General features: G+C 62.9%; 67 protein-coding genes and 1 tRNA gene (1 of these 68 cut by a window edge). 10 read left to right on the top strand and 58 right to left on the bottom strand.

All coding sequences use genetic code 11. From position 1 onward, the window contains the following. The 16 genes from GUY30_RS15400 to GUY30_RS15475 form a co-directional block, all read right to left on the bottom strand. Positions 1 to 974, bottom strand: the 5' portion of a protein-coding gene (locus tag GUY30_RS15400) for an Ldh family oxidoreductase (RefSeq protein WP_167199439.1). The gene continues 31 nt to the left of window position 1, outside the view; the window shows 974 of its 1,005 coding nt (coding positions 1-974); its start codon is at positions 972 to 974; its stop codon lies off the left edge, out of view. Positions 975 to 1,196: 222 nt separating this feature from the next. Beyond that, a complete protein-coding gene (locus GUY30_RS15405; protein ID WP_208091438.1) occupies positions 1,197 to 2,171 on the bottom strand; it encodes a proline racemase family protein in 975 nt (324 codons plus the stop codon). A gap of 117 nt (positions 2,172 to 2,288) precedes the next feature. Continuing rightward, the gene (locus GUY30_RS15410; RefSeq protein ID WP_167199442.1) at positions 2,289 to 3,536 is read right to left on the bottom strand and encodes an FAD-dependent oxidoreductase; all 1,248 of its coding nucleotides are present in this window, start codon (positions 3,534 to 3,536) and stop codon (positions 2,289 to 2,291) included. Positions 3,537 to 3,702: 166 nt separating this feature from the next. Then, the gene (locus tag GUY30_RS15415; protein WP_167199445.1) at positions 3,703 to 4,215 is read right to left on the bottom strand and encodes an OmpA family protein; all 513 of its coding nucleotides are present in this window, start codon (positions 4,213 to 4,215) and stop codon (positions 3,703 to 3,705) included. A gap of 86 nt (positions 4,216 to 4,301) precedes the next feature. Further along, positions 4,302 to 4,919 (bottom strand): hypothetical protein, encoded by a 618-nt coding sequence (locus GUY30_RS15420; protein ID WP_167199448.1) that lies wholly within the window; start codon positions 4,917 to 4,919, stop codon positions 4,302 to 4,304. 638 nt (positions 4,920 to 5,557) lie between these two features. Next, positions 5,558 to 5,827: a hypothetical protein gene (locus GUY30_RS15425; RefSeq protein WP_167199451.1), complete on the bottom strand. Its 270-nt coding sequence runs from the start codon at positions 5,825 to 5,827 to the stop codon at positions 5,558 to 5,560. 33 nt (positions 5,828 to 5,860) lie between these two features. Then, positions 5,861 to 6,661: a DUF8453 domain-containing protein gene (locus GUY30_RS15430; RefSeq protein WP_167199454.1), complete on the bottom strand. Its 801-nt coding sequence runs from the start codon at positions 6,659 to 6,661 to the stop codon at positions 5,861 to 5,863. A 67-nt stretch (positions 6,662 to 6,728) separates the two neighbouring features. Beyond that, positions 6,729 to 8,657, bottom strand: a complete 1,929-nt coding sequence (locus GUY30_RS15435) for a glycosyltransferase (RefSeq protein ID WP_167199457.1) — start codon at positions 8,655 to 8,657, stop codon at positions 6,729 to 6,731. A 153-nt stretch (positions 8,658 to 8,810) separates the two neighbouring features. Next, the gene (locus tag GUY30_RS15440; RefSeq protein ID WP_167199460.1) at positions 8,811 to 9,212 is read right to left on the bottom strand and encodes a hypothetical protein; all 402 of its coding nucleotides are present in this window, start codon (positions 9,210 to 9,212) and stop codon (positions 8,811 to 8,813) included. Positions 9,213 to 9,215: 3 nt separating this feature from the next. Beyond that, the gene (locus GUY30_RS15445) at positions 9,216 to 10,250 is read right to left on the bottom strand and encodes a peptidoglycan recognition protein family protein (protein ID WP_167199464.1); all 1,035 of its coding nucleotides are present in this window, start codon (positions 10,248 to 10,250) and stop codon (positions 9,216 to 9,218) included. Positions 10,251 to 10,278: 28 nt separating this feature from the next. Then, positions 10,279 to 10,584 carry a hypothetical protein gene (locus tag GUY30_RS15450; protein ID WP_167199467.1) on the bottom strand — a complete coding sequence of 102 codons (306 nt, stop codon included), beginning with the start codon at positions 10,582 to 10,584 and terminating at the stop codon, positions 10,279 to 10,281. A gap of 2 nt (positions 10,585 to 10,586) precedes the next feature. Further along, entirely contained in the window at positions 10,587 to 10,946 is a 360-nt protein-coding gene (locus GUY30_RS15455) for a hypothetical protein (RefSeq protein WP_167199470.1), read from the bottom strand. 64 nt (positions 10,947 to 11,010) lie between these two features. After that, positions 11,011 to 12,561 carry a phage baseplate protein gene (locus GUY30_RS15460; RefSeq protein WP_167199472.1) on the bottom strand — a complete coding sequence of 517 codons (1,551 nt, stop codon included), beginning with the start codon at positions 12,559 to 12,561 and terminating at the stop codon, positions 11,011 to 11,013. A gap of 15 nt (positions 12,562 to 12,576) precedes the next feature. Further along, positions 12,577 to 13,191 carry a hypothetical protein gene (locus GUY30_RS15465; protein ID WP_167199475.1) on the bottom strand — a complete coding sequence of 205 codons (615 nt, stop codon included), beginning with the start codon at positions 13,189 to 13,191 and terminating at the stop codon, positions 12,577 to 12,579. Positions 13,192 to 13,202: 11 nt separating this feature from the next. Continuing rightward, positions 13,203 to 14,081, bottom strand: coding sequence for a hypothetical protein (locus GUY30_RS15470; protein ID WP_167199478.1), 879 nt, complete (start codon positions 14,079 to 14,081; stop codon positions 13,203 to 13,205). Then, positions 14,074 to 15,228, bottom strand: a complete 1,155-nt coding sequence (locus GUY30_RS15475; protein ID WP_167199481.1) for a DUF5047 domain-containing protein — start codon at positions 15,226 to 15,228, stop codon at positions 14,074 to 14,076. The genes GUY30_RS15470 and GUY30_RS15475 overlap by 8 nt, the downstream gene beginning before the upstream one ends. 63 nt (positions 15,229 to 15,291) lie before the next feature. Here GUY30_RS15475 and GUY30_RS15480 point away from each other — a divergent pair, with 63 nt between their 5' ends. Beyond that, positions 15,292 to 15,639, top strand: a complete 348-nt coding sequence (locus GUY30_RS15480) for a hypothetical protein (RefSeq protein WP_167199484.1) — start codon at positions 15,292 to 15,294, stop codon at positions 15,637 to 15,639. A gap of 14 nt (positions 15,640 to 15,653) precedes the next feature. Here GUY30_RS15480 and GUY30_RS15485 read toward each other — a convergent pair whose 3' ends face one another. The 38 genes from GUY30_RS15485 to GUY30_RS15665 all read right to left on the bottom strand — a co-directional run bounded on the left by GUY30_RS15485 (position 15,654) and on the right by GUY30_RS15665 (position 42,794). Then, positions 15,654 to 16,583 carry a hypothetical protein gene (locus GUY30_RS15485; protein WP_167199487.1) on the bottom strand — a complete coding sequence of 310 codons (930 nt, stop codon included), beginning with the start codon at positions 16,581 to 16,583 and terminating at the stop codon, positions 15,654 to 15,656. A 524-nt stretch (positions 16,584 to 17,107) separates the two neighbouring features. Next, positions 17,108 to 23,356 carry a phage tail tape measure protein gene (locus GUY30_RS15490; protein ID WP_167199490.1) on the bottom strand — a complete coding sequence of 2,083 codons (6,249 nt, stop codon included), beginning with the start codon at positions 23,354 to 23,356 and terminating at the stop codon, positions 17,108 to 17,110. An 18-nt stretch (positions 23,357 to 23,374) separates the two neighbouring features. Continuing rightward, the gene (locus GUY30_RS15495; protein ID WP_167199493.1) at positions 23,375 to 23,590 is read right to left on the bottom strand and encodes a hypothetical protein; all 216 of its coding nucleotides are present in this window, start codon (positions 23,588 to 23,590) and stop codon (positions 23,375 to 23,377) included. A gap of 149 nt (positions 23,591 to 23,739) precedes the next feature. Further along, the gene (locus GUY30_RS15500) at positions 23,740 to 24,279 is read right to left on the bottom strand and encodes a hypothetical protein (protein WP_167199496.1); all 540 of its coding nucleotides are present in this window, start codon (positions 24,277 to 24,279) and stop codon (positions 23,740 to 23,742) included. Positions 24,280 to 24,377: 98 nt separating this feature from the next. Beyond that, a complete protein-coding gene (locus GUY30_RS15505) occupies positions 24,378 to 24,887 on the bottom strand; it encodes a phage tail tube protein (protein WP_167199500.1) in 510 nt (169 codons plus the stop codon). 9 nt (positions 24,888 to 24,896) lie between these two features. Then, positions 24,897 to 25,181: a hypothetical protein gene (locus GUY30_RS15510; RefSeq protein ID WP_167193015.1), complete on the bottom strand. Its 285-nt coding sequence runs from the start codon at positions 25,179 to 25,181 to the stop codon at positions 24,897 to 24,899. A gap of 62 nt (positions 25,182 to 25,243) precedes the next feature. Continuing rightward, complete coding sequence (locus GUY30_RS15515; protein WP_167199503.1) at positions 25,244 to 25,666, bottom strand: hypothetical protein; 423 nt, start codon at positions 25,664 to 25,666, stop codon at positions 25,244 to 25,246. Then, on the bottom strand, positions 25,663 to 26,070 hold the full coding sequence (locus tag GUY30_RS15520; RefSeq protein WP_167199506.1) for an HK97 gp10 family phage protein: 408 nt from the start codon (positions 26,068 to 26,070) through the stop codon (positions 25,663 to 25,665). The genes GUY30_RS15515 and GUY30_RS15520 overlap by 4 nt, the downstream gene beginning before the upstream one ends. 11 nt (positions 26,071 to 26,081) lie before the next feature. Further along, a complete protein-coding gene (locus GUY30_RS15525; RefSeq protein ID WP_167199509.1) occupies positions 26,082 to 26,477 on the bottom strand; it encodes a DUF6093 family protein in 396 nt (131 codons plus the stop codon). After that, entirely contained in the window at positions 26,477 to 26,881 is a 405-nt protein-coding gene (locus GUY30_RS15530; protein WP_167199512.1) for a Gp19/Gp15/Gp42 family protein, read from the bottom strand. The genes GUY30_RS15525 and GUY30_RS15530 overlap by 1 nt, the downstream gene beginning before the upstream one ends. An 18-nt stretch (positions 26,882 to 26,899) precedes the next feature. After that, complete coding sequence (locus GUY30_RS15535; RefSeq protein ID WP_167199515.1) at positions 26,900 to 27,262, bottom strand: hypothetical protein; 363 nt, start codon at positions 27,260 to 27,262, stop codon at positions 26,900 to 26,902. After that, entirely contained in the window at positions 27,262 to 28,242 is a 981-nt protein-coding gene (locus GUY30_RS15540) for a major capsid protein (RefSeq protein ID WP_167199517.1), read from the bottom strand. The genes GUY30_RS15535 and GUY30_RS15540 overlap by 1 nt, the downstream gene beginning before the upstream one ends. Positions 28,243 to 28,261: 19 nt before the next feature. Then, the gene (locus GUY30_RS15545; protein ID WP_167199520.1) at positions 28,262 to 28,861 is read right to left on the bottom strand and encodes a hypothetical protein; all 600 of its coding nucleotides are present in this window, start codon (positions 28,859 to 28,861) and stop codon (positions 28,262 to 28,264) included. An 80-nt stretch (positions 28,862 to 28,941) separates the two neighbouring features. After that, entirely contained in the window at positions 28,942 to 29,913 is a 972-nt protein-coding gene (locus tag GUY30_RS15550) for a hypothetical protein (RefSeq protein WP_167199523.1), read from the bottom strand. Next, the gene (locus tag GUY30_RS15555; protein WP_167199526.1) at positions 29,864 to 31,264 is read right to left on the bottom strand and encodes a phage portal protein; all 1,401 of its coding nucleotides are present in this window, start codon (positions 31,262 to 31,264) and stop codon (positions 29,864 to 29,866) included. Before GUY30_RS15555 ends, GUY30_RS15550 begins: the two co-directional genes overlap by 50 nt. 22 nt (positions 31,265 to 31,286) lie before the next feature. Then, positions 31,287 to 32,393 (bottom strand): hypothetical protein, encoded by a 1,107-nt coding sequence (locus GUY30_RS17985; protein ID WP_228281450.1) that lies wholly within the window; start codon positions 32,391 to 32,393, stop codon positions 31,287 to 31,289. A 522-nt stretch (positions 32,394 to 32,915) separates the two neighbouring features. Continuing rightward, positions 32,916 to 33,392 (bottom strand): hypothetical protein, encoded by a 477-nt coding sequence (locus GUY30_RS15565; protein WP_208091439.1) that lies wholly within the window; start codon positions 33,390 to 33,392, stop codon positions 32,916 to 32,918. Between the two features lie 306 nt (positions 33,393 to 33,698). Further along, on the bottom strand, positions 33,699 to 34,049 hold the full coding sequence (locus GUY30_RS15570; RefSeq protein WP_167193016.1) for a holin: 351 nt from the start codon (positions 34,047 to 34,049) through the stop codon (positions 33,699 to 33,701). Between the two features lie 98 nt (positions 34,050 to 34,147). Beyond that, positions 34,148 to 34,915 (bottom strand): hypothetical protein, encoded by a 768-nt coding sequence (locus GUY30_RS15575; protein ID WP_167199532.1) that lies wholly within the window; start codon positions 34,913 to 34,915, stop codon positions 34,148 to 34,150. 2 nt (positions 34,916 to 34,917) lie between these two features. Further along, positions 34,918 to 35,250: a VRR-NUC domain-containing protein gene (locus tag GUY30_RS15580; protein WP_228281451.1), complete on the bottom strand. Its 333-nt coding sequence runs from the start codon at positions 35,248 to 35,250 to the stop codon at positions 34,918 to 34,920. Continuing rightward, on the bottom strand, positions 35,247 to 36,422 hold the full coding sequence (locus GUY30_RS15585) for a hypothetical protein (RefSeq protein ID WP_167199535.1): 1,176 nt from the start codon (positions 36,420 to 36,422) through the stop codon (positions 35,247 to 35,249). The genes GUY30_RS15580 and GUY30_RS15585 overlap by 4 nt, the downstream gene beginning before the upstream one ends. A gap of 149 nt (positions 36,423 to 36,571) precedes the next feature. Next, the gene (locus GUY30_RS15590) at positions 36,572 to 36,877 is read right to left on the bottom strand and encodes a hypothetical protein (RefSeq protein WP_167199538.1); all 306 of its coding nucleotides are present in this window, start codon (positions 36,875 to 36,877) and stop codon (positions 36,572 to 36,574) included. Next, on the bottom strand, positions 36,874 to 37,137 hold the full coding sequence (locus tag GUY30_RS15595) for a hypothetical protein (protein WP_167199541.1): 264 nt from the start codon (positions 37,135 to 37,137) through the stop codon (positions 36,874 to 36,876). Before GUY30_RS15595 ends, GUY30_RS15590 begins: the two co-directional genes overlap by 4 nt. Further along, entirely contained in the window at positions 37,134 to 37,502 is a 369-nt protein-coding gene (locus tag GUY30_RS15600; RefSeq protein ID WP_167199543.1) for a hypothetical protein, read from the bottom strand. The genes GUY30_RS15595 and GUY30_RS15600 overlap by 4 nt, the downstream gene beginning before the upstream one ends. Before the next feature lie 127 nt (positions 37,503 to 37,629). Beyond that, entirely contained in the window at positions 37,630 to 37,863 is a 234-nt protein-coding gene (locus GUY30_RS15605; RefSeq protein WP_167199546.1) for a hypothetical protein, read from the bottom strand. Next, the gene (locus GUY30_RS15610) at positions 37,860 to 38,168 is read right to left on the bottom strand and encodes a hypothetical protein (RefSeq protein ID WP_167199549.1); all 309 of its coding nucleotides are present in this window, start codon (positions 38,166 to 38,168) and stop codon (positions 37,860 to 37,862) included. Before GUY30_RS15610 ends, GUY30_RS15605 begins: the two co-directional genes overlap by 4 nt. Further along, the gene (locus tag GUY30_RS15615) at positions 38,165 to 38,380 is read right to left on the bottom strand and encodes a hypothetical protein (RefSeq protein ID WP_167199552.1); all 216 of its coding nucleotides are present in this window, start codon (positions 38,378 to 38,380) and stop codon (positions 38,165 to 38,167) included. The genes GUY30_RS15610 and GUY30_RS15615 overlap by 4 nt, the downstream gene beginning before the upstream one ends. Beyond that, complete coding sequence (locus GUY30_RS15620; protein ID WP_167199554.1) at positions 38,380 to 38,565, bottom strand: hypothetical protein; 186 nt, start codon at positions 38,563 to 38,565, stop codon at positions 38,380 to 38,382. The genes GUY30_RS15615 and GUY30_RS15620 overlap by 1 nt, the downstream gene beginning before the upstream one ends. After that, positions 38,562 to 38,984 carry a hypothetical protein gene (locus GUY30_RS15625; protein WP_167199557.1) on the bottom strand — a complete coding sequence of 141 codons (423 nt, stop codon included), beginning with the start codon at positions 38,982 to 38,984 and terminating at the stop codon, positions 38,562 to 38,564. Before GUY30_RS15625 ends, GUY30_RS15620 begins: the two co-directional genes overlap by 4 nt. A 2-nt stretch (positions 38,985 to 38,986) precedes the next feature. Next, entirely contained in the window at positions 38,987 to 39,343 is a 357-nt protein-coding gene (locus GUY30_RS15630; protein WP_167199560.1) for a hypothetical protein, read from the bottom strand. Further along, a complete protein-coding gene (locus tag GUY30_RS18065; RefSeq protein ID WP_266096030.1) occupies positions 39,340 to 39,465 on the bottom strand; it encodes a hypothetical protein in 126 nt (41 codons plus the stop codon). Before GUY30_RS18065 ends, GUY30_RS15630 begins: the two co-directional genes overlap by 4 nt. Before the next feature lie 295 nt (positions 39,466 to 39,760). Continuing rightward, positions 39,761 to 40,288 (bottom strand): hypothetical protein, encoded by a 528-nt coding sequence (locus GUY30_RS15635; protein ID WP_167199563.1) that lies wholly within the window; start codon positions 40,286 to 40,288, stop codon positions 39,761 to 39,763. A gap of 310 nt (positions 40,289 to 40,598) precedes the next feature. Beyond that, positions 40,599 to 40,796, bottom strand: a complete 198-nt coding sequence (locus GUY30_RS15640; RefSeq protein ID WP_167199567.1) for a hypothetical protein — start codon at positions 40,794 to 40,796, stop codon at positions 40,599 to 40,601. Then, complete coding sequence (locus GUY30_RS15645) at positions 40,790 to 41,008, bottom strand: hypothetical protein (protein WP_167199570.1); 219 nt, start codon at positions 41,006 to 41,008, stop codon at positions 40,790 to 40,792. The genes GUY30_RS15640 and GUY30_RS15645 overlap by 7 nt, the downstream gene beginning before the upstream one ends. Further along, positions 41,005 to 41,223: a hypothetical protein gene (locus GUY30_RS15650; protein ID WP_167199573.1), complete on the bottom strand. Its 219-nt coding sequence runs from the start codon at positions 41,221 to 41,223 to the stop codon at positions 41,005 to 41,007. Before GUY30_RS15650 ends, GUY30_RS15645 begins: the two co-directional genes overlap by 4 nt. Further along, positions 41,220 to 42,050: an antA/AntB antirepressor family protein gene (locus GUY30_RS15655; RefSeq protein ID WP_167199576.1), complete on the bottom strand. Its 831-nt coding sequence runs from the start codon at positions 42,048 to 42,050 to the stop codon at positions 41,220 to 41,222. The genes GUY30_RS15650 and GUY30_RS15655 overlap by 4 nt, the downstream gene beginning before the upstream one ends. A gap of 115 nt (positions 42,051 to 42,165) precedes the next feature. After that, positions 42,166 to 42,435, bottom strand: a complete 270-nt coding sequence (locus tag GUY30_RS15660; protein ID WP_167199579.1) for a hypothetical protein — start codon at positions 42,433 to 42,435, stop codon at positions 42,166 to 42,168. Further along, complete coding sequence (locus GUY30_RS15665; RefSeq protein ID WP_167199581.1) at positions 42,435 to 42,794, bottom strand: hypothetical protein; 360 nt, start codon at positions 42,792 to 42,794, stop codon at positions 42,435 to 42,437. Before GUY30_RS15665 ends, GUY30_RS15660 begins: the two co-directional genes overlap by 1 nt. 218 nt (positions 42,795 to 43,012) lie before the next feature. Here GUY30_RS15665 and GUY30_RS15670 point away from each other — a divergent pair, with 218 nt between their 5' ends. Continuing rightward, positions 43,013 to 43,351: a hypothetical protein gene (locus tag GUY30_RS15670; RefSeq protein WP_167199584.1), complete on the top strand. Its 339-nt coding sequence runs from the start codon at positions 43,013 to 43,015 to the stop codon at positions 43,349 to 43,351. A gap of 132 nt (positions 43,352 to 43,483) precedes the next feature. Beyond that, positions 43,484 to 43,810: a hypothetical protein gene (locus GUY30_RS15675; RefSeq protein WP_167199587.1), complete on the top strand. Its 327-nt coding sequence runs from the start codon at positions 43,484 to 43,486 to the stop codon at positions 43,808 to 43,810. A gap of 35 nt (positions 43,811 to 43,845) precedes the next feature. On the opposite strand, the gene GUY30_RS15680 is transcribed toward GUY30_RS15675, so the two are convergent. Genes GUY30_RS15680 through GUY30_RS15690 form a run of 3 tightly spaced genes read right to left on the bottom strand, consistent with a single transcriptional unit; the run spans position 43,846 to position 44,515 of the window. Continuing rightward, the gene (locus tag GUY30_RS15680; protein WP_167199590.1) at positions 43,846 to 44,070 is read right to left on the bottom strand and encodes a hypothetical protein; all 225 of its coding nucleotides are present in this window, start codon (positions 44,068 to 44,070) and stop codon (positions 43,846 to 43,848) included. Then, complete coding sequence (locus GUY30_RS15685; protein WP_167199593.1) at positions 44,067 to 44,246, bottom strand: hypothetical protein; 180 nt, start codon at positions 44,244 to 44,246, stop codon at positions 44,067 to 44,069. Before GUY30_RS15685 ends, GUY30_RS15680 begins: the two co-directional genes overlap by 4 nt. Then, positions 44,246 to 44,515 carry a helix-turn-helix transcriptional regulator gene (locus GUY30_RS15690; RefSeq protein ID WP_208091440.1) on the bottom strand — a complete coding sequence of 90 codons (270 nt, stop codon included), beginning with the start codon at positions 44,513 to 44,515 and terminating at the stop codon, positions 44,246 to 44,248. Before GUY30_RS15690 ends, GUY30_RS15685 begins: the two co-directional genes overlap by 1 nt. A 214-nt stretch (positions 44,516 to 44,729) precedes the next feature. Here GUY30_RS15690 and GUY30_RS15695 point away from each other — a divergent pair, with 214 nt between their 5' ends. From GUY30_RS15695 to GUY30_RS15715, 5 genes are all read left to right on the top strand, one after another. Beyond that, complete coding sequence (locus GUY30_RS15695) at positions 44,730 to 45,437, top strand: hypothetical protein (protein ID WP_167199600.1); 708 nt, start codon at positions 44,730 to 44,732, stop codon at positions 45,435 to 45,437. A gap of 86 nt (positions 45,438 to 45,523) precedes the next feature. After that, the gene (locus tag GUY30_RS15700; RefSeq protein WP_167199603.1) at positions 45,524 to 46,294 is read left to right on the top strand and encodes a GAF domain-containing protein; all 771 of its coding nucleotides are present in this window, start codon (positions 45,524 to 45,526) and stop codon (positions 46,292 to 46,294) included. Positions 46,295 to 46,327: 33 nt separating this feature from the next. Continuing rightward, complete coding sequence (locus tag GUY30_RS15705; protein WP_167199606.1) at positions 46,328 to 46,834, top strand: Panacea domain-containing protein; 507 nt, start codon at positions 46,328 to 46,330, stop codon at positions 46,832 to 46,834. 58 nt (positions 46,835 to 46,892) lie between these two features. Further along, positions 46,893 to 47,324, top strand: a complete 432-nt coding sequence (locus GUY30_RS15710; RefSeq protein WP_167199609.1) for an ImmA/IrrE family metallo-endopeptidase — start codon at positions 46,893 to 46,895, stop codon at positions 47,322 to 47,324. 32 nt (positions 47,325 to 47,356) lie between these two features. Next, the gene (locus GUY30_RS15715) at positions 47,357 to 48,424 is read left to right on the top strand and encodes a site-specific integrase (protein ID WP_167199612.1); all 1,068 of its coding nucleotides are present in this window, start codon (positions 47,357 to 47,359) and stop codon (positions 48,422 to 48,424) included. A 95-nt stretch (positions 48,425 to 48,519) separates the two neighbouring features. Here GUY30_RS15715 and GUY30_RS15720 read toward each other — a convergent pair. Further along, positions 48,520 to 48,608, bottom strand: a tRNA-Ser gene (locus tag GUY30_RS15720). 375 nt (positions 48,609 to 48,983) lie between these two features. Between GUY30_RS15720 and GUY30_RS15725 the strand changes: the two genes are divergently transcribed. Together GUY30_RS15725 and GUY30_RS15730 are read left to right on the top strand one after the other, a co-directional pair. Beyond that, positions 48,984 to 51,524: an LCP family glycopolymer transferase gene (locus tag GUY30_RS15725; protein WP_228281452.1), complete on the top strand. Its 2,541-nt coding sequence runs from the start codon at positions 48,984 to 48,986 to the stop codon at positions 51,522 to 51,524. Further along, the gene (locus GUY30_RS15730; RefSeq protein ID WP_167199615.1) at positions 51,521 to 53,785 is read left to right on the top strand and encodes an FAD/NAD(P)-binding protein; all 2,265 of its coding nucleotides are present in this window, start codon (positions 51,521 to 51,523) and stop codon (positions 53,783 to 53,785) included. The genes GUY30_RS15725 and GUY30_RS15730 overlap by 4 nt, the downstream gene beginning before the upstream one ends. Positions 53,786 to 54,125: the final 340 nt, after the last annotated feature.

Genomic DNA, 54,125 nt, shown 5'->3' on the forward strand with positions numbered 1-54,125 from the left:
ATGGGGATTCCGCGTTCGGCCGCCTCGGCGCGATTGGCATAGCGACGATCACCGGGCTGACGATCCATGCCTGCGTCGCGGAGCATGTCGACGAATTCGCGGACGCGGCTCAGAAAGGCATCGTTGCCGCCGCGTTCGGGGTCGATGACGATGAAGAGCTGACCGGTCCGGAAGGTGTGGGCGCCCTCGGGAGCTTCGGCGTCGATCTCGTAGGTGAAGGCGCCGCCGGTCAGCCCTGCCGCGAGCGTTTCGATCATGAACGACAGCAGCGCACCCTTGTGCCCGCCGATGGGGCGGATGCCGCCGCCGTCGAGTATGGCGTTCGGATCCGTGGTGTCCGCGCCGGTCGAGTCGACCCCGGCCCCGACCGGAACGTCCTGACCTTCTGCCCGCAGCAGCTGCAGGTCCCCATGGGACATCGACGACGTGGAGAAGTCGAAGACGATCGGGTCCGCGCCAGCCACGGGCGTGGCGAAGCCGAACGGATTGGTACTGAAGACCGGACGGGTGGCTCCCTCGGGGACGACGGCGAGCTTACCGCTGGCAATCATCCCCATCGCCACCCGACCGTCGCGCGCAAAGGCCTCGAGGTCGGGCCACAGGGCGCTGAAGTGGTGGGTGTTGCGCAGGGCGATGACGGCTACACCGGTGTCGTCGAGCGCTTGGTCGATCGTCGGCCCCGCCTCGGCGAGTGCGGGTTGGGCGAAACCGTTGTGACCGTCGATGCGGATATAGGAAGAGCCGACGACGTCGATGCTCGTTTCTGCTGTCCCATCTGCCCAACCCCGGGTCAGCGAATCGAGGTATCCGGCCACGCGAAAGACTCCGTGGCTGAGAGTGCCGTCGCGCTCACAAGTGGCACAGTTGGTCGCCAGCACTTGCGCAACCGCCGAGGACGCTCCTGCGGCGGTGAGCTTGGCTTCGATCGCCGAGACAAGATCATCGAAAGAGATGCGGTCGGGTTCGTTCGTCATTGTGCGCTCCTCGTGTGCAGCGAATCGTGTCGGCTTCGACCATTGCCCTTGATCAGCAGACTATCGCTCGAACAGTCTTCGATCCTGCCCCGCCATATCCGCTTCTCAGTTGTCGACTCCTGGTTCCGCTGCGCTCGTACCGCCGCTCCAGATGTCGCCGACGGTGAAGCCGACCTGAAACGGATCATCGGCCTCGAGGACGAGCTGCTGGAATCCGGTGATTCATCCACGCCCGGTGATCGAGGGGATCACGGCCGGCAGTCCGCAGATCTCGGTCTCTTCCTTCACCACGGCAGTGAAGGTCGTCCCCATCATCGATTCGTGGACGAATCGCTGACCGACGCGCAGTTCGCCGCGGGCGTGCGTGGCCGCCACTCGACCACACGTACCGGTGCCGCACGGTGAGCGGTCGAAAGTCCCGGTCCACGAACCCGGATCGCCGAGGTCGACGTTGCCGTTGGGCAGAACGACCGCGTTGCGTCCGTCAGTGCCCTCTGTTCGGGCGGGTCCGTGGATCAGCGGCAGACCGATCGAATCGATTTCAGGGATGAGAGGATGCCTCACCTCGAAGGTCTCGTTCGCCGCCTGCCGCAGTACGCTGGCAGCCCTGATGATCTCCTTGGCATTGCCAGGATCAAGATCCACGCCGAGGTTGTCCGCCGCAGTCTGTACGTAGAACTGACCGCCGAAGACGATGTCGACGGGAATCGTCCCGTACCCCGGCACCTCGAGAGGCAGGTCGAGTCCGTGGACGAAAGCCGGGACATTGTCGAAGGTCACCGATTGCGCTCGGCCGGCCTCCACCTCGGCGCGGACCGTGACGACACCCGCGGCGGTGTCGACCCGCAGCTCGGTGACCGGTTCGCTGACGTCGACGGACCCCGTCTCGATCAGCGCCGTGACGGTACAGATGAGGTTCGATCCGGACATCGGCTTGAACCCGCCCTGCTCCATCACGATCATTCCGAAATCGCAGCTCGGATCCGTCGCAGGCACGACGATCGGCGAGCACAGGCCGGGATAGCCGCGGGGTTCGTGGAGGATGAGGTTCCGGAAGTCGTCGAGGTGCTCTTCGCAGTATCGGAGCTTTTCGGCCATCGTGGCACCTTTGACCCTCAGTCCCGAGCCGATGAGCACTCGGCCGGGTTCGCCGGCCGCGTGAACATCGACGGCCTGGATGAGCTGTCTGTTCTTCACGTTCCCTCGTCTCTGCTCGGGCGGGCCTCAGCCCACGACTTCGCTGCCGGCGACTTGCTGTGTGGTCATGAGCCCATCCTCGTCCGTTCGGGTCCGTGCGGCGTTGACGTAAATCGTTCAGAAACGATTCGGGGACACACGAGCGAGCTGCTCACCGGGCAGCGTCGAGCTTCCACCAGTCATGAGTCCGGATAGCAGCCGAGCAGATCCCGGTGCCAATGTCAGACCGAGCATCGAATGTCCGGAGTTGATGTAGGCGTTCTTCACGGAGTCCAGGCGCCCGATGACGGGAAGGCCGTCAGGAGTCATGGGGCGCGACCCAGCCCATGGAGCCAGTTCTCCCTGACCGTCGCCCCAATCACGGAATGCTTCCTGAGCCGCGCGGCGGATCGCACCGACGCGGACCTCGTTGACGTCGTCGTCCGTGCTGCCGAACTCCATCGTGCCCGCGAGCCTGAGCATGCCGTTCAGCGGAGTGAGGGCGACGCGAGCATCTTCGAGGGTCAGGGATGTGCGCAGCTGAATCGGAGCGGGTGAGTAGTCAATGCTGTAGCCCTTGCCCGAGTAGATCGGGATCTTCTGACCGAGTTGCCCGGCCAACACGCCGGACGGGACACCGGCCGAGATGACAAGTGCATCGGCCTTGATGACCTCCGCGTCGGAGGTGACAACTGCGGTCACAGCGTCGCCGGAGCGAACGAAGCGTCCGACCCGAGTGTCTTCTCGCACGACTACGCCGAGATCAGAGAGTTTCGCGAGGAGGCCCGCTGTCAGAGAATCGGGTTCGATCTGTCGGTCAGCCGAGAAGGACAGACCGTGGCGGATTCGATCGCTGAGAGCCGGTTCGGCCTCGCGGACTTCGTCATCATGCAGTCGCCGCGGCCGGTGGCCCGCGGCCTCGAAAGCGGGCAGGCTCGCACAGTGCTCGTCGAAGCGTTCCCGAGTCTCGAAAGCCAGCAGCACACCGCGGTCGTGCATCTCGAAGTCGATGCCTTGAGCCTGGTACTCATCGAAGAGATCGTTCGCATCCTCGCCGAGGCGCAGGTGGAGGTCGAGTCCGGCTTCGAAGTCACGTGCGTTGCAGTGCCTGGCCATCTGCAAAAGGAATTTGAGATAGCCGGGCGCAAGGGACGGCTTGATCGATAGTGGGCTGTCGGGCTTGAGCATCCATCGGATCCCCTGAAGCAGCACCCCTGGGGCAGGCACCGGGGTGCTCTCGGCGATAGCGATCTTTGCGGCATTTCCGTGGGAGGCACCCGCACCGCATCGGGCAGCCTCGATGACGGTGACGTCGTGTCCGCTCAGCGCTAGTTCGTAGGCGCTGGTCAGCCCGACCACGCCGCCTCCGATGATGACTGTCTTCAATCGGTTGCCCTCCGTTGGTCCCCGAACCGGCTGCTTCGCCGCCGGATCAGGGCCGACGTCACCGAAGTTGCCTCATGTATGACCATCTATTGAAAGAGACGCTATGCAGTGCTGTCAGGTTCGTCAATGGTCTCAGCCGCTCTTCCCGAACAGCCCAAGATCAGGCTCAGTCTTCGTAGCGGATTTCGACGCGACGGTTCTTCGCCCGGCCCTCGGGGTCGTCTTTGCCGTTCTTCTCATTCGACTCGACGGGCTCGGACTCGCCGAAGCCCTTTGCCGCCACGTCAAGGTCGGAGTTCTCCGAGGTGAGCACCTCGGCGACGGCCTTCGCCCGGTCTTCGGAGAGCTTCTTGTTGTAGTCGTCTGCGCCCTTGGAATCCGTATGCCCGCCGACCGTGATCTCGGAATCGGTCGGCAGATCCTTGACGAGCTCCTTGATCTTCTTCTTCGCCGTGTCGCTCAGTTCGGACGAGTCGAAGTCGAAGAGGATATCGGTGTCGAGCGTGACCACGGTATCGCCGCCACTGGCTTTCGTCGTTTCGACATCCTCGATGCCTTTGTCCAAATCATAGATTTCCGGTTCGAGTTCGACGATGCTGTTGTCGATCTGCGACTGGTCGGGACCGGTGAAGTCATCCGGCGTCGGGGCATTTCGGTTGGCGATGTCATGCGAAGTCACTGAGTCTGCGAACGCGAATGCGGGAGGGCCCGCGACGACAATGCCGGCAGCCAGAATCACCGCTGCAGGACCGACGGCTGCCGGCTTCACGAGATCTTCACTCCGGTGGCGAGGTTCATACCGTCGACGACCGAGACCTCGACCTCGTCGACATCCGGCGGCGGGGCCGCGAAGACGGCGAAGGCGTAGTGGGTCTGGCCGGGTTTGAACTTCGTCTGTTGGACATTCGTCTGCGCTCGCTGCGGGAACTTATCCAACACATTGTGCTTGCGCAGGTTCTGCGAGTCCACAAGGAACGGCGCCCAGCTCCCACCAAGATAGCCGTAGAGATCGTCGCCGTCGTCATCCTCGTCGGTCTTCTCCGAGTTCACGGTGAACGCGAACTGCGCCACGACAGTTTCGCCCTGACGTTTCAGAGGAAACAGCTCGACAGTCATCGTCGCTTTCTCGTCGCCGTCAACGGCGGCGGGAATCTCCTGGGAGGCGACAGGATCGGGGAGATCATTCGGGTCGAGGCCGGCCGCCTCGGCGGATCCGGATTCACCCTTCGAACCTGCGGCCTCACCGGACTCCTGCGCGGCACCTTGGGTTTCGGTGCCCTCGGCGTTCTGCTCCTCTGTGTCATCTCCGGACGAGCAAGCGGCTAAGGTCAGGGCAAGAGAAGCGGCGGCAGCGGACAAAGCTGTCCTGCGGATCAGGGGCATGGCGATGGGAGTTCTCCTCAGAAGTCGCCGGAGCGGCAGCTCTGCTGGTGAGCTCCGGTGGCGGTAGGACGCGGACCACAGTAACCCGGACAAGTGAACTTTCACTACATCAAACGTAATTCGAGACGAACAGAAACGCAGAACCCCTGCGACCTGATCCAGATCGCAGGGGTTCTGCCTAACGCGGAGCCGGTGGGATTTGAACCCGATTGAACGCCGAGCTCGGCGCGCGATCGGCGGATTCTCGGGGCTTGGCAACACCGGAGAGTGGTCTAGCCATTCCCAGTTGTGCCCAAATTGTGCCCACAGCGTGCCCACAGGCGACTCCCCCGGCTGAATAACGAACCTGCAACTAACCACGTAGTCTCACGCTCTAGCACCGCGGAAAGACCTATGATCCGATCATGCCCGCACCACACCACAGGAGAACACAATGGGATCAGCAATAGCGACGCTCATCATCTAGGCGCTGAGCCTAGTCATTCTCATCTTCGTCATCGGCGCCGGTGTCCGAGTCGGCATGCGATGGTCGCGCATCGACGAACGCAAAGAGCAGGAAGACCGCAATGAGCCCGCCTACCGCGACGGACAATCCGTCTTCGAATACAAGCCCAACAAGAAATTCGAATAGAGCTGGACTAGCCTGGCTTCCCCTCCCACCACACATCGTCCGGCAGCAACCACACCCCGATCGTCTGGACTCGACGGTCCTTAGACTCGACGAAGATCGCGCCATCGAACCCGAGTCGCGTCGCAGTCCCGTCGATCCACACTTCACCGTCACTCTCAAACACGGTCCGCGCACGCACCCTCAGCGGCGGCTGGTCCCGGAAGGAACCGCGGGCACCGGCGTCGTTGCGAATCTTCTGCCAGTACCGCCAGGTAGCAGTGCCATAGTCATCGAACATATGCTCTATTGTGTTCGGTGCTGTGAGGAATGGCTACCTGTTGATCTCGCCTACGTGACGGGCGATTGCTCGCAGTGTTGAATGCAGATGTCTCATCTCGGTCGCTCCATTCTTTCGAAGGGGTTCCGACCCCTGATCAGGCACGGGCCACAACCCGGAGTGGAAACACTTCACGTCCATTGTCTCGCTATATGTTTCTTCTCCGGCATTTGACTTATAGGTGATGCCTACCTCAGCTTCGTCCGGCATACCCATTGTTCCCTCAATAGGTTCACCATCACCGTCGTAGGCTTCCTCGAAGGCGTCTTCTCGCCCGACCTGCCAAATCGACCGCAACGAAACCCCCGGTCCGATCGTTCGTGGGGTATCGAACATTTCGCGAATGGACCTCGTAACCAGGTCGTCTCGATCCACCTTTGCATTGCACCACAGACGAACCCCTCGTGCTGCTGTCTTGCCCGAGTTCCGAATCAGCAGATCGAACGACGTTGGCCCAGCCAGTCCAGGGACAATCAAGGCATCTACGTATGGTCGATTAGCTTCGTGGGAGTCGTTCGCGGCCTGTCTGTTGGCGGTTATTGCGGCTTGGCTTGAAGCCTTGCTGGCTTTCATCGTTTCCACACCAACTGTGCCCGCCCACGCAGCCGTTGCCAGGAGCCCCATCGATGTGACGATATCGACGGCGGTGGCTATCGAGGCCATGTTCCAGCCGAAGATCACCATCGCTCCGGCGTTCACCGCTGAGATCCCGAACGCACCGATGCCGGTCCATAGGATGCGGGTAGGCCACAGAGAACCTTTTCCGATATCGGAAGGTTCGATTTCGTCCGTCAAGTCTTACGCCCTCTCTGCGCGCCACGACTTGCATGTCTCGTCGACCGCCACCGTGGGTAGTTTAGTCTCACTTCTCGTCTCCCTGTGCGGCGTCGAGCACCTTGACACTGAAGTTCCCATACTCGGTACGGAACCAGCTCAGTCCATTCGCTTCGATGATGTCGATCGCGGAAGGAAGCTTCAATCGTGCCTTCGCGTCCCACGCGGCGCCGATCTTGCGAACATGCACATCGAACTTCCGTCCCGCAGACTGTGAGAACACCGCGTAGGGAATGGTGAAGTTGTACACGGTGCGGCCGTCTGCGCGCTGCCAGCCGTCCGGTGTGCTGAACGCTTGAGCGAAGTAGTTGCTGGCCCGATCTTTGAGGATGAGGCGCAAGTTTTTGTTGTCGATCTTCTCCTCATCGGCGAACACAATAGCGAGTTGGACGGCGTCTTTCCCCGGAGTGATCGCGAGTGTTCGCACCCGCGCATAGTTCGGGCTCTCGAACGGCTTCGGGTCGTGGAACTTCACTGGCTCCTCAAGAGCTGCCTTCCACCTGGCATACGCGTGTTCTGAATCGAAATCCCGCGCCCGAACAACGGCAGCTTCGCGCATCCCCTCCTTGGTGGTTTCGTCGAGACTGAGGAACTCGTTGATCTGTTCGGCGAGCGCGTGGGGGTTGCCGTAGTCGACGATGTATCCGTTGACTCCGTGGGTGATGATGTCGCGGGGTCCGTATTTGGTGTCGTAGGCGATGGGGATGCAGCCGGCGGCCATTGATTCGATGACCGCTAAGGAGAGGCCTTCGGTGGTGCTGGTGAGGGTCGAGAATGAGGATCGGGCCAGGCGTTCGGGCACATTGGTCACTTGTCCGGCGAGAGAGACAGCGCCTTCGAGGTTGCGTTCGCTGATGAGTGTCGCGAGGGTGTCTCGTTCGGGGCCGGTTCCGCAGACTGTGAGGGTTGCCTGATGTCCTGTCTGCCGGACGTGGTGTAGTGCGAGGATTGCGTGGTCGACGCGTTTGAGTTTCGAGAGGTTCGCGACCACGGTACCGGCAGACTCGGAACGCGCTGTGTTGTCGAGGTTGGGGTAGGCGGAGTCTGGGACTGCGCTCGGTAGCAGTCGGATCTTCTTGACGCCGATACCGAGTGCTGCGATCGCGTCGATTTGCTGCTGGGACTGGACGGCCACGAGGTCGAAGCTTTCGAGGTTCCGCATTGTCTCGGCTCGTTGCGGCAAGTACTGGCCGTAGTTCCCGGCGGATGCGTCTTTGAGGTGGGTTCCGTGGACGAACAGGGCGAGTTTGAACCGGCGCGGTGTGATCTCGTGGATGAACTCGCCGATTCGTTTGTCGTCGACGATAACCAGGGAGGGTTCCGGCGTCACTACACGTTCGACCCACTGGTTATATAGATCCCGCGCTTGGTCCCATTCGATGAGCGGTGTCTCCGCATGATCGTGGAGGATGACACGGCGCCCTGTTGAAGCGTCGCACAAGTCGGTAACGAGGAGTGTCCCATCAGCCCGATAGTGGTGGCGCCGGATTACCTTGCCTGTGTCCTCAGCGCGGAACACTATGTGTGTGGGAGCCTGCTCTTCTCTCTGCCCGTCGACGGCAGGGACCGGCTCGACGACTTCGGTGCCGTCGAACGTCGCCAGCTCTTCATCTGACAAGCCCCGCAGGTCATGCCACAGATTGATCAACGCTACCTCGGGCCGGATGCGGCCCGTTTCGAGCAGCCGTTGCTTCGTCTCCGCCGGCTCCGTGTTCGGATCGAAGGTGAGGATCGTCATCGACTTCGCCCGGCCGTGGTCAAGGAAGCTATTGATCCGCTGCAAGGCCGAATTCGGCATGCCGCTCAACTTCGGCGGGATGCCCCACAGGGCGTTGTACACGTGCACTTCATCAGTGCGAGCATCCCTCGGATTGCGAGCCTCGGTAACCTCTGGATTGGGCGTATTCTCGCGGACTGCCCGTTTGATACGAGCCAGCGTCTTTTCTGCCAAACCCATCACACACTACCCCTCTGATTTGTCGCTCAAACAATCCATCCACATTATCCATAGTTGCCTTGTGGAAAGTGCACGACACGAGGATGAGATGAATACGCAACGAGGCCCCGCCCCCACTGCGGTAGTGGGGGCGGGGCCTTTGGGCGGCGAAGGTCAGTGCCGGGGCCGGTAACCCTCAGCCGGCGGAGTGTTGTCCACCTCCGCCGCGGCGAGCGCCTCGAGGTCTTCATCGACGGGGTTGTCGGCGTCGGGGAGTTCGTCGAGTGGGATGTCGTCGGTGTCGTCGGGTTCGATCTCTTCGGCGGTGTCGGTGTCGAACGGGGTCTTGTCGAAGTAGACGGGCCGGGACGGTTTGCCGAGTAGGGCGCCGGCGGCGGGGAACTTCTGTTCGAGGGCTCGTGCGGCGACGTAATAGACGATCGCGATGAGCGCACCGAGGACAGTGCCAATGAGCTCCTGTCCTTTGTCGGAGAGCTGGAAGCCGACAGTGGCGAGGGCGCTGGCGATTGCGCCGACGATGATGGGGACGACGGTGCGGATGATTGATGTGGCCATGGGTCAGCCTTTCAGGAACTTGGTCTGGATGCTGGTGATTTTCGCGGTCTTCGAGTCGGTCCACGCCTGAACGCGGAGCCGGTTCGAGCGGCCGTTTTTGCCTTTGCTGGTTTTGCCGATCTGGGTGTGGGAGATGTAGGTGCCTCCGCCGGAGCCGTGCTGCTCCTGTTTCGCGTAATACCCGTTGTTCTTCGTGGTCGTCCCCTTCTTATAGGAGGCGGTGATAAACCGGACTTGGATGGTCTCGTCAGGTTTCAGGCCGGTGACGGTGAGGTACACCTGGGCGAGGTAGGGGCTGCCGTCGCAGGTGAGGATCGACATGGATCCTTTGCCGATGTACAGCGACTTCCATTTGCCACGGGTGAGTGCTTGCAGGGCTTTGTAGATTTTGCCGCCTGAGTATTTGGTCATGCCGAGGATGCCTTCCTTTTTCGGTGCCGGTGCGGTGTCGCTTGAGGCGGCGCCGCCTTGTGCGAGTCGCACGATTTCGGGGATCTGGGAGATGCGGTTCTTGCCGGGGCAGACTTTCCCGGCGTACTTCGACCACTGGTAACGGGTGCCTCGCAGGGAGTTCGGGAGTTCGTTTCCCGGGACTCCCATGGCGTGATAGCCGATGCCGCGGTCGCGAACGGTCTTCATCTGCTGGATGGGGATGTCGTGGTTCGTGCAGGCCCAGACGATGATCTTCACGATCGCGGCGATCTGAGCTGCGTTCCAATAGGGCACGTTGTCGCCGGCAGTGTTCCAGCGGCCGAAGGAGCCGCCGTAGTCGGCGGTCTCGATGCTGATGACGTGGCCGGATCCGAGGTAGTTCGCGTCGGCGGTGTACTTGGTGTCGACCCACTGGTAGATCTCGCCGTGCTCGCCGACGCCGAAGTGTGATTCGGTGCCGACGGTGCCGTCCTTCTCGAACATGCTGTCGGTGCCGGCGAGACTGCCGACCATTGTGTGGAGGCACACGCCTTGGTAGGACTTCATCAGACCCTGTCGTGCCTGGTTCGCGAGGAGCTTGTTCACGGCTCCGGGCATAATGGCCATTACTGTCTCCTTGAATGAGGAGAACCCTTCACACGGAAGGGTTCTTGGGTTGATCGGGTGGTGGTGGGACGACGGGGAACTTCTCCTTGTCGTCCGGCGGTAGACGCTGGTAGGCGTGCCAGAGCCGTGGATAGAAACCGCGGTACCATTGCAGTTCCGATTTCAGCTCCCGGATTTCCTGCAGTCGGGCCTCGGCGATGCCTTTCCATTGGGCGACAGCCGAATCTTCCTTGATGACACGACCTTGGATGATGTCGTAGATGAACTTCCCGACTGCGCCGAGGAGGATTGCGACACCACCGCCGAGAAAGAATTTGATGAGTTCTGCATCCATCCCTACTCCGCATCTACGATCTCGTTAATTGCTCTCTCATCTCGGCCGAGCCGCCACCATCTCTCGAAAGCCCACAGTCCGAACCCGCAGTAGACGAGGGTGCCGCCACCCCGCGTCCATGTGATCGGGTCAGCGAACATGACCAGGGATTGGCCGGCGACGAGCATGGCTGCCGCGACGACGACGAAGAGCACGCCGAGGCGCTCGAGGTGGACGACGCGGGTGAACGTGCCAACCAGCGAGATGAAACCACCTGCGGCGAACACCCATCCCCACATGACCGCCGGAGCCGGGGTGTCGAAGAAGTTCGTGGTGGTGTTCGGCGGGGCGAGGACGTAGAAGGCCCCGGCGAGTGTGAACACTACTGATCCGATTGCGCGGAGTGCGCGTGATGTTCTGTCCATAGTCATCCCCTCATCCTGGCGGTCATGATGCGTCCGCCTGCCAGTAGATGCCAGTCCTGGTCGTGTTGTATCGGGTGAGCCAGATGAGACAGCCCTTGGTGGTGACTTCGCTGACTGAAACACCCTTGACCCACGGTCCGGGAACATTACTGTCGGGTGTCACTGTCATATGCGGAACCGTGTCGAACTCACGGGCGAACGTCACCTGCACGGACGTGGCCGTGTCGGCAGCAGTGGGCGTGATGTAAGCGTAGCCGCGTTCTTTCTGTCCGATGCGGCGCAGGGTTTCCCCGACGAGGTCGTCGCCGGCTGGTGGGTTGAACGCGTAGATCGGTGACTGTCGGTAGTAGGCGGACCCGATCGCCTTGCCGAACAGGAGCGAGGGGGTGCCGCCGGGGCCGCGCCACAGTGAGACTCCTTCGATCTCGTTATAGCCTTCCGGGAAAGTCCCGTCCGGCATTGCCGCGGTCCGGTCAACATCGATCAGTGTCTTCACTCCGGTGTCCCACCGGTATCGGGTGATCGTGTTCGGTGCGTCGAAACCTGCACCACCTCGAGCCACATACAGGTAATCGTCGATGGACACGTGCCCCTGGTAGGGGTTGACGCCGGTCTGGGAGTCGTCGGTGATCAGTGTTGCGATGGGCTGGTTACGTCCAGCCTTGTAATCGGAGAGTTTGCGGAGCACGAATCGTTCTCTCGTGGTGGAGACGAATACGCGTTCGCAGATCCTGTCGGAGGCCTGGTCGATGGCGAAGTCGACGAGAGTGTTGTCCGCGAAATCGGGGACTTCGGACACCAGCGGGTCATCCCGGAGGACAGTCGTGCCCGGCTGGTATTGGGCGCGCACCATACGGTTCGTGAACGAGCTGCCGGTGGTGTCGTAGGTCCAGCGGAACCACAGCCATACGTTCGGGCCGTCGTTCTCGATTGCCACCGTGGAGCCGTGGCCGCCTCCGGCGAAGATGCACTGGTCGAGCATCCGCCCGTCGGGCGCGCACCGGGTTATGTGCAGGTCAGTGGATGATCCGTTCGCCGGGCCTGCCTGCGCGGCATAGTAGTTCCCGGTCAGGGGGTCGCGGGTCGCTGATTGCAGAACCCTGTTCGACGGGGTGCGCAACGTGGTCACGTATCGGGGTGAGAGCTTCGTGATGTCGAACCCGAGCTTCGCATCCACTTCCGCTTTCGCCAGATCCGCCTTCACCCCTGAAACGGTTGCAATATCTTGTGCCTCCTGTGCTGCGGCGAGCGCGGCGGTGGATTTTGATAGTGCGGTGGATGCGGCGGCGAATGCTTCGCGGGCGGGTATGGCCCAGCGCATGCCGTAGCCGGCGTCGAGGTAGAGGATTTGGTATTGGTCGGAGGCTTGGAAGGCGACTCGTCCTGTTTCGTCGCCTGTGGTGCCGGAGACGACGACGCCGGCGAGGGGTGCGCCGTTGGTGTCGTAGAGTTCTGTGACCTGTTGGCCGCCGAGGGCTGACGTGTACACCTTGAGGGCGACGCCGCCGATGACGCTGCCGTTTGAGTCTGCGGTGACGTCGGCGGGGCTTCCACCGAAAACGTTCAATGCCATGGCTGTGCCCTTCGGTTAGTTGTTCCAGGTGGCGGAGAACCAGAAGTAGTCTCCGGTGCGGATTCGTCCGCTCGTGGTGGCGTCGTAGATGCGGACTGTGCCGTCGTTGCGCAGGGATGCGGCTCCGGAGGTGACGTTGGTTTTGTAGGTGCCGACGACGAGGAACTCGCCGACGGTTTCTGCGACCTGTGCGGGAACTATGCACACGTCGATGTCGGGGGTGATGTTTCCGGCGTCGGCTGAGGAGTCGGGTTTCGCGGTGATCATGTCCCCGGTGTAGAGGGCTTTGATTCTCACCTCGGTGGTGTACGTGTTGCGGATTGCGATCGTCGTGTCCGGTTCCCACCCGGTGAGGAAGGTGAACCCGGTGCGGTATTCCTGTCGTTCGTACACGGTCCACCAGTCCAGGGGGCCGGGGCCGGTCTTGACCCAGATCTTCTTCGATGGCCCGGATACGACCATGGTGGATTCTGGTGCGTCGGCGTATTTCTGGTCGCGGTCGGCTTCGTCGACGGCGGGCAGGACGAGGCGGGGGTCCATGGCCATGACGAGTCCCATCATGTCCGCTGCCGCGGCAGGGGCATCCGGGCCAGATGGGTACGGGACTTTCGCGAGTGGTGAGTTCGGCACGATGGAGCTCCTTAGCTCTTGAAGGTGATCTTGATTTGGCCGCAGCCGGCGGTGGCGATGAGATAGTTCGACTTCCCCGTCCCGGCCCCGATCCCGACACCCCGGGAGGCGCCGGAGGCGAGGCGTGCTGCTTGTGAGTCTGGGATGGTGATCCACTTGCTGTCGCCCATGCCGAGGCCGGGTCCGTCCCACCGGTTGGAGAGTTTTGGTGTCTTCGCCGGCGGGGAGGTTTCGTCGTGCAAGGCGAGCTTGGGTCGGACTTTCCCGGACACGCCGTGGTATTTCGAGGTGCGGGCTACCCGGATCTGCATCTTGTCCACGGTTTTCCCCTGGCAGGCGGATTCGATGCGGGTGCCGTAGGTCCAGATCGACGTGTACGGGTGCGGGTATGAGGGCCATGCGCCCTGAGCCACCCGAGATCCGTCTTTGCGGCCGCTGCGGTAACCGGCCTGCGAGGACGTGTCGAGAGAGACGGGTTTCGGTCTAGAGGCTTTCGGCGGATCTTCCGGGCCGGGTGCTGGTCCTTCCCCGGTCTGGACGTAGATTGCGCCGTCTTTGACCCACACAACCGAGGCCTGCGTGTAGCCCGACGGTGCTGGCGTGCCGAACGTCAGATCTACAGGGTCGGGGACTTCCACCTCGACGGGGCCACCGATCTTGTCCATGACTCGCCACCCGGCCGAGTGTTGGAGGACGAGGACCACGTCCCCCTCAGCGCGAGGGTTGTACGCCTGGTTCGCCGACACGTCGTTGATGATCGCTTCACCCCACCGCAGGTTCACTGTCCCCGACTCTTGGAGACTGTCGACGACCATGATTTGGTACGGGTTCATCTGCCGTTCGACTTCGGTGCGGACGAGAGCGGCGAGGTCGTTCTCTGCCTCACTCATCGAAGGTTCCTTCGCCGTAGTCGGCGTTGTCGCCTTCGATGGTGATGCGCCCACCGGCGGGCGAAGTGGTGGAGCGGGTTTGCATGGACATGGTTCCTCCGGTCAGGGGGAAGGTGATGGAGTCGATGATGTGGTTCTCCACGGTTTCGTCAGGCATGGTCACGGAGATGACGTCGTCGGGTTCGAGCGCGTAGTTCAACAGGGACGACACGGACACCTTCTGTTTCAGACCTAGGCGCGGTGCCAGGAGGCCGAGTGCGGTGGTTTGGCACTGTTGCAGGCTGGTGATGAGTTTCGACGTGTAGAACAGCGGCACCGCCCCGAACGGCCCCTTGTAATAGGTCGGCGAGACGGGGTCATCGTCGGAGGCGACGGATGGTCCGATGGGTGGTTGCCCGTTCTCGGACGCTCCGGAGGCGACGATCTGGTTGTACACCCCGTCGCGGGACAGTGTTTGTTGCGGTTCGACGAGGGCACCACCCGGGCCGGCGGCCAGTTCCCACACTGCAGGGTCCTCGAGTGTGGGGACGGGAGCTGCGACGAAAGATCCGCGGGAGTCGCAGAACACTCGACCGCCGAGGGACTTGGCAATGGAGGGGTCGCGGGAGCGGCCGTCGATGAGTCCCCACCGGTCTCGTTCTTCGACGAGCTGCGGAATGTTGGTGTCGCCGAGCCGCCAGGACATGCCGACCTCGGGGAGGACTTCTTTGATGAGTGTGGTGGCCCAGTATTGACCGGTGCCGATCGCGAGGGTGCGCGGTTGGTGGAACCGTTCGTCTTGCACCTGCGCTTCGAGGGAGAGCCCGTCCAACTGTGCGCGTCCGGGTCGGAGACCGGCCTGGGAGACTTCTTCGACACGGTACACACCCAACGGAACGGTCTCGATGGTGTGGCGGTCGTAGTGCATGCGCATGAACACGCGAATCCGGGCACCGTATGGGGAGAGTGCTCGGCGGCCTATGTCTGCGCCGGAGATGATGAGGCCGCGGGCGGTCCATCGGACTTGCGAGGTGGAGGCGGCGGTAATGGACCCGTCGTGAAGGGTCAGGTCATGCCACGTGTTTCCGCGGTCGGGTGACCATTGCACGACGGGTTCATACCGAGCCAGGGAAAGTGCTTCGAGCCACCGTTGGGAGACTGGGAACACGGGTGCCTCCTTTGAGTCAGATAGATTGAGGTATCACGCGGACTTCAACGACGGGAGAAAACCATGAGCTCGCAACAGCGTCGATTGCCAGGCAAGTACAAGCGCTTCGTTATCGAGGTCGAGATTGAGGCAGTCGATGCCGAGGCAACGGCCGCTTTCAACACGAGCATGGGTGAAGGGCTGAACGACCCAGACGACATGGACCTGTCGCAGGGTGAAGATGCTGAGCTCATGCGGGCTGTCGGTGGTGTGGTCAGCCGAGCTCTGGGTGAGCATGAGGAAGCCGCCGGTTTCCGGCCACTCGGTTCGTCAACGTTCGCTCGTTACGTCGACGATGAGGGCAACTATCTTCCGGTGACTCTTCCTGCCGCAGCTGGCCGGGGAGACGACGGGACCAGGATCGGCCGGTGACCTAGTCCCTCCGCTTATGGTTCGAGCAGCTTGTTGTATGACTCAACTGTGGCCGCGAGCTGGTCGTAGGTGGTCCAGTCGCGGGCCACAGTGTCGTACGACAGGCCGGGGATTCGTAGTGGGCTGTCGGTGGTGTCAGGACAGTCGATCTGGATGACATCCCACTGGTAGCGCCGCCAGGGCCACCCGTCCCAGTGGACGTGTTCGAGGTCGAGTTTCCCGCGGATGAAGTAGAAGTCCGGCAAGCCCGCGCAGGCGGGGAATTGTGCGAGGACTGGGCCTTCGTCCAACAGGGCCATGAGTTGTTCTTCGACGTCCTTCTCGCGCACGAGGGACCGCAACTGGGTGGTGAACCCTTCGAGCACATCCCAGGTCGCGGCGGGGCGGGGTGCGCCGGCGATGCTGGTTGTGTCGACGCGGCCGTCGTAGGACAGGTCTGGTGGTTCGACTTTCAGCAGCATGGCTTTGTCCGGGTCGGTCACGGGTTTCAACCACGCCCACCCATCAGACAGTGCAGGGATGACTGCGCCGACGTATTCGGACGGAGTGCCTTCGGTGCCGTCGAAGCGAATGGGCACGGCCCGCCACAGTGTGCCGCCACCGAGTGTGGCTTCGTGGTCGTAAGCGTGCGCGTACCCGCCGGGCGCCCAGGCCGGGTTGCCTGAGCGGACAACACTGCCGTCCTGCCGTTCAAACCGCACTTTCGCGACCGTCGAGCCATGGCCTGGTACGAACGGTGCCCCGGGAATGTACTCTTCCGAACCTCCCGATACTGCCCGATACCTCTTGTCGCCTGACGCCGCAGTCGCCCCATCGAAATAGGGGGACAGAGCACCGAGCTCGACCATCTCAGCGTCAAGATCGAGAGTGTCACCAGCCAGTATTGACGCTGAACGCAGGTACGTCTGGTGCCTGATCGTCGTCGCGTCACCGGTCGCAGTCATCGACAGATGGATGCGGGTCCACTGGTTAGCTGGGCAGAACGTCGCGGGGCCGGCTTGCGAGACCGGCCCGACGGCACCAGTGCTGCTGCGAAACTCGCCTTGCGCCTGCATCGTGAGGTCGCGAGAAGGACGGACATGGATTGAAGCAGTCCAAGTCTCGCCTGCCTTCACGTCGACGCTATGGTCGACATATCGGCCCTTCGCGCCGGTGAGGCTGCCAGTTGCTGAAAGGCGGAAGAACCACTGGCCGACTGCGCCCTGGCCCTGAGTGCGAGTACCGGTTCCTGGCCAGGAGTATGCAGACCAGCCGTTACCGTTGGATTCGAGCGAAGGGTTGCTGACGTGATTTCGCCGCAGAATGGTGTCCGGCACTGCCGGGGTGTCTGGGACCGAGTCATCGAAATCAGCCCGCAGAAGCACCCCAGCATGCGCCGGATCCACAATCGCCGTCAGCCGCCCATCCGGCGACACCACCGGGTCCACCTCCGGCGGCCAAGCAAACCCCGGATCAACAACAATCGGCATCAGTGAGCCCTCCCAGCACCAACAGCAATGCCGCTGACGGTCGTAGAAATATGTGCTTGCATCTGTTTCCCATCCACCACCAACGACACCGGCACACCATCCAGAGCCGAGGCGAGCGCCTCGGGTGAGATCTCAGTCGCCTGGGTGATGAGCTTGGCTGAGGCTTCGTCGAGGGCGATGGTCTGTTGCTGCTGTGGTCGGAGCAGTTGGTTTTCGATGTTGACGGATTGCTGGTGTGGGATGACCTGTTCGCCGCCGCCGAAGTTGACGTATTCCCAGCCGGCCTCGCCGACCTTGTGCACGCCCTTTCGTGCCGATTTGGTGCCGTTGACGTATCCGCCTCGGCGGTCGTAGGCCTTGGCCAGTGATCCGTACCGTGCGAGGGCGTAGGACATTGAGGCGACGATGTTGGACATCGGGTCCCAGATGTCCTTGTTGTAGGGTGCGCGGGCATAGGCGCGGAATGTGGGCGGGATGACCTGCATGAGGCCTCGTGAGGCCATGCCGGCGCGGGCGTTGGAGTCCCAGTTGTTGATCGCTCGCGGGTTGCCGCCGGATTCCTGGTTCATGCGGCGCAGGGTGCGGTTGACGTTGGAGAGCGGCTGGTTCATGAAGTTCAGCGCCGAGATGACCGTTGGCCGCCACCGCTCCACACCGGCACCACCGGTGTCGCCTTCACCCTCGGCGAAGGTCTTCGCGTACTCCTTGGCCTGCTTGACTGAGCCGGCGACGACCTTCTCCATGACACCGACGCCGAGCTGCCCGGTGAGGGTGTTCCCGTCGAGCTTCTCGGAGTACTTCGCGATGAGTTCCTTGCCCTTGCGGCGTGCGGCCTTCTCGAGTTCCTTGGCGATGTCGCCGGAGTAGGAGATGTCGCCGAGGATTCCTTCGTCCATGGCACCACCGCCGACGGCCTTGCCTCGGTTGTCGGCGTGGAGGTGGTCAAAGTGCCCGGCTGCTTTCCACAGGACGAATGCCCAGGGGAATGCGGCCTTGAACGCGGCCACGTTCGCATCGAAGAACCGAGTTTCGATGGGGTTCTGCCCGCCGGGACCGTAGTTCACATCGATCGCGTCGCCGTTGTAGTGGTGCGAGTTCGGGGAGTGCCGGCCGACGCGGCCCCAGTGTGGGTGTTCGCCGACGCGGGCGCCGCGCGCCTCCCACCACTTGCCGGCGGAGATGATGCCACCTCCGGCGTAGCCTTCGTCTCGGAACTGGTGCAACGGTTCACCGCGCAGCGCGGCCGCGTTGACCTTGTGGAGGCGTTCCCTTTCGTAGGGGTCACGCATGGCTTCGGAGACGTACACGCCTTCACCGGAGCGCATCGGGGTGAGCTGGTCGTCACCGGCCGAGTACGGGGTGAAGCCGGGGAGGATGCCGCCTCGAGCGAAACCGCCCTTGGGCTTCTTGACTCCGGTGAGCTTCACACCGACGGAGCCGAAGGACTTATTGATCTCCTTCGCGAACGAGTTCAGCACATCAGCAGTGCTGTCGAGGGAGTTGCCGACGTCGCCGGGAACCTTCTCCATCGTCTTGTCGATGCCGGAACGCAGCCCGGAGAAGTTGGCCTTGCCGCCCTTCTCAATGGCTCCGAACCCGGTGTCCGTGGTCTTGCCGAGGGTGGACAGCCGCCCGGAGGCGTCCTTGTCCATGTTGCCCATCGTCTTGTCGACCGAGGTGCGCATGTCGCCGACGGTCTTGCCGGTGTTCGTCTTGATCGACGACCACTCCGAAGACTGGGTGTCCTTCATCGACTTCAGATTCTTCGACTGGTCCGAGGCCATGGTCTCGAGGTTCTTCACCTGGTTCGAAACCATCCCCGACAAAGCGGTCGACTGAGTGGTGCCCATCGTCGACATCTGAGTCGCAAGATCCAAGCCCATTGCCGAGAGACCAGTGGTCATGGTGTCCTGCATACCCGTCATCGCGGCCAGAGTGTTCTCCTGCCGGGCCAGCAGAGACGCATCCGTGTCCGCAGTCATCTGCAGGTATGCGGCCTGTGTGAGGGCCTGCATCGACGTGAGCGCTTCCTCAGTCGTCGCGAGCGTGTCATCCCATGAACCACCAGCAGCGCCCATGTCACCGGCACCCGTGTCGAACGACCCCGACGAGGCGAGCGCCGAGGTGTCGTCGAGTGTGGTGAAGTCAGTGGCGGAGCTGGTGGTCGGTGCGGTGGCGTAGTCGGTGCTGATGGGGCCGAACGCGGTCACGGGTGGGACTGCGGCGAGGCCGAGCTTCGCGGCGGTGTCCTGGATGCGGGTGATGCCGTCGAGGAGGCTGTTGTCGAGTCCGTCGACGGTGTCGATTCCGCGGGCGTACATGACGGTGGAGGGTGAGTGGATGCCGAGCGCCTTCTTGAGGGCGTTCTCCATGCCCTTGGCGATCTTCGTGATCGTCTTCTCGACCGTCTTCTGCTGGGATTCGAGTCCCTTCACCAGTCCGGCGGCGGCGTTGACTCCACCTGAGTAGAAGCCTTCGGTGACGTAGGCGCCGGCCTGGTCGGAGTACTTCGCGATGTCCTTGTACGAGGCGTTGAGGGACTTCACGTCGGAGTCGCCGCCGGCGAGGAGCTCCTGAGCCAGGGTCAGGCCTTCGTCGATGGAGCCGGCCTGGGCGACTTCCTGCAGGATCGCACCTGAGTAGCCCTTCTTCGCGAGCTGCTTGAGCTTCGATGCGAAGTCCTTGACCTTCGCCGCAGCAGTCGACGCCGAGGTGCGGATGTGGCCGATACCGGAGGTCTGCTGGAAGTTCCCGTCACCAGTGGAGACGAGCTCGGAGCCGGACTGCAGTTCGAACGCTTTGCCCTGGATCGACGACGACACAGAGTTCTGGATCTGCTTGAGCTCGTCGAGCTTGTCCTGTGCCTTCTCGGTCTTCTTCTCGAGCCGGTCCAGCGTGCCGTACAGCGACTTGAGGGACTTCTCGTACTGGCGTGCCTGAATGCCGGCAGTGCGGCGAGCGCCCTTGGATAGGTCTGTGTTGTCGGCGAGGCCCTGCAGGCGGTCGACGGCGGAGTACGCGCCAGAGAGTCCACCGGTGACTTGTTCGCGGACGTCGCCTCGGCGGAGGTCGGTGCGCAGGTCGGTGCGGAGTTCGCCGACGCGGACGCGGCGTTCCCGTTCTTCCTTCGCCCGCTGCTTCGCGGCCTTGGCGGCTTCCTCTGCGGCCTTCGCTTCGGCCTTGACGGCTTTGAGGTTCTTCTTCGCCGAGGCGAGTGCATCTTCTGCGACTCGGACTCGTTTCGAGGCGGAGGCTTTCGCAGACTTCGACTGTGCGTCCTGCTTGGCGCGGCGTGCGTTGCGGAGGTCGTCGGAGGCGAGATCGACGCTGCGCTGGGCGGAGGCGATGCCGCCCTTGGCCATGCCGATTGCGAGGTTCGGCATGCGGCGGATTGCTTCGAAGAGGATCTTCTTCGATCGTGCAGACCCGTCGAGTGGGATCCAGGCTTCGTCGACGTCGTTGCGGTCGCCGGCGAATCGGATCTGTCCGGGTTTGACCATTTCGGCGACGTCCATGACTCCGCCGGCGGCCATGCCTTTGACGTCGATGCCGCCGTGGTAGCGTCCCATGGGGTTTCGGGAGTTGTTGCCCTTGCTGTCCTTCTTGCCGCCCTGGTCAGGCACCTTGGGGTCGAAGACCTTCTTGATGTTCTGGATCACCGTCATGGTGACGGTCGAGTGTTCCCGGAACCACTTCACGAACCCGTTGACGTCTTCCTTGGCTGGGTCTGTGTCGGCGTGGACCGACACGTTCGCCTTGTCGCCGTCGAGGTCCTGGACGGCTTCCTTCGTCTTCTTCGTCTTCTTCGTCGCCTTGTCGGCGTTCGTCTTGACGTCGGTCTTCGCGTCTTCGGGAACATTGAGGATCGAATCGGCGTAGAGCTCGGCTTCGTCCTTGCCCATGCCGAAGTTGCGGGCGGAACGAATGACAGCGGGACGGAGCTTGTCGTCGATCTTCTTCTGGGCTTCTTCCGCCGACCCCGAGGACTCGACAATACTAGCGGCCCAATCCCGAGCCGATGAGGTGAGCCCGTCCAGAGCGGCCTCGTTGTCGCGGCCCTTCTGAGTGGTGATGTCGAGAGTCTTACCGTTCTTCTTCAACGCCTCATCGGCGTCGTCGAGAGCTTGTTCGAACTCACGTGCTGCCGATCGTTCGTCGAGGACGGTGGAACCGAAGTTGCGGATTTCGTCCGCGAGGTCCTTGATCTTGTCCTCAGTGGTCTTCGCGTTGATGCCGAGTTCCTGCAGCTTCTCCGCGTTCTCCTCGGTGGCGCCTCCGGCTTCGAGCATCTCCGGGGTGATGTCGCCCATCGCTAACTTGAGGAGATTGGCCTCGTCCGTTGATTGCCCGGATGCCGAGGCCACATTGATCAGGTGGTCGCGGAATTCGGGGAACTTCGCGAACGTGTCCTCGAGCTCCACTCCGGCGGCCAGGCCCTCCTCAGCGATCGCACGGAACCCGGCTTGAGCAGTGTCAAGAGACCCTCCGGATGCCAACTGGGAAAGCGACTCGTCCGTCCTCTTGATCTGCTCGTTGACGACGTCAAGCTGTCCGGTGTTGGTGAAATCCAACCATGCTGTGAAGCTTCTGCCCTTGTCCGTGGCCTGTTCGAGTGCGTCGCCCCAGTCCTTGATGTCCTCGAACTTGTCACCGCTGACCAGCTTCGCCCAGGCCGTGTTCGCGTTGTCCCACAGGGCTGGGTCGAGGATGGTCTCTTTCGAACTCGTCCGAGTGCTGTCTGAAAGCTTCACCAGGGCGGCTGTGAGCTCGTCAGACGACGCAGCTGCTTCTTTGGCATCCTTGCCGAAGATCCGCGACACGATCTGTGCTCCGGCAATTGCTGCCGCGGCGACCCCAGCCGCTTTGCCTGCTGCCACAAGACCGCCGGAGAGTTTCGGGTGCTCCATGTTGAGGGTCTTGAACCCATCAACGATGTCGAACACCTTCGGCGCCAGCAATAGGAAACCGCCAGCAGCGACCGCGGCCGCACCACTGAGACCCGCAAGGCTGCCACCGAAGTCCTTCACAGGGGCGGGGAGATCGCTGACCCAGTTCGCGAAGTCGGCGACGCCGTCGGCGGCTTCGGCAACGGCGGGGAGAAACACGTCACCGAACGAGATCGCGGCGTCCTTGACTGCGTTTCCTGCGATGCGGACGCGGGACTCGGCGGTGTCGTAGCGTTTGTTCGCTTCCTCCATGAGGGCGATTCCACGCGCGTATTCCTCATTGCCGGTGGCGAGCGCGTCTTTGAGGACGTCGGATGCTCCGGACAGGCGCAGCAGTGCGTCGGATTCGCGGATGCCGGTGATGCCGAGGTCGGAGAGTGTCTTGTTGACGTTTTCGCCGGACGTTTGGGCCTTGCCGAGGCCTGCGACGAATTCGGTGAGAGCTCCTGCAGCGTCGTCGCCCCAGGCGGTGGAGAACTCCTGGGAGGACATGCCTGCGAGGCGTGCGAATTCTTCGACGCTGTCGCCGCCGTTGGCGACGGAGTTGCCGATCTTCTTCATCACCATGGAGATCGCGGTACCGCCGGCCTCGGCGTCGATGCCGACAGACGAGAGTGCGGTGGCGAGGCCGAGGACGTCACCCTCAGTGAGGCCTGCCTGTCGGCCGGCGCCGGCGATGCGCATGCCCATTTCCACGATTTCGCGTTCTGTGGTGGCGAAGTTGTTGCCGAGGCCGACGACGGATGCGCCGAGGCGGCCGATGTCCTTCTGGTTGGTTCCCATGATGTTGGAGAACCGGGCGAGGGAGGTGGCGGCCTCTTCGGCGGAGAGGTTCGTCGACTCGCCCATGTTGATCATGGTCTTCGTGAACGCGAGGACGTTGCCGGTCTTGATGCCAAGCTGGCCGGCGGCCTCGGCGACCGCGGCGATCTCGGTGGTCGAGGCGGGGAGCTCGTTTCGGGCGAGGCTGCGCAGACCGGATTCGAGCGCCGACATCTGCTTCTGTGTACCGTCGACGGTCTTCGTGACACCCGCCCAGTCGGACTCCCAGGACATGGCGGCCTTGCCAGCCATACCAAACCCGATGGACACGGCGGTGCCGAACCCGAGAGCGGCAGTGCCGAGAGCTGACCATGCCTGAGGGTGTGCCTTGGCTGAGGCTTCGAGCTTCGAGAGACCCACTCGCGCTTTGGAGACACCGTTGCGTTCGAGGTCCTGCATGGCACGTTGTGCCTGGCGGGAGCCTGAGACGACGCCGGTGGAGTCGAGAGTGAGTTTCCACGCTACGGAACGATCAGCCAAGGGGCACCTCCTCAGTGGTTACGACGGTCGGGGTTTGATGGATGCGGACCACACGAGCGCTTCCGGATGCTCGTACTCGTTGTCCTTCTGGAACTGCTTGAGCGCGGTCGTGGCATGGCACCTCGACGGTGGGTTCGCTACGAACCGGTTCGCGTTCTCCGCTGCTTGGCAGATCTCCTTCGGATACCCGCAGATCGGGCAGATACCCGCCCGGTACTCGGCGAGAGAGAGCATCCAGTTACGTTGCGCTTCGTCCCACTCGGGTTCGGCCTGGGACGAGACGAGCCGACCATCGTCGTCGTAGACGTAGGTGATGGTCGGCTCCCAGCCGTTGAAGCGTTTGACGCTGACGCCGAGGCGTTCAGCAGCTTCGACCTCGGCTCTTAGCTCCGGCTCACGGCGGAGGCGCTCTGTGAAAAAGGGACCGACGTGGCCCTCTGATTCAGGTTGAGCACCGCGGTGGAGAAGTCCGCGTACTGGGCGTCCGTGATCTCAGCGGACTCGGCTTCCCAGTCATCGCCGGTGAAGTCGATCTTCTCCTTGGAGTTCTTCCACCAAGCGGCGACGATCGACCTCGGGATGACCTCTTCACCGAACGTGTCCGTGTTGAAGCCGAGCGCCGCATCGACGTCGTTGTCCTCACGAGGCGGGTGCTTCGCAGTGATCTCGGCATACTCAGTGCGTTTGAGGGCCTGCAGCTTGATGCAGACGGTGGAGTCTTCCATCTGCTTCTCGATGTCCTGCACCTTCTTCGCCGCGGCGCGGATCTCCTTCGAGTACGGGTTGTTCATCCGGTCAGCCGCAGACTGGGTGCGATTGAGGTGGGCGAGCTCGTCACTGGCAGCCTGGTGCTCAGCGAGCAGACCGAGGTTGGTGACGAGTTCGACAACTGAGGTGGGGCGAGTGGTACCAAACTTCGACATGATTCTCTTCTCCTGTTTTCTCCTGTGATGGGTGGGGTGGAGCCTGGCCCCGCGTGGACAGGAGAATGAGCCACGCGGAGCCAGGGGTCGGGGATGCGTCAGGCAGCCAGAGCCACGTCGGTCTGCACGTCCGCGAAGATGAACTGCGGAATCGTGGACCGGGTGACCGAGTTCGCCTCAGGTGCCAGCACCTGCTTCTCACCAGCCGTGGCCGGGTAGATGGACACCTTCTGATCGGCCGCGAACGGTTCCTCGTAGGCGACGCCGATGCGCTCGACGAAGTAGCCGGAGGCTCCCTCGACGATCGTTTCGACGGCCTCGTTGGAGTCCGTGGCGTTCTCCGAGTTGGTGTTGTCGATGACGGTGATCGACAGGCCCGGAGTCTTCCGGCCGGGGCGACCGAACTCCTGGCGGGAGCACAGACGCGGATCCGGGATCGTCGCCTGCTCCTTCGTGGGGTTCCAGCCGTCACCAGTCAGGTAGCAGCTGATGTCGAGTGCACCAGCAGCTTCGAGCTCAGCGACGGTCGGAGCCTTCGTGTCCGCGATAGCCGGGACCCAGACGACCTTGAAGTTGCCGTCTGCCGGCGTCGATGGAATTTCAGCCATGACATGGCCTCACTTTCTTGAGTTGGCCCGAGCCGGCATCGACTCAGGGATTGCATGGGCCTCAGCGGTTGCCTTGGCCGGGGCGTCTTCCACCTCGGTGGTTTCAGACGGACCCTGCTCGACGGCGGGAGCCGGACGGGCAGGGACGTGATGTTTCGGCGGTCGCGGATTGCGAGCGCGCGGGTAACGGTCGGAGTTGACCAAGGTGAAGATCTTCCCGATCCGGGGATCGGTCTCGGGCACGTCGAACTGGTGGCCAGTCGATTTGTCCTTCACGCGGACGAAATAGGGCATGAGCGCCTCCGGGTATGCGAAAGGCCCCACCGATTGGTGAGGCCTTGTGGGTGTGGTCGGAATCAGGCTCTGGCGGCCGAGAGTTCCCACTCGACAACGGTGTAGACCGGGTGTCGGTTCGCCGAAGTCAGAGTGATCGAGTCGTCCTCGACGATGTCGCGGACGTTGAGGCGACGCAGCGGCGACACCGACCACCCGTCCGCGATCGGGCGAGCGCCTTCGAGGAGCGGGTCGAGTTTGTCGGCGACTACGCGCACCGAGGTGAACGTGATGCCAGCGATGGTGACGCTGATGCGGACGCGTTGGGCGTGGCGGGTGCCAGCGAGGGAACGCGAGAGGGTGTTCGGGATTTGAATGCGTGCGACTGTCCAGGGAAGCGCGTCCTCGACGTACTGGCCGTTCTCGTTCGGCTTCACAGCCTCGAACAGTGTTCCGGTGGGGAACAGCTGCTCTATTGCGTCAGAGAGGGCGAGGATGCTGCTCACAGTGCGTCTCCGAGCTTCTTCAAGTGCTCGTCGATGACGGTGAGTTCACGTTCGACTGGTTCGTCGAAGTCGAGAGATCCGCCGCCACCGTTCGCGCCGCCGAAGTAGGCGATGTTCGCGATCGGTCCTGGCTTGTTTGGGCGGCCGGGGCGACCGCCGGCGTAGGCGCGTTCCTTGTCGGGGCCGATCTCGATCTCGGTGGTGTCGCGGCGCCGGGTCGTTTCGTAGCTGATCGACTTGGCGACCTGGCCGAAGTGCTTTGATTTCCTGGCTTCGGTCTGCAGATTTTTCTTGATCTCGACAGCGCCTTTGGCCAGCACGGCTGATGCTTGCGAACGCACATCGTTGTCGAACTTGCTGATCGCGTCGAGGAGCTTCTGTGTTTCTGAGGTGTCCAACGGCATGGTGTTCCTCCTCAGTCAGCGATGTAGTCGACGAACACGCGGTAAGCAGTGGCGAACGTCTTGAACGGTGCCTCCTGCGTGATGCGGAATTTCCGACCCACGAGCAATGGGTCCAGGCGGGAGTCGGTGATCTCGACAAAGTCGCCCACGTTGATCCGGTACGCACCGACGGGCAGGTGAACAGACATGCGCTGGACCGTCAGAGCGGTCCCGGCAGTGTTCTTCTCCTGCTCGTATCCTTCGTAGGACTGCAGCTTGCACCGCCCGGTGTAGACGTCGACGTATGCCGGCACCACCTTCCCGGTCTCCCGGTCGGTAACCTCTCCGGCCACGCGGCGGATGATGCACTGGTCCTTCATCATCTGCTCGGCTCGGGCACGGCCGGCCAGCAACGCTCCGGCGTCCATCACCACACCCACCGCTCTGAGAAGCCAGGGGTGAGTGGCATCCGGATGGTGAACGCCTCGGACCCGGCTGAGCTGCCGGGCGCGAGTTCCTCCCACTCGTCTTCGGTCGGCTTCAAGTCCGCGCGCGCAGCTTCCGACCCGAGACCGTAGGAATAGTCGTCGATGCGTTCGTTTTGCTTACCGTCTGGGTTCTTGACCTTCCGGCCGACAATCTGTGCGACGATCTTCTTCACCAGTGCCGCATACACCGGATCCAAGGTCACACGTTCTGGAAGGTCTTCGATCCGAGACTGGATGGTGGCCTCCACGTCACTGATCCACGCGTTGACCTGGGCGACCTCTGCAGCGTCCGTGATCGGACGCCCGAGGCGAGTCTGCACGTCGTTGAGATTCGCGTAAGCCATACCATCCAGTCCCTTCGGTCAGTCGGCGACGAGGTCGCGCAGCTCGTTGCGGTCGAGACCGTCAAGCTCATCGGCGTCGAACCCGCTGGCGAGCGCGTATTTGTACCACGCCTGCTTCGAGGCGTTGCCTGCCGGCTTCACGGCTGGGGTGTCCTCTTCGGGGTCCTCGGTGTGCTCTTCGTCGCCGGAAGCCTCGCTGGTAGGAGTCTCCGGGGTGTCTACGTCGCCGTTGTCGGGTTCGTGCTCTTCGCCTGTCAGGTTGTAGCCGTGGCGGGCGAAGTAGGCGATCGCGATCGGGTCGTTGGTGTCGCCGGCACCGTCGTTGAACTGAACGCCCACGACGGTGCCGGAGAAATTCTTGACAGGAGTCGTGACTCGCATCAGGCGCCCTGGACCTTGAGGCCGCGGAGTACAGCTGCGGACTTGGTGGCCTTGAGCGCGACACCTGCGGGTCCGAGTTCGACCTCACCCTTCTTCACGGCGCCGGCTTCCTCGAAGTTCGGCATCCAGGTGCGAACCATCTGGGAGCCGACGGTGGTGACACCGTGGAATCCGTCGAGTCCGACGCGGTATGCGTACAGGGAGGTGGTGCCGTCGGCCTCGATCGGGATGATCGGGTCGGTGGAGCCGGGCTTCGCGCCCGGGTCTGCGAAGAGGATTCCGCCGTAGGTCTCACGGACGATGGGGCGGCCGTCGGCTCCGACGAGGTCGTCGACGGGGTTCTTCACGTACTCACCGGCTCGGCGGACTGCTGCGCGGAGGCGTGCCAGGGCGCGGCGGTTGCCGAGGATGATGGTGGGAGTCCCGTCGAGGAGACCAAGGAACTCGTCGATGAGGTCGAGTGCCTTGTGTTCGGCTCGCGGGTTGGTGTCGAAGTCCGTCCAGTCGGCGGTGCTGGTGAGTTCCGTGGACGATCCGGTGAGGGCCTTGTCGAGGCCGTCGAACCCGTTCTCGTCGGTGGCGGTGTCGCCGTTGATGACGAGGTCCTGGAACTTGGTGACCGCGGCCTTGATCTTCTGCTGCATGTTGAGCATGACAGCGTTGGATGCGGCCGGGCCGATGGAGGCGATGACCCGGTCAACCTGGAACGAACCACCGAGGACGGCGAGTTCGGTCGAGTGCTTCGAGGTCTCCACGTTGCCGGGAGTGTACTCAGTGTTGAGTGCACGAGTGGCAGCGTCGGCCTGGGTCTTGAGGCGGCGGTACCCATAGGTGAGGGTTGCTCCGCCACCGGCGGGGTTGACGGCGTCGTCGAAGATGAGGCTGTCGAGGATCGCGGATTCCTTGCGGAACTCGTCGATCACCGCAGGATCGTAGTCTTCGACCGCGTTGTTCTTCGCTTCAGCGAGAGAAACTGGCATGGCGGTGTCCTTTCAGTGGTCAGCTGTAATGCAGGTTCACTGCATCAGCGAGATTCTTGGGTTTGGGTTTGGTCGACCCGGAACCTTGTGACGGGTCGGGTTTCGGCGTGGCAGGAGCAGATGGGGCGAGGAGCTTCATCAGTTCGTCGGCATCGGCTTCGAGAGCTTCCTGCGTGTCACCGGTCAGCCTGGTTGCCGCAGACAGGGGCAGGCCCTTGGCAGCGGCGACTTCGTACTGCATGACGCGCAGAGCGTTCTTCGTGCTCGACTCCTCGAGCTCGGCGAGACGTTCCGCCTGCTTCTCCTCCGCTGACTTCGAGGCGTCCTCGTACTCTTTGTTCTTGGACCGAAGATCAGCGAGCTCTCGTTCGAGCTGCTTGCGAGCTTCGCGCTCGGACTGCAGCGCCTTCTTCCCGCCCTCACCGAGTTCCCCATCCTCAGCGGTCTCCTTCGGGGCAGACTGGCCGGCGGCCGGGGCCTGTCCCGCTGGGTCGTCGTTCTGTCCCTGATCGCCAGAGTCAGATCCCGGTGTCTCAGTGTCCGCGGGGGCGGCGAAGAACCGGATGAATGGATCGGTGGTGTACGGGTTGTAGGCAGTGAGCACACGAGAGTGCTTCATGGTTCCTCCTTGGTGGTGCCACGTCGCGTGGCAAACGCCCGTGTGCCTCGCGCAAACGGGGTGGTCTGTGATGGATTCGGTCAGCGGCCGAACGCGATTGCACCGGTGGGGATCTGCCCCTGCTCGGTGATGTAGCCGTACTGGCGTAACAACCTGCGGGTTGTGGCCTTGTCGCCGCCGGATCGGCGGATGATCTCGGGGACGGACAGACGGCGAGTACGGGTGCCGCGGCCGCCGGCCTCGGAACCCCACCGGAAGTAGCCTCGGCGGGTCGTGCCCTCCGACGTCCACATGCCCGAGCGGGTCATGCCCCGGCGAGCGTTGACGACCTGGAAGATGTCGCCGCCTTCCCGGATTGCTTCGGCCTCGTTCTTCCCGAAGTGCTTCGCCTGTTCGGCGGGAGTCAGGGACTCGAAATAGGCGTAGGGGTCAACAGTCAGATCCTCTGCGACAGACTCGGAGGCGGGTATTCCTCTGCAGTCGCACCGCGGATGCCGTTGAAAGCTGGCGTTCCACCGGTACCAGCGGCCCGCGAGGATCGCGCACCGGCTGCAGGACGGGGGCGTGAGCATCCGAACGAACCCAGTCGCAGACGATGAGGCCGTGGCGGCCGACTCGGCGGCACGTCCGGTGTCCGACAGCGCGGTGCTGGCGGCCATGGTCAGCCACCGACCGCCCTTCGCCAGAGCTGCAGGCGGTGCCATGCCCTCGGCGACCGCAGCCTTCGACACGATCGTTGACATGGACAGTGCTGTGCCGAGGTCCCGGCCGTCACCGTTCATACCGACGAACGCTTCAGGGACTACCTCGGCCGCGAGGTCCGGGTTCTGCCCGGTCTCATCAAGCACGGTGGGGATGAACTCGGCAGCCGCCTCGGCGAGCGACAGCTGCGAACGGTGCATCACCCGCAACACCTGCGGGCCGATCCTGGACCAGCCGGCATCGAAGTCGAGACCCACCCGAGACCACAGACGCTTCACCGAGGCGAGCGCTGCGGCATTCTCACGCGTGATCTGGCTCTTGTACTGGATCGCGGAGGATGGAAGGGTCATTCAGTTCCTCCTTCTCCTGGATCCGTTGGAAGTACGGGTCGGATTCCTGTGCGAGGAAGTACTGACGCTCGCGTGCCTTGCGTGCTTCGGACCAGCCGAGCTCGTCCCATGCGCCCTCGCGGGAAAGGATTGGGGTACCGCCGGAGAGCTTCTGGATGGAGTCGGAACGTTGTGCCATGGTCGGGGTGCCGGCGTCGTACCATTCGAGGCGGATGCGGCCGTTGCGAGGGAACTCTCCGGTTCGGAAACGCTCGCGCAGCGACATGGACCATCCCCAGGAGGCACCGAAGCTGACCTGCTTGCGTTCGGTGTTCTTCACCAGTCGGGCTTCGTCGGCGCGGATAGCGCCCTCGGCGGCAGGGTTCACGGTCTGCTGGCCCATGTATCGGACGGGCAGGCCGGTGATCGCTGCGGCGAGCGCCATGTAGTGGTTGACGGTGTCGTGGAAGTTCTTGAGGTCGGATGGTGAGAACTGGCCGACCTTGGCGTCCTTGTTGGCGTGTGCCCAGATGCCGGAGAAGTAGGACTCCCAGACGGGTATCGGGTCGCCGTTCTTGTCGACGAAGTCGCCCTTGGTCATGCCGAGGACGTACTTCTGGGGGACGGAGTGTGTTTCGGCGGCGATCTGCAGGTTCGTCAGGGAGCGAGCGATCGCGTCGGTGAGAGGCAGGACGTCGTGCATTTCGCTGGTGCCGAACCATGAGCCTGTGCGTTGCCGGTTGAGGAACATGACGACGGGGACGCGGCCGATGTTGTGGTCATCTCGGTCGGTGACGTTCCACCGGCTGCCGTTGTCTCGTGTGAGCCAGATGGTGGTATTCGGCAGGTACAGGGTGGCGGAGTCGGTTTTGCGTTCCGGGTCGATGTACTGGCGTAGGGCCGCGGTCATCTGCCGGCGGCGGTTGTCGATCTTCACCGACATGTGGCGCGGAGATTCGACGGTCATCAGCGGCTGGTCGGGGTCTTCCTCGTTGCTTCCGACGGTGACGAATGACCGGCCGAAGATCATGGCTTCTTTGTGTGCCTGCGGGGCTTGGGCGTCGAGGTCGTTGTACTCCCAGCCGACGCGGAGGTCCTCGTTTGCGATCTGGTCGTCGGGGAGCATGAGGGACTTCACGTCGAGGCGGCGTTCGACCTCGTCGACGGCGATTCTGGGGAGGTTGACGACCGTTTCGAAGCGGCGCAGTTCCGGGGGCACCGCGAGACCGATGTGCTCGAGTCTCTGCACGCCCTCGTAGTAGCGGTCCATCTTGATCATGACGGACCGGTGCTTCTCGTGTTCGTTGCGGAGTTCGGCGAACACGGCCTTCTCCTCATCCGAGAGGATCGTCGCTGTGGCAGGAGCAGCCATTGGTCACCTCCCTCGGGTGTGGTCAGCGGTATACGAACATGCGATTATCAATGTCATCCCAGCCGGCGGCGCGGGAATCGGCAGCGGCCTCGTGAGCGAGGATGTCGGCCATGAGGAGGTCGATCTTCTGGTGCTCGGACGGTTTTCCGAGAATGTACTTGTCACCAGGCTTGGCGACCTTCCTTGCGGCGAGCGCGTTGAGCTTCGTCTGCTCGCAGTCGTCGTGGGTGGTCAGCAGCTCGGTGGTGTCCTCGAGGAACCGGACGAGTGCGTCGAACATGCGGTTGATCTGGTTCGTCGGCCACAGGATGACGACGTCGTCGCCGTAGTTCGACGCCCACGAGTCGGCCTGTGTCTCCCAGTGGCGGGGGTCAACGTAGAAGCGGCTGACCTTGTACCTGGCCATGAGTTCGTCGACGGCTGAGGTGACTTCCGAGCGGGGGATGCGGCCACCCCACTCGTCGGGGTTCCAGTAGGTGGGGCGCCGGTCGGGCCCGTAGGTCGGGGTGAACCGGTGTCCGTCGATCGTTTCGGCACGGAGTGCGGACCAGTCGCCCGATCGGCTGCCGTCGAACGCGATCGCGATCTTCGCACCGTCGGGGACTGAGACCACTTCTTCGGTGGCGTCCCACAGGGCTTCGAGCATGTAGGAGCCGAGGCCTTGGACGAGTCGGTTGCCGTAGAAGCGTTCGGCTTGGGTGGGGTCTGTCTCGACCATTTCGTCCGCTTGTGGGTCCACTGCCGAGGTTGTGTCGACCCATGGGGAGTCGAAGTAGACGTAGTGGTGGATCTTCGCTCGGTCGCGTTTCTTCTTGTAGTCCAGCTCGACCGGGGGTTTCCGGTAGTAGCGGAAGATGTCGGTCTGGCGGGACTGGAAGCCGCGCTGCGCGGCGGAGTTCTCCATCGGGTCCCACGGGTTCGTCAGCTCGATCGTCCGGCCTTGCATGGCGAATACGCCGCGGCTGATCGTGTCCCAGGTGTCGAGCATCTTGTTCGTCTCGGTGTACAGGCCGGACTCGTCACCGATCGCTCCGGTGAGCGGTTGGCCGAGTTTCGACTTCGCCGCCGAGGACAGTGGCACGATCTTCCCGCGGTTCGGGAGGCGGATGAATCCCTCACGGACGAACACGAACTCCTGCAAAGGGCCGGATAGGATCATCGTCTGTAACGGTTCGTAGACGTTCAACGTCTGGGACTCAGCGAACGCCACCAGGCCTAGGAGTGCTTTGCTCCTCGGCCTGCCCTTCGCCTCACCAGGCTCATAGACGTATTCCCAGCCGCATCCACAACCGTGGTCCTCGCACCGGTACACGTCGCCGGCTGTCGCCCACCCGTCGAAAAGGGACGGTCCGACAGCCTCGAGGAGCAGGATGCCGGCGCCCCACGGGCTTTTCCCGACTTCTGGGGCCCTACGACGATGGAGCGACGGTAATGGAACGGTGCGATCAGCCTGCGCCGGTCGACGACCGCGGTGGGCTTGATCCGGTAGTGGTTGACGGTGCAGTACAGCTGCCAGCCGTTGAACGACAGAGCCTCGCCCTCGTACACGCCGCCTGGGACACGACAGTGAGCTTCGATCCAATCAGTGCCGAGGAACCCGAGAGTGTGCCTCGGGTCGAAGTCAATCTCAAGCGGTGTGGGCAGGAGCAGGTCAGGAGCCGGCACGAGCTGCCTTCAATCGGTCTCGCGCCGATGACGTCGGCTTGTCCTTGGTCTCGGCCGCGGCCTCGGCTCTCTTGTCGGCGACCTCGTCGTCGGCAATGTCCCATCCGAGCTCGCGCATTCCCGCATTCGTGAGACCGATCTGATCCCGGTAGCGGTGCAGCTGCGCGACGAGAGTGGCGTTCGCGTCTGGGGCCTTCTCGACGAGAGCCTTGAGCCGGCAGTACTCGGCGATGGACGGCCACAGCCACTGGTATCGCGGCGCTGACCAGGCCTTGCCCTGCGGGAGCGCCCACACCTCGCGCCAGATCTTCATCTCTCTGCGGCGCAGGGAGATCGTCGCCGAGTTGTCCGGCTTGACGGTGCGGACCTTGTCGATGACTTCGACGTAGGTGCGGACCATCTTCGGCAGCGGAAACTCAGGCGGATTGCCGGTGTACCCCTCGGCGGGGAGCTGCTTGAACACAAGCCCACGACGATCAGAGCGGCCAGACTTCGGATTCGTAGCTGGGCCGGAACGGTTTCGGGGTCCTCCACTGACCATTGTTCTACTCCATTTCTCGGCATCGCGCCGGGATGAGAAAGGCCCCGCGAATCGCTCACGAGGCATGAAATCGAAGGGTCGAACACTGACAGTCATCAGCGAGTCAGCACCGGTTCTGACCTGGGAATTTGGAAAGTTTTGAACCCGTTTTGGTTCTCTGAGGCCTCCCCAGCGGTACTTTATAAAGACAGGTTCGGTTGCACCCCCTGGGGGTCGGCAACCAGCAAGTCATCTTGCCGCCCAACCACCGGGCTGATGGCGGGCGGTCTCCTTCTTGTGACACGGTCCGCAGAGGCCGCGACCGTACTGCGGATCGTTCGGGTCGAGGCCTGCCGCCACGAGCTCACGGCGAGAACGCGGGAAGTGGTCGGCGTCCCTCGACGGCCGGCGCTTGCAGATAACGCAGATGCGATCGCGGGCGAGGACCTTGGCACGGAAGGTGACCTCATGCTCCCGGTCATATCCCCGCTGGCGGGACGTGCCGCGAGTACGGTCGGCGGTGCGCTCATGGGTCTGACACCGGGACTTGGTGCCCTCGAACAGGACCGGACAGCCGGCCACCGAGCAGAGCTTCTTCACTGACTGCCTCCGAACATGACAGAAGGCCTGACCGGAGAACCGCGTCAGACCTTCATCGCCACCTCTGGTGACTCTACGAGAATGTTACGTGACGAATGTCAAGCATGTCGAGAGGCGCGCGTCTTACGGCGTGTCATGCTCATCATCACTGAGCGCACATCACCGAGTCGATACAGACTCGAACCACGTTGATCCTGACCAACTGAACGCAATCGCACTCGACCACGAACGTCCTTCCTCGTTGCCCATTGCCTCGCCTGCTCATGGGTGATCTGCTCACCAGCCGCACGCAGTGTGTCGACCACACGAGACAGTGGTGCCTCGAACGCCTCGATACGCCGGAGCCCCTCACGCCTCCGTGCCCGCACATCCACCTGGGCCTGGCACCTCGGGCACACCGTCACGTCCTCCCCGATGATGGGCCACAGCTCCACACCGCAACCACCTGTCGGACACACGCCAGCGAACACACGCTCAGGTGGAATGTCGATCTGCTCCAACGCCTTGAGGCACTGCTCGAGCAGACGGTCATACCACTCCTCAGCCTGCGCATGCTTGACCACCCAGTCACGCAACGGATCCAGGCTGGCCACGAGCTGCGGCACCGACAGCATCCGATGCACTGGCCGCTCCTGCTCTGACACCCAAGCAGCGAGCATCGACCTGAGCACCTCGGTGATCCGATCAGCCACCTCGGCGGCACCAATGCGGAACACCATCGGCACAGCATCCGACGACCGGCGCTCACCCTGCGGTGTGGTGGCATCCTGCCTCAGCTTCGTCACCTCCAACTGCTGCACGATCGGAGCACACATGCGCACCAGGTCCGGCAATGAGGCAGACCGAACATCACGGGCATCCCACATCGTCAACGTCCTCTCAGTTCTCTCTCGATACGACCACTCACCCAATCGCGGGGCCGCCACACATCAACGTCCTCACCAACGAGCAACAGGCTGGACAACCACACCTTCTGCTCCGACGAGGTCACACCCTTCTCAGACTTCAACTCACGCCAGATCACACGCTTCTGCTTCGGGTGCACCAACACCAGATCGGGGAACCCCGGCGTCGACCGACGCGAGTCATAGTCATGGAAGCTCAACCAGCCCATCTGTTTCGCCAGGGCCAGGATCTGATCCTGCAGCTGTCTCTCCGACATCGCCTTAGCTTGAAGAGCCCGATAATCCTGCACCTTCACCGCTTCCTCCTCTTCCGCTTCTTCCTAGCAGGAGAGTTCACAAGGGCAACAGGTGGCGCCGACCGTCCAGACCCAGCCCTGCCCGTACCGTCACGTACCGAACCCTTACCGTCCCGACCCGACCCGGCATATCCAGATCCTGGATGCACACGACCTGCTGGAACCTGCTGGAACCTGCTTGGTGGCTCTGCGGGGTCACACTCCGACTGGTGGGTGTCGGGCGGTCCCTTCGGTCCAGAGCCGGTGTCTGCGGGGTCTGACTCCGCCTGGGTGGCGGATAGTCCCTCGGACCAGACTGTGTTCACCGCGGGGTCATCACACGACGGGTTGCCGTGCGGTCCCTCGGACCGGTGAACGTCTCCCGCGGGGTCACGCTCCGCCTGGGTGGCGGGCTGTCCCTCGGACCGGGATGCAGGGTTCTCAGGTGTCCTCTGTGCTGCTGTGCCGGCGTCACGGCCGGGCGGCACACGCCCGGCTCTCACGTCGGCTTCTGCCGTGTCGGGGAGGACGATGTTGTGGGTGGTCACGTACTCGTGGGTGCGCAACCACTCCAACGTCTTCGGTTTGAAGTAGGGCTTCTTCGGCGGGGGCATCATCTGCTTCTCACGATGAGCCCGCGGCGCATCGAGCAGGGCCGCGTTGCATCTGCCGCAGGCGACCACCATGTCTTTTGGTGACTGCACCTGCCTGTCCAGATGGTCGTACGTTCCTGCTTTCTGGCCGCGCCGGTCGCCTTGGAAGTTGACGACGAGTCCGCAGTAGCGGCACGCGTCACCGTCGCGGAGGCGCACGGGGATCGTGAGTGCAGGATTCGAGTTGTCGAGCTTGCGTTGACGTTCCCATTCGATCTCCTCTCTCGTTCGCATGTGGATGAAGGTGTCGTCCTCGATGAGCTTGTAGGCGCGTCGGCCTTCCCCGTCAGCCACCTCGGTGAGGTAGCCGGCGGCAATAGCGACACTGATCAGCTCAGCGGCCCGGGAATGGCCTGCCATCTGCACGGCGGTGCCGTGGCTGATGACGTAGTCGGTGAGATGGGCTGTGGACTGCAAGGCGCAGCGGAGGACGAACCCGAATGCCTCGTTGACCAGCCGGTCGTCGACCCTCTGGTCTTCGAGGACGCTGAGGACGACGGGGTGGTTAGCGGCGGTGTCGCCAGTCCTGAGCCAAGGCATCCGGGTTGTCTCCTGTGGTGGTGTTGATCAGTGGGTGGGTTCGAGGTGGCAAGTACAGCCACATGAGGCGAGCGCATCGGTGGTGTCGTCCCATGCTTGGCCGTCGCACTTGCGGCAGTTGCCGTCTCTGCAGTCTGGGCTGCGCGTGGTCACGGTTCCTCCCCGAGTAGTGCGTCAATGGCGGCGCGGGCGAACTTGCTGTATGACAGGCGTGCTTCACATTCGGGGGCATGGCACCATGCCTCGTGCTCCTCGACGGTCTCTTGCCGTTCGTCTTCATGCAGGAAGTCCGCTAGCCGCGCAACTGCCTCGTCGGTGCGCAGCTGGTCGCGCTGCCAGTTCGCGCCGCCTATGACTGCGACCTCCCACGTCTGGTCGCCGATCAGTTCCACTTCCCAGTCGGCCTCGGGCTTTGTGCCGTCGGCATGCTTCTTAGCCTTCTCGTCCCAGTTCATTGCTTCTCCCACTTCCCGACGGCACGTGTTTCCTTGCAGTCGAACACGCACGGGCATTCCTCCATGGTCAACCCAAACTCGTCGATGATTGCCTGGGCCATTGGCACGTAAATGCGCTGCACGCAGTTCGTTTGTCCACGCTCCGCGTCCATACCCTTTCCTCGGGCCATGGCAAGTGCTCCCCACATCGGCTCTCGCGGATATCGGTGGCAGTACAGTGCCGCCGCGATTCTGTCTCGCAGGTTGTCCAGGTCAGTCACAGCATGTCCTCTCGCCACTGCCCGAATCGGACATAGAAGCCGCCTTCGACTCCGTTCCATTGGGCGAGGACAGCGATCAGTCCGTCGCCTTCATCGCTCGTCTCGTGGACTTCTATGCCGTCGCCCCACTTGTGCAGATCTGAGGACAGTGCTTTCGCCAGGTCTTCCGGGTTTGGCTCGGTCCAGTCCACCTTCTCGATCTCGTCAGGATGATCTATGGTCACTGATCCTCTGACGCTCGATCCCTCGATGTAGCACTCATCGCACTCAGGTCCGGCGAACCAGTCCGGGTTCACGTCGTCTACCGTGAACACCTCGCCGGTCTTCTTGATGCGAGCCTTGTCGCCCGGTTTGATGTCACTCATCGCCAATGCCCCTTTCGCTTGCATGGTTTGCATGGTGCTGGACCGAAGTCATCCGCTTCCTGTAGTCGCTCCTGACCGACGAATGCCCCGCACCGTGAGCACCTGAACGGCAGGTTGTCCTGGGCGCTCATTGGTCGCTCCTGTGCTTGCCCTTTGCGTCGAACGGGCACTCTTCCTGGATGGTTACGCCCAGCATTATCCGGGCCATTTCCCGCGCCGCGTTCCAGGTCGCCTCGACTGTTTCGCCTTCGGCTTTGGTGCTCCAATCGCCAGCGGAGATTTCGATCTTCCAGCGACTGCCGCCGAGGATCTTCTGCCAAAACCAGTTCTTGCCCGACAGCCTCACGTCCACGTTGCTCATTTCTTGATCGCCTCCTGCTCGAATTTCGCCGCTCGGGCGCCGAGGACGCATGACACCATGTCCGGGCCCCATGCTCGTGATCCGTCCCTGGCAGACTTCTCGAAGATTGCTTGCGCCTCCCTCAATGCGGTTGCTCGAATGTCATTGACCAGCGATTCAAACTCCGCTTTCAGCTCTCGCCTCTGCTCGCGCAGGTCGTCTTCTGTCGCATCTTCGTATTCGATGAGTCCTGCGACGTATGCGTACTTCGCGGCGATGAGTTGCTTCTGATGCGGGGATAAGTCCCGGACCTTCTTCTCACTCATGGTCGTGGTCCTTTCACATAGGTTTCGTCGACCCAGACTCGGCCGCAGCAGTGGCAGTGCCATCCGACCGTCTCCGGGCTGCGCAGGTCCTCACCGATGACGATGGGGTCCTTGTGTTCGTGGAGGCACCGGACGTACACACTTGGTTCTCGGTCGCAGAGGCGTTTGTCCTCGATCGACTCGTGCGTGCAGTCCTCGTGCCCGGGTTGCATCACGGTTCCTTGCCCTCGGTCACCTCGGTGACGAACGGGGTGCGCAGTGCGCGGACGATGGTGTTCCGCTCGAATGGACTGTCAGCAACACCCGAAAAGACGACATGGCCGGGGCCAAAATCGACCTTGTCCGCTTCGATCGTCAGGACTTGCCCGGTGATCGTCGTGACCCTGTATGCAGTCACTTCTTGGCCTCCTTCACCTTGATGCGGGCGTAGACGATGAACGCGTCATCCTCATCGACGATGCGAGTCTGCACCGGCTTGTCAGTGACCGTGCGGAGAGTCGCCGTGTACGAATACGCCTTCGACTTCGTGCCACGCTTCGCGACACGGAACCACTCACCCGGGGACTCCTCGAGCACTTTCACCGCGCTGGCGGCAGCCACCCTGACCGTGCCGGCACGGCGCGGCATACGGACCGGGCGCGGAGTCTCCTTCACGACCTCGAACACGTCACCGTTCTTCGACGCCGGGGCCGGAGCCGCCATCACTGGTGTTGGCTTCGTCGCGTCCGCCTGGACATCGTTGATGCCACGTGAACGCATCAGTTCCTCCGCTGCACGGATCTTCGCGTCAGTCGCCCGATACTTGTAACCGGCCATGATCAGAGTCCTGTCGGAACGATCGGGCGGGCGTGCACACCGTCAGAGGAGGGGCCGGGGTCGCCGTCGTAACCGGCGACGTAGTGCTTGTGGTCAGACATGTCGTGCGGGTGCCAGCACACCTTGTCTCCGTACTTGATGTCTTCGACCCGGATCGGTTCGACAAGGTCGGCGCCGGCCTGTGCTGCGAGACGGGCCACGAACGCACGCCGCAGCTCCTCGGCCAAACGTCGGCCCGCCAGTTCCTTCTCGAGCTCAAACACCTGCCGCCGGTACACGCGGCGGAAACGCAACGCCATCACCACAGCGGTAGCCGAGACGAGGACAGTGAGAAGTGAGATTGCGAGGCTGAGACTCATTTGCGGGTCCTCCAAACCATGAGCCGGTCCCACACCGAGGCGGGAATGATGTTGTGGGTGATGACCCACACCCACAGGTGAGCAGGAAGGATGAGGAGCTTCTCAAGCAGAGACAGAATCACCGGTGGTCTCCTTCTTGCGTGTGTGCCGGCAGTCGGAGCAGCACCAGCCATGGCCGTTCTTCTGCCCAGCCGTGCAGGCCAGTGGTGTGGTTCCGCAGGTTTGGCAGGGGAATACGGGGTGGTCGCAGTACTTGTGGGAACAGTTCTTAAGCAGTGGCATCGGTCTTCTCCTTGTGCGTGCATTTCGGGCAGCATCCGTAGCCTCGATCTCGGGTGAGGGCCTTGCAGGCGACGGCAGTGCCACCGCAGGTGCAGAGTCCCCATTTGTCTCGGGTCGATACGACTTTCGGGATCGTCATGCCCAGGCCCTCTGTCGCCATGCGTCCGATCCCCACACCTTCGTGGCGAGGCGAGCGCTGTGCTCGGCTTCCTCGGCGAAGTGGGACTGTGGACACTTCTTCCGTTTCGTGGGGTGATCGTGTTTGTGGCATTGCCGTCGCCAGGCGTCGTATCTGGGGTCGTTGTCTGCTAGTTTCTGGGCGATGTCGGCTCGCATTGCGACGAACGACATGAGCATGCAGACGCCGTGCTCGGCCATGCGTGGGCCGCCGGGCAGGTATTGGTTGCCGTCTTCGTCGAACTGGACTCCGTGGCCGATTGTGAGGGCCTTGCGAGCCTCGACTTGGCGGCATCCGATGCATTCTTCTTCGCCGTACCACCAGTCAGTCGAGTGGTCCTCGTACCATTCGGACAGGCCGGTCGGCCACTTCAACATCACCCGGTCGGTCTGGCCGGACGCTGCGTCGATGACCTTCCGTTCCTTGTTGTCGGCGGGCTTGCGGATCATCTCGAAGATGTCGATCTGCCCTGGAGTGTTCGTCATGAGCCCATCGCCTCGAAGAGATCGAGCTGGGCGTCGTCCATCTTCTCGAGCGTTGACCACTTGAGGACTCGCTTCACGCCGCCGTGGCCGACCGTGTACTCGATTCCAGTTCTCACCACTTGCCACATGAGACACGGATTCTCATCACACCCCGGGCGAGCTCCGCCGGAACCAAGGCTCATTTCGCTGTGGACCTGAACGTCGTTGATTGCGCGACCGCGCCGATAGGACGCTGTGAAGATCTCAGCGAGCTGGCGGTCCGACAGTGTCGGCCCCTGGTAGTTGGAGTCGTGCGGGCACCTTGACTCGCTCATGAGGTCACCTCGTCGAATAGTTCGGGCTGCTGGGGCGGGTGGTTCGCGCCGTACTCAGCGCGCCACTCGTCGGCATGGCACGCCGGTGCCGGCGGGTAACCGGCGGCGCGGGGAATGTCGCCGGATAGGCAGCAGTGCCCGTCGTGACGTCCGACGATGCCCGGCTTGATGCAGATGCACGCATGGTTCAGCACGGCGCCTCCTGGAATTCGAGCGGGCTGACGTGGTTCGATCGCATCCACACTCGAGATGACAGTTCGATCGCGTCCTCGAACGACCACACCGAGGCGTAGTACTCGTACACCTTCGAGTGCCGGTTGACGACGTACAATTCCCAGAACCGACGCGAATGCGGGGCGCGCGTCCACTTCGGCTGTTCCTGGCGGATCTTCACCTGGTATCTCATGACCGGCTCCCGTCCTTGGCGGCGATGCCGATCCAGCCAATGACCCACAGCATGGTGAGGGCGGAGAGGCCGTTCGCGGTGAGAGTGATCGTGTACGAGTAGAAGTAGCCGGCCATGCCGATCACGATCATCGGCAAGTAGATGGAGAGCAGCCGGCGGAGGAAGTACACCTCACGCGGGAACCGGCGCACCTCGGCGCGCGTCTGTGCGCTCATGCCGCATCGCCGCCGTCGAACATGACCGGCTGAGTGAGTCCGAGCTTCGCGGCCAGGTCCTCGGAGTGGAACGAGAAGAGGTACATGGTCTGCCGCACCTGCCCGTTGTGATGCCTGGGCGCGTTGTGCTGGGGGCGCACCACGAACCACTCCTGGTAGCGGGTGCCCTGCCGGGGCCGCCACTCGAACTCGTCGACCATGTAGCCCTTCGACTTGTCCCACTTCTTGCCGATGCACCGACGCACTGCGATCTTCTTGTCCTTGAGCATCTGCCGAACCTTCGGCCCTGTGGTGCCCCAGTGAGACGCGAAGTACTCGATCGTGATGATGTCATCCATCTCAGCGATGAACCGCTCGTGGTAGCGGATCTTCGGAGCGTCGAGCTCAGCCTGCAGTTTCGCGGCTTCGAGCTCGCGCTCGGCGTCGAGGACCATCTGGGCGAGCTGTGCGCGAGACGGGAGCGCAGCCACGGTCGACTGCTCGCGCGTCTGCTTCTCAATCTCGATGAAGTACTCGCGGATCCGCTTGCCTTCCGGGGTGCGCTGGATCATGCCGAGTTCCTTCGCCATGTCGAACGTCACCGCGTGGTCGATGCTGGGGCGGCCGCCGAGGTTCTTTCCATTTTTGGAAGAAACCTCTCCGGTGAGCGTGATGTAGTCCTTGCCCTCGACGAAGCCGTACCCAACCATGCGGTCGAACCAGGTTGTGTAGTTCGAGCTCATGCCGAGGAACGCATGGAGGTCACGACCGCTGGCGACCTGCTGTCCTTCGTGGTCCCGGACCGGGATGAGTTCGGCGATTGCGCTGGTATTGTTGTCGGTAGACATTGGTTGATCACCTTCCTGGTGTCTCTAGCCCTCGCCCTGCACGGCGGGGGCTTCTTCATTTGCAATGGCTGCGAGCAGGCCCCGGGGCTTCCCCCTCCACCGGGACCCACCCGGCTCATGGGGTCGGCTTCTGCCGGATCTTCGACACGACCTCGTCCTCAGTGATGAGCCGGAGCGCCGCGATGTTCGCGTCTGCCTCGTCGTAGATGTTGAGGAGCGTGTCAGCGACGGGATCGATGTTGTCTGGGTCCATGTCGTAGGAGACCGGAGCGGCCATGACCTCGGCGGCGAGCGCTTTGACGCGGTGCTTCGTGGCGAGCTTCATGTTGAACAGTGCGTCGAGGCGCGACTGCTCCTGCTCGGTGGGGAACTCGGCGCTGGGCATCAGTCGCAGTCCTCGCCTGAGATGGAGTGCAGCACCGCAGAGACCGGCAGAGTCGGCTCGCTCCTGGTACGGGGCACTGGCCATGCCGCGGCTACGCGGAGGCGGACTTCCTCTTCGGCGGCGGCACCGGACTTGAGCAGTGCAGAACGCTCGACGCCGGTCATTTCGAAGACGGCGTTCGTGGTCTGCTCGAGCACCGCCTCGATCTCAGCGAGGCGAGACATGGGGAACCCGTTCTTCTGAGCGCCCCGGTACTGGCGGAGGACAGTGGCGAGTCGTTCGGCTACACCGACCGCGTCGGTGATCGTTGCCTGCCGGCGGACGTTGATCGGGGTGGGGTGGGATGCGGGTGTGGTCATCGTTGATCACTTCCTGACTCGGTGGATGGTTTGGGGTGCGGCCGCCGAGACGGAGCGGCCGCACCAGTGGCATCTGACTTCTCGACCGGGGAACGGTGGCGCCCGGGAGTTTCGTCAGTGCCGTCCCCTACGATGTCCCCAACGACAGAAGTAGCCTCTTCCGTCGTTGCTATAGGCGCACAAGCACAATGTGCGCCGTGACTCATAGGGGAGTTCTCATGGGTAAATTCAGTTATGGGACTGGTGACGGTGCGTTCACCATCGGACTCGATGACCGGTTCCTGCAGCTTCTCGAAAGGGTTCTGGCTGAGGCGTACACGCTCCGCGAACCTTTCCGGATCCGTTTCGACAACCAGGTCGATCACCATTCCCTGTTCGTGACGGACGGGGTGCCGGTCCAGATTGAACACTCGGTGGAAGACGCAAGCGAGCCGACGACCGATGAGCGGAAGATTCTCGACGCGATGCGCCGCGACCTCGCCAAACATCGGCTGATCACCGTTACCGGCGAGCGCCCCCGGATGGTCGTGTATACCGGGTCGAGCACCGGAATCTGAGCCGCTGTCGAGGAATGGCTCAAAGTTGCCCTCGGTTTCTGGTCGAGCGGTCGCATGCTCGATTCGGGTAGCCATTAAGTTGCCCTCACATTCTTCGCGGGGTGAAACCGCCCGCCATGGTTTGATGTGGTTATGTCTGAATCTGCGCTCATAGGTGTTCTGCAAGTGCTCGCAACACTGTTGGTGTTCATCGCAGTGGAGTCGCGTCTGGCTCCGTTGCCATATGGGACATTCGACCGGCGCTGGACCGTGTTCGCGCTAGAGCTATTGGGAATGTGCCTCATATTGCTGTCGCTTGGTGTAGGAGCCGCGGAGCTCTTCATCCCCGGCGATGAAACGAATATGGTGTCAGTGGTCGTCATCGCGGTGGGCTTTGCATCCGGGTTGGTGTTGAGCTTTTTTTCGATCCGTCGGATTGTCTATGCGCGAATTCTCAAGGCCCTCGATGACCCTCGCTGAACAAGTCCGGCCCTGATCTGCAGCGGCGTGGTCGGTCATGCTGATTCACTCTCTTCGAGCCACGCGTCGAGAGCTTCGAGCCGGTACCCGATGCACTTCTGCGTCGCACCGTTACGCGACTTGATCCACTTCGGTGAACGCCCTCCCCCGTCGCCGCGGTCGAGGTATCGCCACGACGCGAGGGTGTTGGCTGGTACTCCGATGTACTCGGCAGCCTCGGCGGGTTTGAGGACGCGCTTCATCACGGTCGAGTCAGTCATGGGTGCGTTGCCTTGTAGCGGGCGAGCGCGTCGCCGGAGACTTCGAACGGGTACGGGTCGCGGCCGTTGTCGCGTTCGGCCTGACGGTTGAGCATCTTTGCGTCGAGGTCGTGCATGACCGCGAAGTCTCGGTACGTGTCGCCGCGGTATTCCGCGAGCTCCGTGGTGCTAGTCATCACGCGACTTCCTTCTTCGAGTGTCCCGATGTCTGATCCGATTGACCCGCTGATTTGCCCACTCGGGTCAAAAAAAGATCCTCTACCCCGACCTGCAGAAAATGCGCGATGCGCAGTGCCGGGGTTGTCTCAAGCGTCTTCGCCTCGCCCTTGATGAGTCGAGCCACGTAGCTGTGTGATTTCCAGCCGGCAGCTCTTGCGAGCTCGCGCTGGGAAACGCCCTGGACGATCATGAGTCGAGCCAGCTTCTTGCGGTCTCGAAGCTCCATCCAGATCCCTCCTAGTTGGTAGACCTTTGCTGTAGCCATAACTGTACCTCTCATCGGGTCGAGTGTCCAGTGCGCAAGTCCCAATTTCCCGCGCCCCGCGTGCTCTCGCCCGTCGTGTCCCCGAAACATCTAGACTTTCTGGTGTCCACTCGAATTGCCCAGCCGGTGACCGGGCGTGTTGCCGACCGTCATAAGCCCTAGAAAGATGTGATCCGTGAGCACTGAACTGACCCCGCTCGGCCGACTCATCGCCGGAGCACAGCAGGACCGTCAATGGTCCAACCGCGCCCTTGAGCGACGTGCCGGCGAGCTCGGTTTTGACGGTCTCACGAAGACAACTATCGGCAATTTGAAAACGAAGTCCCCGCAGCAGATCAGCACGGCTACACTCAAGAACCTCGCGATCCTCATCCAGGTTCCAGAGCGCGTCGTAGTCGAAGCAGCGATCCGATCAACGAACCTCGAGTACCCCGAACGCAACACCACCGGGGCCGCCGAGGCGATCGAGAACGACGTGGAGATCTCAGCCAGGGACAAGCGCATTCTTCTTGCCGCGATCACAGCGATGAAGGAAGCAGGTGATGGCGATGGAAAAGCCGCCCCACATACAGACGCCGGCGGGACGCCGGTCACAGGAGAAGACGACGGGCTCGGCGCGTTCGGAGGCCGAGCCCGCGGAGACCTCGACCACGAATCCATTAACGACGGCAGCGGGGACAACGTGCGCCCTATCAAGTCAGATGGAATCGACACTCGCTCCCCAACTACGGGTAGCAAGCAGTCTCGACGGCGCGCTTCGGACGGAAAGTTCGAATCGATCAGAACCACACAGTCAAAAGCGGATGAGGCGTCGATCGACGAGATCATGAAACATGCTGCCTACGAGCCGGGCAATCTCAATGACTCCGGTGATGACGAATGAGGTGGCGGCAACTCGGCAAATCCCTGTTGGAAAGTCGCCTACTCGTCGCTGGCAATACAGTTTGCTCCGGCGTATCAATGGGACTGATGTATGTCAACAGCCTGGCGAAGGCGCCTCCGATTCTCCAGTTCTTCGTGAGTTCGACATGGGTAGTTGTCGCACTTATTGTGCTGGGCCTGAGTGCAGTCTTTTCCCTGACTTCAAACCTCCTTCAGAAGTGGCAACTCCGGCGGGCGTCCCAGCGTGCTCGCAAACATTTCGCCGAGCACCTAATGCCAGCCATTAAAGCGATCGAGGACGTGACAGGATCTCAATCCAAGGAACACGCCCGTAGCCTGAAAGACCGCACCATTGACTTTCTCAAAGACACCATCGACGCCGAAGCTACGCGTGCGTGCTTCTATGATCTCGACTTCATTGAGGGAGAATCCGCAGACGAAGATTCAGACACCAGCGACTCACTTGATGCAGAGCCCAGGCGCGTTCTAACTTGGGACGGCCAGTACAGAGGCAGAACAGATGCGCCCAAGCATAAGCAGTACGTCGAGGATGACGATGACCCAGTGTCCAAGGCCAATTTCGAGGCCCTGGATTCTGGTGAACCTCGACTAGTCTCGAACACGCGAAAGAGTGATCCCGCCGTTGAACGCAATGATAATTATGAGACGTTCTTGAATACTCCTGTCGCTAGCGATGGACAGCCAATCGGCTTATTGACCATCGATGCTTCTCGGCGGGGCACTATCAATCCAGACGATGTTGCAGTAGCTCGTGTCGGTTCTCTGATCTTAGGTATCGCGATAACCCGCCTGAAACGGAAGAACACGAGGGAACGCGGGCCGCACAGGACACGCTAACCCACATGCACTTTTACAAAGTAGCCCTAGGAAATGACCGCAATCATTGTAGACTCAGCGGAACAGGAGGACGCCATGGCTGATGTAAGAGACGTCGCCCAATACATCGTGGAACTCTCAGGACGTCGCATTCCGACAATGAAGCTGCAAAAGCTTCTTTATTTCACCCAGGGATGGAACCTGGCCTGGGAAGAAGACGCCCTCTTCCACTCGGAGTTTGAAGCCTGGAAGTACGGCCCGGTCGCAACCGCCATCTATCCACTCCACCGACGCCAAGCAACCTACGATCTGGACACTGACGGCGACATTGGAGACTCATCTCGCCTCACGAAACGCGAGCGCCTGAACATAGAAGACGTCTTCGATTTCTATGACCCCTTCAACGGGTTCGAGCTGGCCGAAATGACCCATGAACACGACAGCTGGATCAATGCATACGAAAGCGTTGACCCGCCGTATCGTGGCCACCAAGTAATGTCCCGTAGAGCCATTGAAGATACATTCAAAGCTCTCGACGACGACCAGGTACCGTCCCCCTAGCCATTAGGTGATGAGACCGAGTCGACTAGCGGTTCGATTCGAACTAATGTCCTAATGCATGAGCGTGTTTCCACACCCGTGGAAGGCGTTGCGCGAGCTCGACACTGTTGCCGTCTCGTGGCGAGATGACCTTCCCCCTCCCGTCCATGCTGTCACCAACGGCCGGAACATCATCTGGATGGCCAAGAACCTGCTGCAGGTCGAACGACGGTGCGCCCTGCAGCACGAACTGATCCACCTCGAGTACGGCGACACTTGCCGCCAGGACGCTCGAATCGAGGCGCAGGTGCGACAGATCACCGCAGAGCGACTGATCCCCGCCCATTGGCTTTTTCGGGCGTGGAAGGCAGCGCTGAGCGTCGAGGAGTGGGCCGAGAGCCTATGGGTGACGCCAGCAGTCCTCTACGACCGGCTCGACAACCTCTCCCCCGACGAACGACACACAGCAGAACAACTCAAGGCGAGCGCCAGGGAGCGCGGCGCCGACTAACCGCATCCTCGTGGTGCATGGAAGGGCTGACCATGGCGCAGGTGATTGCGTATGAGACGTCTGGTGGGCGTCGGTACATGGTGCGGTATCGGAAGCCGGACGGGAAGCAGACGAAGAAGCGCGGGTTCACGACGAAGCGCGAAGCCGGCGACTTCGCGTCGACTGTTGAGGTGTCGAAGCTGCAGGGCACGTTCATTCCCGAGGCTCTGGGCCGGGCGAAGGTCGGGGATCTGGGTCTCGCGTGGATTCGCCGGCAGTCGGACTGGAAAGAGTCGTACGACTACACGATGCGGTCGACGTGGTGGACGCACGTGGAGCCGCGGTGGGGGCAGACTGCGATCGCGGATGTGAACCGTGTCGATGTTGAGGACTGGGTGTCGGGTATGGGTCGGTCGCGGTCGGTGGCTTCGCGGTGCGTGACGATCCTCAACGGGATCCTCGATGACGCGGTGGCGAAGCGGCTGATTGTGGCGAACAACGTCGGGAAGGTGGCTCTGCCGAGGAAGGATCAGAAGCCGCGCCTGTACTTGTCTCACGAGCAGGTGGCGGCGTTCGCGGGCGCCGCGGGTGATCTGGGTGTGATCGTGAACGTCCTCGCCTACACCGGTCTACGGTGGGGTGAGCTCGCCGGCCTGCACGGTCCCGACATTGATCCGGTCGGTCGGAGGATCTCGGTGAACCGGAACGCTGTGCAGGTGGGGTCTCGCGTTGTGTTGGGGACGCCGAAGACGCACGAGCTGCGGAATGTGCCACTGCCGAAGTTCCTCGCCGATGAGCTCAAAGGCATCAAGTGGCCGGGGATCGCGTTCCCCGATGCGAAGGGCAACTATCGTCGGTCGCCGCGTGCGTCGACGTCGAAGCGGTCGTGGTGGCGGACGGCAGTGCTCGAGGCCGGCATCCCCGAGGTGACTCCGCACGATCTGCGGCACACGGCGGCGTCGTTGGCTGTGCAGTCCGGGGCGCACGTGAAGGCGGTGCAGCGGATGCTCGGGCACAAGTCGGCGGCGATGACGCTGGATGTGTACAGCGATCTGTTCGACTCGGATCTCGACCTCGTGGCCGATGCTATGGAGGCGGCACGATTGTCCGCGTTGAAGTAGATTGTGCCCAAAATGTGCCCAACGGGCACAATCCGGGAATGAGGAAACCCCCGCGTTCCGCTTGTTCTAGCGGTACGCGGGGGCTACCCGTTCTGCGGAGCCGGTGGGATTTGAACCCACGGTCCCCCTATTGGAGGACTTCACCTTAGCAGGGTGACGCTTTCGGCCGCTCAGCCACGACTCCATCCGCAATGCTGCGATCTGCTTCGGCGAAATGCATACCGACAGACCCTCCAGCACTACGGGATACAGCCTAAGGGAAAGGAGCCATCCAGGGCAAAGCGCAACCGTGGAGAGTGGGCTTCGTCATAGTCGAGTCGACCCATGACGGGCACGAATCCGGGCCGAACGTCCCCTTTGTACCGCTCCCCCACACCGGAATTCCAGCATTCATCAATGTCCAGGCGTAAAATCGGCATGATGTGCTTTGCGGTCTGGTCTCAGATCTTCGCAGGAACACCGGTCGGAGAACCGAATGCCGCGGTGTGCCCTGCGCCGGAAATGAGAACGGCGAGCGGGCCGTACTGCACGAGTAGACAGTTTTTGAGGAGTAGACAACTTGCCGGAGTTTCCCCCTGACAAGCGCAGACCGCATGGGAGCGACCCCGATTCCCAGACAACAGGTCGTCGGCTCCGGGCCTCCGCTCGCCCCCGGTTCCGCGGCGACACCGTCGCCAGTGAAAGCGACTCGACACCGCAGTCGAACTCACCGCAGTCGAATTCGCCGCAGCAGAACTCACGGCCCTCGCAGCCTCAAGGCTTCGGCTCCCAGCGTCGAGACTCGCAGCAGCTGCCGACCTCGGCGGTGAACCCTCGCCGGTCCCGCACGAACTCCGACCAGAACTCCGAGCGGTCCTCTGATCCACGATCCGACTACTCGTTCCGCTCGCGCTCTCGCACATCCGCCGACCCGTCGGATAACCGACTCGGCGACAGCCCCCGCGGAAACGGATCGTCGGCCAGGTCTCCGCACGCCCCGCCGCCACGCCCGGTAGCTCCGCGCACTCGCCGCGAAGCCCGGATGCTGCGCGCTGCGGCCGCCAGCGGAGCCTCAGCGGCCGGAGTCGCCGCGGCAGCAAGCTCGAACACACAGGACAACCCAGTCGTCGGCCCCCGGCACGGATCTGCCCACGATGCGCCGCGCACATTCGCACGGGACGAATCGGCCGCCTCGGCGAGGGATTCCCGCATCTCCGACCGCCACGACCCCGACTATCGTGACTCCAACCATGCGGACGACGACGTCGACGGAGATTCCGCTCCGACTACTCGCCGCGATGCCCGCGAACGGCACTCGGCCGAATCCCGCGGCCGGGGCCGGAAGAAGACCTCCGGCGCACGGGCAGCACGAGGCGCCGCGGCCGCAGCAGCTGTCGGCGCAGGAAGCGCGGCGGCCGCCGGCAAGTCGTCTGCCGCGAGAGCATCTCGCAAAGCTGACTCTGCCGACGACGAGAGTTCGACCGGTCACGAACCGGGACGGTCCCGCCGTCATTCCTCCCGCCTCGGCGAGTCGTTCCCCAGCCTCGTCGGCTGGACTTCGCTGAGCACCCTTCTGCCCGGAGTCGGACTGCTGCGCACACGCTTCCGGCCCGCCGGACTCATCGTGTTCGGTCTCTTCGTCCTCATTCTGCTCGTCGGGCTCATCTACCTGCTGGTCAAGGGACCGGTGCGCGCGGTTGCCACGATCGTCGCCAGCCAGTCTCTGCTGAACTTCCTCGCCATCGCCGCCGTGCTCGTGGCCGTGATCTGGATCCTCGTGATGGTCGTGTCCCACCTCGGGCTGCGCCGCGGGCACCGATACCGGCCCTGGCAGAACAAGATGGCCGGCGTCCTCGTCGTCTCGCTGGCGCTCATCATCGGCATCCCGCTGGGCGTCGGATCGGTCTTCGCCCGCGTGCAGTCCGACACGGTGGCCAGCCTCTTCGGCGACAGCACCGGCAAGGCCCACAGCGCCGAGGAACTCTGGGCCGACAAGCCCTATATCAACGTCTTCCTCATGGGCCGCGACAACGGCGACGACCGGGAAGGCACTCGCCCGGACACAATGCTCGTGGCCTCCATCGACACGAAGACCGGCAACGCCGCGCTCATCTCCGTCCCCCGCAATCTCGCGTTCCCGGTCTTCCCCGAAGGCAGCGAACTCGAAAAGGCCTGGCCCGACGGATTCCGCCCCTCCGGCGACCCTTCGCAGGACCTCATCAATGCCGTGTGGCAGTGGGGCGAACAGAACCCCGACCAGATCGGCAACCGGCACGGACTCGAACCGGGAATGTGGACGACGATGCAGGCAGTCGAAGGCTCATTGGGGCTCAAACTCGACTATTGGGCCGCGGTCGACATGGCCGGATTCGAAGACGTCGTGGACGCCATCGGCGGAGTCAAGATCGACGTCGAACGCCCGATCCCGATGGGCGGCGGAACGTCGCTGTCGGGCGTGAAGAACGAGGTCTACGGTTGGGTCGATCCCGGCCCGCAGACGCTCAAGGGCAAGGACGCACTGTGGTACGTCCGCTCTCGTGAAGGCAGCGACAACTACGATCGCATGTGCCGTCAGCAGCGCATGCTCAAGACCACGCTCGAACAGGTCGACCCGCAGGAGATCGCCACGGCCTATCCGAAGCTCGCGAACTCGGCGACGCGGAACATCGCCACCTCGATCCCGCAGAACGAGATCCCGGCCTTCATCGAGCTCGCTCTCATGATGCAGAAGGGCGACGTCACCACGGTCCAGATCAACAACGACGTCACTCCCACCTACGATCCCGACTTCGACGTCCTCCACAAGTGGATCCTCGGCGAGGTCAAGGGCGCATCCGACGGCGAGGAGACCCCGAAGCCGACGAACGACGGCAGCAAGTCCCAGGAATCCGAGGACAGCGCGGAGTCGACCGCGGACAGCACAGAAGACACCGCCACCGAGGAACCGGCCGATTCCGCGGACGGATCCACCGATGAAGCCGGCGCCGAGGCGGACGCCACCGAAGCGACAACGCCGGGTGAGCCCAACGCCGAAGGCAAGTGCTACCCGAAGGGCTTCAAGCCCGGTGACGACTTCCCCGGCTACCCCGGACCCGACGGCGGAACCGGCGAGCAGGGGTGAGCCAGGCTCCACAGACTCCTGTCCCCGCGGTCGCGATCATCGGTGTCGGACCGCGGGGTCTCACCGTTCTGGAGAGGCTCGTGGCGCTGGCGGCGAAGCGCTTCGCCGGCGCTGCCGAGACTGCGCTGACCATCCACCTCATCGACCCGTACCCGCCCGGTGCGGGAATCGTGTGGCGCACCGACCAACCCGAGTCGCTGCTGATGAACACCACCATCGCCGAGCAGACCGTCTTCCCGGACTCCAGCTGCACATTCCTCGGTCCTGACGACGTGCCGACCGGCCCGTCCATGGCCGAGTGGTACGTCGCCGACGGCGGCACCGAGCCTCTCGACTCGACCTTCCCGAGCCGCAGCCTCTACGGCCGTTACCTCCGCGATGCGTATCGTCGCATCCGCGCGGGCGCACCGGACTTCATCGAGATCGTCGAGCACCCGACGAAGGCAGAATCCGTCATCGACCTGCCCACCATGGACCTCCCCCAGCCGGTTCCTGAGGGATCGCGGGCCACAGTTCCCGAGCAGCTCGTGCGTTGCCAGAACGGCACGACGATCGTCGCCAGCGCAGTCGTGCTCGCCGTCGGCCACATTCCCAGCGCCCAGCCCGAGGAGCGCGCCCGCCTGGCCGCGTTCGCCGAGCGCAACGGCGGGCTCTACCTGCCGCAGGGTCTGCCCGCAGAAACCCCCGTCGCCGAGGTGGCCCCCGGTGAGCGGGTCATCGTCCGTGGAATGGGGCTCAACTACTTCGACCTGCAGACCCTGTTCACTCATGAGCGCGGTGGCCGCTTTGTCCCCGAGACCGGCGGCCAGCTGAGCTATATGCCCAGCGGTGACGAACCGCGGCTGACGCTGGGTTCGCGGCGCGGAATCCCGTACCGCAGCAAACCGATCTGTCACGAGCATCCGCGCAGGGACTGGCCGCTGCGGTTCTTCACGAAGGACAACATCGCGCTCCTCGCCGGCCTCGACGACCTCGACGGGGAGCGCAAGGCCGGTGCCCGGTTCAATGATCAGGTGTGGCCGCTCATCCTCGCAGACCTGCGCCTGGCGTACTATCACACGCTCTCCCAGGTCCGCCCCGAAGCGTTCGCCGATGATCCCGGTCAGCTGCGCGAGGCCATCAGCGAGGCGGTCTCGCGCCACCTGACCCGGCGCACCTGGCAGGAGACCCACCCGCAGTCGGCGGGCGACGTCGCTACGGCCGGGGCTCGTACTGCCGCGACTGCTCGTGCCGAGGCCAGTGGGGCGGCGACCGCTCGTGCCGAGGCCAGTGCCACGACCACCGAGGAGGCTGCCCGCCAAGGCCGCGTCACCCGCGAGGCTTTCGCCTGGTCGGAGGTCGAAGAGGCGCTCGTGCCCGATCCCGCCGATCGCATGTCTCTGCACACTCTGCTCAACCCGCTCGAAGGCGAGCTCTTCACCAGCCGTGAACCCGGCGAGCAGGGTTCCCTGCACGAGTGGATGCTCGACTTCCTGCGCACCGACCTGCGCAGCTCCCTGGCGGGTCCCACCGGCAGCCCGGAGAAGGCACTCTTCACCGTGCTGTGGCAGTCACGGCTGCTGCTCAAGGAGCTCATCGTCGCCGGTCACATCGACCGGGTGAGCATCGACATGGAGATCCTCGGCTGGTTCGAGGGCTTCGTCTCGGGCATCTGCGATGGGCCTCCCCCGCAGCGGATCGCCGAACTCATCGCCCTCGCCGAGGCGGGAATCGTGTCCTTCATCGGCCCCGATATGCGCATCGAAGAGAACCAGGCCGCACTCGACGCGACTGCGGCAGACGCCGGCACAGTGTCCGCGGCGAAAGCGTATGCGACCGGTGCGGAAGAGGTGTCCGGGGCGAATGCGGATGCGCCCGTCAACGGGGCTCAGGCACCGCGACCGGAGATCTTCACGGTCACCTCGGCGCAGGCCGCCGGCGAGATCACGGGCAGTGTCGTCATCGATGCCGCATCCCCGACGAACTCCGTCTCGCGGGCAGCGGACGTTCTGCTGTACGGGATGTTAGAGCGAGGTCAGCTCACTGCGGCCCGTCTGACCTTGGACGACGGTCGGGAGAAGTTCCTCAACGGACTCGCACTCACGCCTCGGCCCTATCGCACGATCGATGTCGAGGGCAACGTCCACCCGCGCCGATTCGCGCTGTCGATCCAGTTGTCGTCGAAGCAGTGGGGTCTGGCAATCGCCGCGAATCCGGGCACCGATGCGGCCACGCTCAACGACTCGCACGCCGCCGCCGAGGCGATCCTCGACCTCCTCTGAAGCCCGCAGGCTCTTGCCCGGCGCCAGTCGCCCAGCACCGAACGCGAACTACCCCGTTTAAGGTGAACAGCCCTGTTTCAAACAAGAGCTATTCACCTCAAACTGTGCTGTTCGCAGACTCGCCCCGCGCCTCGGGGGCGCAATAGGTACACCTTCCTCTGAACTGCTCACCGAGGAAAGTGTCCCGTCCAGAGAAGACGAGACCAAAACAGCCTTCCTCAGCCCACTGACGCTAACAGCACGGTTTAAGGCGATTAGCCCCTGTTCAAACAGGTGCTGTTCGCCTTAAACTATGCTGTTCGCAGACGTGCCACGGTGCGACGCCCCAGGGCCGTCCTAG

Source organism: Brevibacterium pigmentatum (genome assembly GCF_011617465.1).
GTDB classification, from domain to species: domain Bacteria; phylum Actinomycetota; class Actinomycetes; order Actinomycetales; family Brevibacteriaceae; genus Brevibacterium; species Brevibacterium pigmentatum.

Excerpts from the sequence above, each read along its gene's own strand:
- GUY30_RS15535 (WP_167199515.1), bottom strand. The coding sequence starts at position 27,262 with ATGCGAGTCACGACTCCTGTCAAGAATTTCTCCGGCACCGTCGTGGGC.
- GUY30_RS15710 (WP_167199609.1), top strand. The coding sequence starts at position 46,893 with ATGAGCGTGTTTCCACACCCGTGGAAGGCGTTGCGCGAGCTCGACACT.
- GUY30_RS15635 (WP_167199563.1), bottom strand. The coding sequence starts at position 40,288 with ATGACGAACACTCCAGGGCAGATCGACATCTTCGAGATGATCCGCAAG.
- GUY30_RS15450 (WP_167199467.1), bottom strand. The coding sequence starts at position 10,584 with ATGGATGCAGAACTCATCAAATTCTTTCTCGGCGGTGGTGTCGCAATC.
- GUY30_RS15660 (WP_167199579.1), bottom strand. The coding sequence starts at position 42,435 with ATGCCCAGCGCCGAGTTCCCCACCGAGCAGGAGCAGTCGCGCCTCGAC.
- GUY30_RS15705 (WP_167199606.1), top strand. The coding sequence starts at position 46,328 with ATGACCGCAATCATTGTAGACTCAGCGGAACAGGAGGACGCCATGGCT.
- GUY30_RS15585 (WP_167199535.1), bottom strand. The coding sequence starts at position 36,422 with ATGCCTTGGCTCAGGACTGGCGACACCGCCGCTAACCACCCCGTCGTC.
- GUY30_RS15530 (WP_167199512.1), bottom strand. The coding sequence starts at position 26,881 with ATGGCTTACGCGAATCTCAACGACGTGCAGACTCGCCTCGGGCGTCCG.
- GUY30_RS15665 (WP_167199581.1), bottom strand. The coding sequence starts at position 42,794 with ATGACCACACCCGCATCCCACCCCACCCCGATCAACGTCCGCCGGCAG.
- GUY30_RS15630 (WP_167199560.1), bottom strand. The coding sequence starts at position 39,343 with ATGAGTCTCAGCCTCGCAATCTCACTTCTCACTGTCCTCGTCTCGGCT.
- GUY30_RS15545 (WP_167199520.1), bottom strand. The coding sequence starts at position 28,861 with ATGAAGCACTCTCGTGTGCTCACTGCCTACAACCCGTACACCACCGAT.
- GUY30_RS15525 (WP_167199509.1), bottom strand. The coding sequence starts at position 26,477 with ATGGACGCCGGAGCGTTGCTGGCCGGCCGTGCCCGAGCCGAGCAGATG.
- GUY30_RS15550 (WP_167199523.1), bottom strand. The coding sequence starts at position 29,913 with ATGACCCTTCCATCCTCCGCGATCCAGTACAAGAGCCAGATCACGCGT.
- GUY30_RS15615 (WP_167199552.1), bottom strand. The coding sequence starts at position 38,380 with ATGCAACCCGGGCACGAGGACTGCACGCACGAGTCGATCGAGGACAAA.
- GUY30_RS15610 (WP_167199549.1), bottom strand. The coding sequence starts at position 38,168 with ATGAGTGAGAAGAAGGTCCGGGACTTATCCCCGCATCAGAAGCAACTC.
- GUY30_RS15715 (WP_167199612.1), top strand. The coding sequence starts at position 47,357 with ATGGCGCAGGTGATTGCGTATGAGACGTCTGGTGGGCGTCGGTACATG.
- GUY30_RS15645 (WP_167199570.1), bottom strand. The coding sequence starts at position 41,008 with ATGAGATACCAGGTGAAGATCCGCCAGGAACAGCCGAAGTGGACGCGC.
- GUY30_RS15470 (WP_167199478.1), bottom strand. The coding sequence starts at position 14,081 with ATGAGTGAGGCAGAGAACGACCTCGCCGCTCTCGTCCGCACCGAAGTC.
- GUY30_RS15480 (WP_167199484.1), top strand. The coding sequence starts at position 15,292 with ATGAGCTCGCAACAGCGTCGATTGCCAGGCAAGTACAAGCGCTTCGTT.
- GUY30_RS15575 (WP_167199532.1), bottom strand. The coding sequence starts at position 34,915 with ATGTGGGATGCCCGTGATGTTCGGTCTGCCTCATTGCCGGACCTGGTG.
- GUY30_RS15460 (WP_167199472.1), bottom strand. The coding sequence starts at position 12,561 with ATGGCATTGAACGTTTTCGGTGGAAGCCCCGCCGACGTCACCGCAGAC.
- GUY30_RS15420 (WP_167199448.1), bottom strand. The coding sequence starts at position 4,919 with ATGCCCCTGATCCGCAGGACAGCTTTGTCCGCTGCCGCCGCTTCTCTT.
- GUY30_RS15590 (WP_167199538.1), bottom strand. The coding sequence starts at position 36,877 with ATGAACTGGGACGAGAAGGCTAAGAAGCATGCCGACGGCACAAAGCCC.
- GUY30_RS15605 (WP_167199546.1), bottom strand. The coding sequence starts at position 37,863 with ATGAGCAACGTGGACGTGAGGCTGTCGGGCAAGAACTGGTTTTGGCAG.
- GUY30_RS15625 (WP_167199557.1), bottom strand. The coding sequence starts at position 38,984 with ATGGCCGGTTACAAGTATCGGGCGACTGACGCGAAGATCCGTGCAGCG.
- GUY30_RS15685 (WP_167199593.1), bottom strand. The coding sequence starts at position 44,246 with ATGACTAGCACCACGGAGCTCGCGGAATACCGCGGCGACACGTACCGA.
- GUY30_RS15510 (WP_167193015.1), bottom strand. The coding sequence starts at position 25,181 with ATGCCCTATTTCGTCCGCGTGAAGGACAAATCGACTGGCCACCAGTTC.
- GUY30_RS15675 (WP_167199587.1), top strand. The coding sequence starts at position 43,484 with ATGTCTGAATCTGCGCTCATAGGTGTTCTGCAAGTGCTCGCAACACTG.
- GUY30_RS15600 (WP_167199543.1), bottom strand. The coding sequence starts at position 37,502 with ATGAGTGACATCAAACCGGGCGACAAGGCTCGCATCAAGAAGACCGGC.
- GUY30_RS15500 (WP_167199496.1), bottom strand. The coding sequence starts at position 24,279 with ATGTCGAAGTTTGGTACCACTCGCCCCACCTCAGTTGTCGAACTCGTC.
- GUY30_RS15650 (WP_167199573.1), bottom strand. The coding sequence starts at position 41,223 with ATGAGCGCACAGACGCGCGCCGAGGTGCGCCGGTTCCCGCGTGAGGTG.
- GUY30_RS15670 (WP_167199584.1), top strand. The coding sequence starts at position 43,013 with ATGGGTAAATTCAGTTATGGGACTGGTGACGGTGCGTTCACCATCGGA.
- GUY30_RS15505 (WP_167199500.1), bottom strand. The coding sequence starts at position 24,887 with ATGGCTGAAATTCCATCGACGCCGGCAGACGGCAACTTCAAGGTCGTC.
- GUY30_RS15425 (WP_167199451.1), bottom strand. The coding sequence starts at position 5,827 with ATGTTCGATGACTATGGCACTGCTACCTGGCGGTACTGGCAGAAGATT.
- GUY30_RS15700 (WP_167199603.1), top strand. The coding sequence starts at position 45,524 with ATGTATGTCAACAGCCTGGCGAAGGCGCCTCCGATTCTCCAGTTCTTC.
- GUY30_RS15690 (WP_208091440.1), bottom strand. The coding sequence starts at position 44,515 with ATGGAGCTTCGAGACCGCAAGAAGCTGGCTCGACTCATGATCGTCCAG.
- GUY30_RS15540 (WP_167199517.1), bottom strand. The coding sequence starts at position 28,242 with ATGCCAGTTTCTCTCGCTGAAGCGAAGAACAACGCGGTCGAAGACTAC.
- GUY30_RS15655 (WP_167199576.1), bottom strand. The coding sequence starts at position 42,050 with ATGTCTACCGACAACAATACCAGCGCAATCGCCGAACTCATCCCGGTC.
- GUY30_RS15440 (WP_167199460.1), bottom strand. The coding sequence starts at position 9,212 with ATGGCCACATCAATCATCCGCACCGTCGTCCCCATCATCGTCGGCGCA.
- GUY30_RS15485 (WP_167199487.1), bottom strand. The coding sequence starts at position 16,583 with ATGACTGCGACCGGTGACGCGACGACGATCAGGCACCAGACGTACCTG.
- GUY30_RS15495 (WP_167199493.1), bottom strand. The coding sequence starts at position 23,590 with ATGCTCTCTCTCGCCGAGTACCGGGCGGGTATCTGCCCGATCTGCGGG.
- GUY30_RS15435 (WP_167199457.1), bottom strand. The coding sequence starts at position 8,657 with ATGGGTTTGGCAGAAAAGACGCTGGCTCGTATCAAACGGGCAGTCCGC.
- GUY30_RS15445 (WP_167199464.1), bottom strand. The coding sequence starts at position 10,250 with ATGGCCATTATGCCCGGAGCCGTGAACAAGCTCCTCGCGAACCAGGCA.
- GUY30_RS15520 (WP_167199506.1), bottom strand. The coding sequence starts at position 26,070 with ATGCCGTTGGACACCTCAGAAACACAGAAGCTCCTCGACGCGATCAGC.
- GUY30_RS15555 (WP_167199526.1), bottom strand. The coding sequence starts at position 31,264 with ATGGCTGCTCCTGCCACAGCGACGATCCTCTCGGATGAGGAGAAGGCC.
- GUY30_RS15680 (WP_167199590.1), bottom strand. The coding sequence starts at position 44,070 with ATGACTGACTCGACCGTGATGAAGCGCGTCCTCAAACCCGCCGAGGCT.